Genomic DNA, 57,671 nt, shown 5'->3' with positions numbered 1-57,671 from the left:
CATAATCGCCGTACAGTCTGATTCGATTTGTCTATAAAAGCGATCGATTTTTTTATCTAATCGGGGGAGTTCCTCAGCTGCTGTTAAGTTACGAGCAAATAACGCTTGGTGGCTGAGGCGAAATGATTGTTCTACCAAGGCACCCATGCGTAATACATCCCGTTCTAAGCGCCTAATAGCGCGTGCGAGTTGTGGTCTTTGAGGATTGGGAGTATAATCGACGGCTTTCACACTTGTTGTCTCAAAGGTGAAGATATTACTAACTATAGTCTTGGCTTAGGGAGTTTGCCATAACTTCAGGAAATTGAAGTTGCATCCACGCACCACCAGTTTCTGGATGGTTCATCGCTTTGATTGAACCACCGTGGGCAATTAAAATTTGCTCAACGATCGCTAATCCTAAACCATTACCAACGATCGCCCCGATGGAGTTACCATCTAGCGGGGAATGGGTTCGCGCTTTATCTCCTCGATAAAATCGCTCAAAAATGTGGGGTAAATCTGCCTCAGAAAAGCCAACTCCAGAATCAATAAGATTTATTTCCAAAATTGGGGAAGCAGTATTATTATCCTTTGTTGATAAGATTTTTGCTTCAATGTGAATACTTGTACTAGGAGGACTGTATTTAATGCTATTGTCTAGCAAATTCAGAAAAACCTGGTAAATCCTGGCTTGATCTGCCTTAATCCAAATATTTTCGGGGCCAGAATAAGAAAAAGATAGATGTTGCCGCCCTGCCAAGGGTTCTAACGTTTCCCAAACAGATGTAATTAGCGATCGCAATTCTACAGCTTTGGTCTGCAATTGCATATTTGGGTTTGCTTCCATTTGGGTCAGGTCTAACCAGCTTTGCACCAAGTTAATCAGTCGGTCAACTTCTTGCATCAAACGGTTAACCCAACGATTTAGAGGTGGTTCCAAGCGGATTTGTAAAGTTTCTACAACCAAGCGAATCGAAGTTAGTGGCGTTCTGAGTTCGTGTGCTAAATCAGAAAAAGAGCGATCGCGTACTTGATTTATATCTAATAGGGGTTGACGATTTTCTAAAAATACTCCCACTTGTCCATTGGGTAAAGGCAAGCTAGATGCCCGCAAAGCCAGAGATTTTATTGTTGCCATTTCTGCCGCATCATCACAAGATGGATGAAATACCCATTCTCCCGTCTGGGGTTTTTGGCAATCGCGAGTTTGTTCAATTAAATGGTCGAGTTCATAAGACCTGACCAACTCCAATAACAAGCGCACCTGTTCTGGTTGCCACTTTTGCAGATACAAAATTTCCTGCGCCTGTCGATTACACCACAGCAGTTGATTTTCCTCATCCACCTGTAAATATCCCACGGGTGCAAAATCTAGCAGGTCTTGGTAAGTTTGCAACGACTGGTGCAAATCTTGCCGTTGCTGCTTCACCATCGATATTTCCCGCCGCAACCCAGGAATCAACAGCAGTCCCATCTTATAAGAATGAGAGGTTAACGGTTTGAGTAAGCGCCCCAGGTAGCGGTTAAGTTCAACCTGTTGCCAAAGCCAAAACCCAATGCCTACCGCTAAACCCAGAAAAAATCCCAATAAAAGCATTTGAGTTGTTAGTTTTTTGGTGACTACTAAAAACTAACAACTATCTAAACTAATTATCCAAACCTATAGCCAAAACCTCTTACAGTCACAATATATTCAGGATGACTGGGGTCTTGCTCTAATTTTTCGCGCAACCACCGAATGTGAACGTCTACAGTTTTACTATCGCCAACAAAATCTGGTCCCCAAACCTGATCTAGCAATTGTTCCCGTGACCATACCCGACGGGCGTAACTCATAAACAGTTCCAGCAAGCGGAACTCTTTAGGGGAAAGACTCACCTCTTGACCGCGAACCAGCACACGACATTCTTGGGGATTTAAGGAGACATCCTTAAATTTTAATACTGGTATTTGGGGTAAATTACTTAGGCGTTGGCGGCGGAGTAAAGCGCGACAACGGGCTACTAACTCTCGCATACTAAAGGGTTTGGTCAGGTAGTCATCTGCACCCACCTCTAACCCCAGAACACGGTCAGTTTCACTACCCTTAGCACTGAGCATTAAAATAGGTACTGGGTTGCCTTGATGACGCAGCAAGCGGCAAATATCTAGCCCATTGATTTGCGGCAGCATCAAATCAAGAATGATCAAATCAAAAGGAAGTTCCCCGGAATTGGTTTCAAAACTTTTGAGATATTCTATAGCAGACCGCCCATCTGGGGCAGTTATCACCCCGTAACCTTCTTCTTCCAGAGCTACAGCTAGCATTTCCTGGATTAATTCTTCATCTTCTACTACTAGAATACGGCTGGTTTGCCCAATGTCCGTTCTGGCAGAGTATTTGGTCGATTCACTGGTATACATTGATATCACAAAAGTCTATGACTGTGCTTGTATCAATTAGGATGATTAAGTCTATTATCTCGCCTTACTGCAACCACTCTTCTACTAGGGTTAATTCTTTTAGATTTTCTTTACAAAAAGTAACATACACCACAGCAGTGTCCTAAATCATAAATCACTGTGGCTGCAAGCTTCTAATAGTTTTTTAATTAAGGACTTTGAATTTTCGATTCTGTCTTCACAAGATCCAAAGACATTATCGCATGAAGATTATCTTGACAGAGGAAATTAGTTTAGGTATATTTATCTTAGTACAAAAGTACTATTAATCCTCAAAGGGAAAACTATAACTGAAAAACAGAAGGACATATATGTGGAAAACTCGTACCCACTAAGTGTCAGATGCGATCATTTCAGTATTTCCACGGCGTTAAAAATGTTGATTAAAAGGCTACTCTGATGTCTGCATAGGGTAGTCATTGGTATGGCTTGCTACCCAATAAATCATTTGCCTATTGAAGGGAGTTGGAAGATGACTACAGTTGGAGTCAAAGACAGCAAACAACAACTAATGCAAGCATTTCAACAAATTATTATCCAAAGAAAAAAACTTGAATCTAAAATAGCAACCAAACAAGAAGAAGCAGAAAAGGCAAAAAGTCAAGAAATTCTGCAAGCAGCTTCTGCATATACAGTTGATAGTATTGTCAAAGGTTTAGCTGATTTACAATTAGAGTTTGGCAGTATTCTCAACGGATTATCTGAAAAACTAGCTCAGGAAAATTCCAAGTTAGATGAATTGAACCGAGCTATAGAAATTGAAACCCAACGTCTACAAGAACTGCAACAAATTAGAGTTGTAGCGGATACTCTAGACGTTTTAAGTCAAGAACATCAAGAAAAATTAAAAATTCTCGAACAAGATACTATTAGCAAAAAGGAAGCACTAGAGAAAGAAATTACAATCAGACGGAAAGAATGGCAAAAAGAGCAAGCAGAGTATGAAGAAAAACTTCAAGCATATAACGATTTATTAGCCAAATCTCGCCAGCAAGAACAAGAAGAATTTCAGTATAAGTTAGAAACTACTCGCAAACTCAATACAGACAGCTACGAAGGGATAAAGCGCCAACAACAAAGGGAAATACAAGAAAATTCTCAAAAGAAAGGGAAAGATTGGGCAGAGCGAGAAAAAATCTTCGCTGAACGCCAACCACTCTTTGCAGATTATGAACAAAAGGTAACTACATTTCCTAGCGAACTTGAAGAAGCCGTTAAGAAGGCTAGAGAAGAAGCAATTAAAGAAACAAGCCAAAAAGCTAAAATTGAGGCTGATTTATTTGAAAGAGAATGGGAATCTAACAAACAGAGCTATGAACAAAAAATTCAATCTCTGGAAGAAACAATTAAGAAACAATCTGAGCAAATAGAAGGCATTTCTGCTCAATTGCAAACTGCATTAAAACAAGCACAAGACTTAGCTATGAGGGCTTTTGGTAGTTCTAACCCTAAATAGTTGTGAGTTCGTAGCATCTTAATCATTTTTAGTTCCTGAAGAGGAGGTTTGTTGTGGTGGTGAAGAAGCCGACTGATAAGAATACTAAAGTAGAAATTCTTCAGGCGTATGAGGAGTTAGCTAAAGAAAAATCAGCACTGAAATCAGAACTCGATCAAGTTACCAAAGAAAAACAGTCTGGAACTAAAGAACAGCCTAAATTAGAACAAAAAATATCTATGAATCAGCTTTCTAGTGTCCAACAAAAAATGAACAATACAATTGAAAGCTTGGCAAAAATTCAATTAGGTTTTGGCAGTGCTGCTAATGAATTATCGGAACAGCTAACCACAAAAGCCTCTAAGTTGGAAGAAATTAGGCTAACTTTAGAAGAAGAAATCCAACAATTAACACAACTGCATAATTTAGAAGTTTCTGATGATATCTTGGATACTCTCATCCAAACCTATGAAGATAATACTAAAGCTTATCAAGAAGAATATAGCCAACGTTCTGAAGTGTTATTCCAAGAAATACTAGAGCAAAGAAATACTTGGGGGAAAGAACAAGAGGAACAGCAACGGGCAATAAAAGAACGGAATGAAAGTTTGAATAAAACTCGGCAACGCGATGCTTCAGAGTACAAGTATAACCTAGAACTCCAGCGGCAACTGCAAAATGACGAATACGAGCAAGAGCAGAAAGGGCTATATAAGCAATTAGAAGAATTACTACAAGAAACAGAAAAGCAGTGGGCTGAACGAGAGAAAGCAATTTCTGAAAGAGAGAAACAATTTGAAGAATTAAAAGCTAAGGTAGAAGCTTTTCCGAAAGATAAAGAAGCAGCTATCAAAAAAGCTACAGAAGAAGGTAAAGGCATCGCCCACTACCAAGCGAAAGTAAAATCAGATTTATATTCTAAGGAAGTGGAAGGACAAAAGCGTTTCTATGAACAAAGACTGCAATCTCTAGAACAAACTATTACTAATCAAGAGACGCGAATTGAAAATCTTTCTAAACAACTTGAATCCGCTCTCAAACAAGTTCAGGATTTGGCAGTTAAAGCTATTGAAGGTAATTCAAATGTTAATTCGTATCAGGCAATTAAAGAAATAGCTTTAGAACAGGCAAAGACTCAAGCTAAAAATAAATAAGCTGATTTATTTCTGATGAGAATTGCAGAGACTTAATTGAGTTTAAGTCTCTACAAGTAACTCTAATGCTTTTTATTCCGTTTTCTTTGGTTTTTTGATGTCTGGGGGAGGTTGTACTTTCTTCTTCTTTGTTGGGCTAGCCTGCGTTTGCTTCAATGCTTTGTTGGAATTTTGTTCTTGACTAGACATAATACTAAGTTTTAATATCTCTCTTACGGGTATTCTTGATTACATCAATATATCACAGGAAATTTAAGTTTAACTAAAACAACTTAGTAAATAATGTTACCTCTGTAGCAGCATCCTAAATGTGAGGGTTAATTAAGTAGTAAGTAATATGGCATTCTTTATAGTTGGTTGTAGAGGTGCGTAGACGTAGCCTGCGGCACGCATCGCTTACCAAAGCAAATAAGACTTTATGCTCTGTATATTAATACCGTAGAAAAAGATAATTACTATCAGCTTTACTGCCAGCGCAGTCAAGAATACCCTAATAGCCTCAAACGAATTTACCCAAATCGTACATCTAGCATCAAAACCAATAGATAAAATACCAATAGTGGCATAACCAAGTAAAGTTAAAGTAGCAGTCATTACTACAATACCAAATGTGAATCCTGCTGCAACTATAGTTCCAATTCTATCTTCAATAATTAGCGCCACTATAGTTCCTATTATCAATGCTGTTACTAACCAAGAGAATATATTAATATAAAAATATTTTTTAATAATATACCGTATATTCCAAATAATAACTACAGTTAGAATTACAAGAACAGCTCCTAATTTGGCTCCGGCAATAGCTAAATTAAAATTACTAATTTCCTTCATTACATGAATAACTAGAGTTACACTTATAACTCCAATTACAATCCCTGCAAAGAAAGTAATATTTAATATCAAATCGTTTTTAGGTAAAGAAGGGCTATCCATAATAAAGATATTTTAAGAATAAAATCGCAGCCATTTTTCTAAATTAATATCTTGCACTCTCAGTAAATCAGAATCATTTAACGTACCAGAAACCGCTTCTAAGACAAGAATCTTATCAATTCTGCGTGTCAGTTCATACTCGGTTATAGCTCTCATTTCCTCTGTTGATAACTGTCCAAAGAGTTCTACTAACATTTCTACCATTGGGAGCATGCCAACTTTGTTAGAACATATGAACTAGTGAGTGGTGGCAGAATCAATGAAAATAGAGGAAGAAATCAATCCTTACTTACTCAACAATGAAACCAGCCAATCAGAAAAAACTCCAGAAACATCTCCAAGCCGTAGCAAAAATTTTGTATCAAGAAGCAGAGACTAAAGAATTAGAGAGTCTAGCCGGAATTGAAAAAACAATCAGAACACAAACTTTAGAGTATATTACGCCAGAATTAGGGGTTTTTTTCTCAAAGAAGCAACAGGAACTTCATTACTGTTGACTAAGAAGAATTAAAAGTATTCTCGGGGAATTACCAGTCAGTGAGAAACAAGCACGAAAGTTAAAACTAGACAATAATCAAAAAATAAGTCCTTATTTAGAGCAATGTTGCTTACCTTTAATTAGCTTTTCAACGATTGGTAATATGCGATTACTCACTTTTTGATGATAATTAGCAACTTCTGGCATAATTCCCTTCATTGATCAAATAATTACCCTAATTATAAACAATCTTACTCAGCGAACCTCTGCGTTTACCTCAGCGTTCCTTTGCGTTAAAAAAAAGGCGGGCCTTTCAGCCCACCCACAATATTTTGAGAATATTCTGTTGCTATTAACCCAACAATTGTTTAGCCTTAGCTAATACATTATCAACGCTAAAACCAAACTTCTCTAAACAAACACCGCCTGGAGCCGAAGCACCAAAGCGATCGATACTAACAGTATCGCCTTCAGTACCCACGTATTTGTGCCAACCGAAACTAGCGGCAGCTTCTACAGACAAACGCTTGGTGACAGCTTTTGGCAGAATGGACTCTTTATAAGCCGCATCCTGTGCTTCAAACAGTTCCCATGAAGGTAGCGAAACAACACGAACTTTCTTGCCTTCAGCCTTAAGTTTTTCGGCTGCGCCAACGGCGAGGCTCAATTCTGAACCAGTACCAATCAGGATGATATCGGGTGTACCTTCGCTATCCACCACGGTGTATCCACCCTTTGCTACGCCCTCAACCGATGTACCAGCCAAGTTGGGAACGTTTTGACGGGTGAACGCCAATAGAGATGGAGCGTTTTGCTTCGCTTTTTCAATCGCTATTTTATAAGCGCCAGACGTTTCGTTACCGTCTGCGGGACGAAACACTAATAAATTAGGAATAGCTCGCAAGGAAGCTAGAGTTTCAATGGGTTGGTGTGTTGGCCCATCTTCACCTTGTCCAATGGAATCGTGAGTCATCACCCAAATCGAACCAGCTTGGGAAAGGGCGGATAAGCGGATGGCAGCACGCATGTAATCTGTGAAGATCAAGAAGGTAGCACCGTAGGGGATTAATCCTGAAGTGTGCAGGGCTATACCATTACAGATTGCGCCCATAGCATGTTCCCGCACACCAAAGTGGATGTTAGGGTTTTCGTAGTGTCCTTTTTGGAAGTCGCCCTTACCCTTGATTTCGGTCAAGTTGGAGTGGGTTAAGTCAGCAGAACCACCAATCAATTCAGGTAGAACTGCCGCTAGTTTGTTGAGGCAGTTTTCTGAGTGTTTGCGGGTGGGTATTCCTTTATCTTCTGGGGTGTAGGTGGGTAGTACCTTATCCCAACCGTCGGGTAGCTTGCCGCTTAGGTAGCGTTCAAATTCAGCCGCTTCTTGGGCATACTTAGCTTTGTAGTCCGCAAAGGTTTTGTTCCATTCGGTTTCGTAGCTTGCGCCGCGCTCAACTGCTTTGCGTGTGTGGTTGAGGGCTTCTTCGGGTATTACGAAAGGCTCGTATTCCCAACCCAAATTTTTCCGAGTTAATGCTATTTCGTCTCCACCAAGGGCAGCACCGTGAACGCCAGCAGTGTTTGCTTTATTGGGGGAACCGTAACCAATAATGGTTGTTACTTTGATGAAAGATGGCTTATCGGTGACAGCTTTAGCCGCTTCAATTGCTTTAGCGATCGCTTCTAAATCGGTATTGCCATCTTCGACGTGTTGAACGTGCCAACCGTAAGCTTCAAACCGCTTGGAAACATCTTCGGTGAATGCCACATCTGTGGAACCGTCGATGGAAATGTGGTTGTCGTCATACAGAGCGATGAGTTTGCCTAATCCCAAGTGTCCTGCAAAAGAACAAGCTTCACCGGAAATTCCTTCCATGTTGCAACCGTCACCTACAATTACGTAGGTGTAATGGTCAACAATCTTGGTATCGGGTTTGTTAAATTTAGCGGCAAGGTGCGCTTCGGCGATCGCTAAACCGACTCCATTGGCAATTCCTTGACCTAATGGGCCAGTGGTGACTTCCACGCCTGGGGTCATGAAGTTTTCGGGGTGTCCAGGGGTTTTCGATTCCCATTGACGGAATTGCTTGATATCTTCAATGCTTACACTGTCGTAGCCTGTCAAGTAAAGCAGGGCGTACTGCAACATCGAGCCATGACCGGCAGATAAGACAAAGCGATCGCGATTAAACCATTTGGGATTCTTGGGATTAAACTTCAAAAAGCGATCCCAGAGGACAAAAGCCATCGGAGCCGCACCCATTGGTAGTCCTGGGTGTCCCGATTTAGCTTTTTCTACGGCATCAATAGCCAAGAAGCGGATCGAGTTAATAGCCAGTTCTTCGACGGACAATTCTTTGGCGGATTGGGTTGCAACAGTCATAATCTCTTGTTTTTAACGACGGGTTAGCACTCTTCGTAGCTTCTTTTGCTGGGGTTATTTTAGATTCCCCACAGTATCCTCATCATCCCACTCCCGCTTGTCGATGGACAAGCGGGATCTCCTGAGTTTCTGGTGATAAATCAAGCTGATAATTGGGTCATGCTGAACGCTTAAATTATATCGGAATGATATTTCTGATACTTTGGGCATGGGGCATTGGGCATGGGGCATTGGGCAAACGAGCAGAGTCGGATTAAATTACTAAATTCTGAATTCTGCCTCACTTCGACTACGCTCAGTGACCATCTGCCTCCTGCCTTCTTTTAAACGTATTTTTTAAAGGCCAGTGTGACATTGTGACCGCCAAACCCAAAAGAATTGGATATTGCTATCTCGACTTTTTGAGCGCGGCTAGAGTGAGGCACGTAATCTAAGTCACACTCTGGATCGGGATTTTCCAGGTTGATTGTCGGTGGAATTTGGTCATTAGCGATCGCTAGTACTGTTGCGACTGCTTCAATCCCTCCAGAACCGCCCAATAAATGACCTGTCATCGATTTGGTGGAGCTAATTGCCACCTTATAGGCGTGTTCTCCCAAGGCTTTTTTGATTGCTGAGGTTTCAGTTGAATCATTAGCTGGGGTACTAGTGCCGTGGGCATTAATATAGCTAATTTGTTCGGGAGTTATGCCAGCATCTTTGAGCGCTAGTTCGATCGCTCTAGCGGCTCCGAGTCCACCGGGTACGGGAGAGGTAATGTGGTAGGCATCACAGGTCATGCCATAACCGATCATTTCGGCATAAATGTGAGCGCCGCGACTTAGGGCGTGTTGCAGTTCTTCGAGAATTAAAATTCCTGAACCTTCACCCAAGACAAATCCGTTGCGATCGCGGTCAAAGGGACGGCAAGCATGAGCCGGGTCATCATTGTTAAAAGAGAGTGCTTTGCAGGCGGCGAACCCAGCTATCGACAATGGTGTGACAGCTGACTCCGTTCCCCCGCAAATCATCGCCTGGGCGTATCCCCCTTGAATTAAGCGAAAAGCATCTCCAATGGCGTTAGAACCAGCGGCACAGGCAGTTACAGGACAAGAGTTTGGCCCTTTAGCACCTGTATGGATTGCCGTTAATCCTGCGGCCATATTGGCGATCATCATCGGAATCATGAATGGACTACAGCGATCGGGGCCACGGTTGAGGTAGATAGTTTGCTGGTCTTCTAATACCTTAATGCCACCAACCCCAGAACCGATCATCACACCTACCTGTTCTGCATTCAGGTCATTGATCGCTAACTCCGAGTTAGCTAGAGCCTGTTTTGCTGCCGCAACCCCAAATTGGGAAAATCGATCCATGCGCTTGGCCTCTTTGCGCTCCAAGTAATCATGCGGATCGAAGTTTTTTACCTCACCAGCAATCCGGCAGTCATGGCGAGACGCATCAAATAATGTGATGTAGTCAATGCCATTGCGTCCACTCAATAATCCATTCCAATATTCTGTTGCTGTATTACCTATAGGTGTAATCGCGCCAACACCAGTTACAACAACGCGTTTACGTGTATGATCTGTCATGATTCAGTTAAAAATGGCGAAAAAGCAGCAGGCAAAAAATTTGAGGTTAGCGACTAGGTACTGGTGAGCCAGCGCGGTCTTAAAGGTTTCCTTTACGAGCGACTGGCATCGGATTTGCTGACTTCAAGTGACTGTCGTTAACGTCAGCATTAGCGACATTAGCAGCGTCACGCGAAGAGTGGCTAGATATTAGAGAAAAATCTCCCCAATCCCAATCCCCAATTCCAATCCCCAGTTAAGCTGAGGCGGTAACTTTGTTATTGATGTAATCTACTGCGTCTTGAACGGATGTAATCTGCTCGGCAGCTTCGTCGGGAATTTCGATATCAAATTCTTCTTCCAAAGCCATCACCAACTCAACGGTATCGAGAGAATCTGCTCCCAGGTCTTCCATAAACTTGGCTTGTGGTGTGACTTTATCTGGGGGATCAACACTCAGTTGTTCGATAACGATTTTCTTGACCTTTTCAAAAAGTTCCGCTTGGCTCATAAATAAAAGTCCTTAACCACTTGCTACGATCTGCTCTTTAGAGGAGACATTGTTTTGAGCATATACATCTTATCGTCAAGCGCGATCGCCCGCATACTTCCAAGGGTTTTTCTGCTAGAAAACCTCTGCCATTTTTAAAATAAATGGGGTAACTTTTCTAGAAACACTTGAGCAGTAGAGCGTGCTACGCCATCGCCAATACCGTGTAAATGCTTTGGTTTTCCAATTATTGCTAAAATTTTTTACAATGTCTCGATCGGTATTTACAGCCTTGCTAGCAGTTAAGAATATGTAGATGCCGCGACCCTTTAACCTAAACGCTTAAAGGGTAGCTAAACGTCAAACATCAGAACTTTAGTGCTAACAAGGGAATGATAAAACAGTTATTGTTTAGAGCGATCGCTCTAACCCAAACATACTTCTATGCTACCTCAGACACTGAAATACGCTTACTTCCCCGGTTGTGTTGCTCAAGGGGCCTGTCGAGAACTTTACCAATCAACTCAAGCGCTTACCAAAGCATTGGGTATTGAACTAGTTGAACTTAAAAAAGCTGCTTGCTGCGGTTCAGGCACATTTAAAGAAGATTCGCAACTGCTAGAAGACACAGTCAACGCCAGAAATATTGCCCTAGCAGAAGAATTAAATTTGCCCTTACTTACCCATTGCAGTACTTGTCAAGGTGTTATCGGTCATGTAAACGAACACCTGAAGGAATGCCAAACAACTAACCCTGTTTACATTGAACAGGTTAATGGCTTGCTAAATAAAGAAGGCTGTTCGCCTTATCGCGGCAGTACTGACGTTAAACATCTTCTTTACGCCTTAGTAACAGATTACGGTTTAGAGGAAATTACCAAACGTGTCACCCGAAAGTTAACTGGATTAAAATGTGCGGCTTTTTATGGCTGTTATCTCCTCCGCGCCCAAAAATCTATGCCTTATGACGACCCTTTCCAACCGGAAGCGATGGAAAATATGTTTCGGGCGGTGGGTGCAACACCAATTTATTACCGAGGGCGGACACAATGTTGTGGTTGGCCGCTTTCTAGTTATGCCACTACCCAATCTTTTAAGATGGCGGGGATGCATATTCAGGACGCTTTAGCATCTGGTGCTGACTGTATAGTTACACCTTGTCCTCTGTGCCACTTAAATTTAGATTCGCGTCAGCCAGAGGTAGAAAAAGTGATTGAACAGAAGTTAGGTTTACCAGTGTTACATTTACCCCAGTTGATTGCTTTGGCACTTGGCGTTAGTCCAAAAGAACTCGGTTTAGACCGTCACATTGTTTCCACACAGCCAGTGTTGGAAAAATTAGGATTTTAGTTTATGGAGTACAAGGGGCTTAAGTCCCTTGAACAAAACCTTTTTGAATAAGAATACAGAATGGGACGTGCAAGATTCACGCCCCACAAGAGTTATTTTGAATTTGGTTATGTAGTTTAGATAACTTTCAGCTTATTCATTGCTATTTTTGAATTTACGTTGCAATTGTTTTAGCGATTGATACATATCTGGCAGGCGGCCATAAACAGCAGATACCTTGAGATATAGTTTGTAAGGAAGGGCTGGGGTTCCGCAGACAATTTCTCCTGGTGCAACATCGTTGTGAATTCCAGTTTGAGCAGATGTCATCGACCCATCTCCCATCTTCACTTGATTGACTATTCCTGTTTGTCCAGCTAGAATAACGCGATTTCCCAGTTTAACACCTCCGGCCATGCCAACCTGACCTGCGATCGCACAACCAGAACCGATTTGGCAACCATGACCTATTTGCACTAAGCTATCAATTACTGTATTTCGACCTACCCGTGTTTCTCCCACTGCTGGGCGGTCAATGCCAGTGTTACAGCCAACTTCTACACCATCTTCTAAGACTGTATTGCCTGATTGTTCCATTTTGAACCAACCAGTACGGGTGGGAACAAAACCAAAGCCTTCTGCACCAATAACAGCACCACTGTGAATGACGCAATCTGCACCGATGCGGGTGCGTTCGTGGATGGTACAGTTGGCGTGTAAGGTGGTGCGATCGCCTATTTTGACATCTGGATAAATTACCACATTGGGATGAATGATTGCACCATCACCAATTTCTACTCCTTGTTGAATCACAGCATGGGGGCCAATATAAACATCACTACCAACTTTTGCGGTGGAGTGAATCACAGCGGTGGGATGAATTTCTGGGGTAGGGCGATATGGTTGATAAAAAAGGGCGATCGCTTTGGCAAACAATAATCGCGGATCTGGGGTTGCTAGCCAGACAATACCCCTCTCTTGTGCAAGCGCCTGTAATTTTTCGTCCTGGGGCAAAATTAAAGCACTAGCATTGGTATTGCCGACAAAAGATTTAAATTTTGCACTTTCTATGTAACCGATCGTACCGTTGCTAGCTTCATCAATGGCTGCTACCCCTGTAATTTCTGGGTCTTGGTCTGGGTTACTAGTCAGGCTATGATTGGTGGCCGCGTCACCAAATTGACGGAGGATTTCGCTGAATTTCATTGTTGGGTGTGTTCAAAATTGATCTACAATTGCAAGATAATTTTCCCTCTTTATGCTCCAATAGAATAATTTTGTAGATGCGTAGTGATAAAACAATCAGACTGTTCCTAGCTTCGCTTCAGGTTGGATTACTTTACTGACATTCTTCTGTTGATGGCTCTCGTGAGCTTACTTTCACTGAATCTTGTCTCAGTAGCGTCTTGAGGCGTTGATTATCTTCGGCAGCGATCGTTTCACCATAGTGATGAAGTTGAAAAAGCTGGCAATAACGGTTTTGTTTGGCGCAAATCAAGCAGCCATAGGCATGATTGCCGTTAGTACCGCATAGCCGATGTCCCATCACCGGGCCGAGAGAAATATTTTGCTCGCTAGCAACAGTACTGAGAATTGAGCGCACTTTGGACTCAAACTCCAATGACAAGTATTGCTTACGTCCTGGTTGTGTACGATCCCATTCTGGAACGATTAATTCCTGTTTTAACAGACTCGCTTCAATCTCTTCAGACATCACAAGCCCAGATAGAATAACGTGACGGGAAACATGAGGCAATAATGTCCGTGCTAATTGCCACATTAAGGCTTCATCAAACCACTCTTCAACCAGTGGACGCAGATACCAACAACAGGGTATGCCAAGGTTTACTAAATCTTGCAGCAACTGTACCCGACTCTGAATTGAGGCTTGCTCATAGCCTGGTTTCAAGGGTGGTAGACTAACAAAGACAGTGACTCGAAGTGAATGAGGTCGCTCTAGAGTTGTTTTGAGGCGTTCTAGAAAAGATTGGCCAGGATGGACTTTGGTAGTTATGTAGACCATGTTGGCAGCTTTGCGGTCAATCAGTGCATCCAGAATTGATAGTACGCGTTCTCGATGGGCTGGAATAAAAGGGTCAGAGTAATCGCACAGTGAAATTGGAAAGCCCTTTTGTCCCTCCTGGGTAGCAAAAATGTAGTCTAGCAAAAGATCGAGCAGGTCAACTGGAGATGAGACATCCTGAAAGTTTTGTGGATAATGATGCCAGTCACGGTCTTGATGGCAGACACAATAGGCACATTCAATCGGGCAACGGTTCTGGACATTTGGTAGAAATGGATTCAAGCTGAAATATTTTACAGCCCGCTCCTCATCAGGAATACCAAGCACTGGAAAGCCATGCAGCATATACTGGCTTCCCTGCAACGTAATTTCAGACGCAGCATTTTTATCAGTATTCATATATTTTTTATGAAAAAATAATACACCCGGAAAAGTTTGTCTTCTCTAGAGTGGCTGGTGTGAATATAGAGTGGCAAGGTGGGAAATGCTGGAGGATTAATAAGAATTTTGATAAGTAAATATAATTAAGTAGCGATCGCTGTTCCTAAAGAACTGGTAAATGGGTTCGGGTTAACACGGAGAAAAATCTCCGCGTCTTTGTGTCACTCCAAATCCATCAATTTTGGATCGGCAGACTATTCGTGGCTAGTCGCCATTGCCACACCTGCTAAATAACCGGTTGTCCAAGCACTTTGGAAGTTAAACCCACCGGTAACGCCATCAATATCTAAGATTTCTCCAGCAAAATAAAGACCAGGAACTAACCGACTTTCCATCGTCTTGAAGTTGACTTCTTTGAGCTTGACACCGCCACAGGTAACAAATTCTTCTTTGAAGGCTCCTTTACCGTTGATTAAGTATTGTCCCTGAGTAAGTTCTTGCACCAGTTGATTTAAGGTTTTACTAGATATTTCTGCCCAACGGTCTTCTGTGGTAACGCCTGCACGAGCAATGATATATTGCCAGAGACGATGGGGTAGATCGACGCCGCGATGCAATGCGATCGCTTTCTTTCCCCATTCATCCTTAACTGCTAAAACTTTTTCTCGCACTTGTTCTTGGTGCAAATTAGGCAACCAATTAATCAATAATGTGGCTTGATAGCTGCTTTCGTGCAGAACTCTCGCACCCCAAGCAGAAAGCTTCAAAACAGCCGGGCCACTCAAACCCCAGTGGGTAATTAGTAATGGCCCAGTTTGTTGTAATTGGGATTTTCCGCCCGCAGATAAGCGCAATTGAGCAGGGTTAACGCTAACTCCCGCCAATTCCCGCAACTTTTGATCGAGAATGTTGAAGGTAAATAACGAGGGTACTGGCGGTTCAATTTGATGACCTAACTCTCGGACAATTTTATAACCCGCAAGGCTGCTACCGGTCGCCAAAAGTAGGCGATCGCATTTAATTATCTCTCCCGACTTCAGAAAAATATCAAACCCCCCGTCTGCTGCGGTTTGTTTCACCGAAGTTACATGCGTACCGATGCGGAGTTTTACCCCAGATTTCGCCACCGCTTTAATTAGACATTCCACAATGGTTTCTGAAGTATTGGTGACAGGAAACATCCGGCCATCAGCTTCCGTTTTCAGATAGACTCCACCAGCAGCAAACCAAGCTACTGTATCTTGAGGCCCAAACCGAGTCAAAGCACCCCGCAAAGCTTTTGCACCTCTGGGGTAATTTTGCACTAACTCCTCCGGTTCAAAGCAAGCGTGAGTCACGTTGCAGCGTCCGCCACCAGAAATTAGCACTTTCGCTAGGGGTTGACGACTAGCTTCGAGTAAAGTAACTTGGGCATCAGGATTGGCTTTAGCACAAGCGATCGCGCCAAAAAATCCTGCTGCCCCACCCCCAATAACTACAATTTGTAACGGTAACAATTTCAAAAATGTCTCTTTTACAGCACCTACTTTCTAGGCTAGCTGTTATTTTCACTCTTCATCAGGTTCAAAGTCGGCTTTTGTCGCACCGCAAGTTGGACATGACCAATCTTCTGGGATATCTTCAAAGGCTGTTCCCGGTGCTATGTCGCTATCTGGATCGCCTTCTGCTGGGTCATATATATAGCCACAAACAGTACATTTATACTTTGCCATGTTCCTTTCCCCTCGTAAATTGTTGGCATTGCTTCCCTATTAAATACTTTTGGCAATCAGTTGACAAATGACAAATGACAAATGACAAATGACTAAAAACGCCACCATGTCCTTTGGGCGTAACTGATAATTCCGATCGCGATCGCCCCAAGTAGGAGTAGCCAAATAATTCCACCTGGGATAAAAGTGAGAATACCAATACCTCTCAGTACCCAGACGGCAACGCTAATGCCGAGAAGTGTACCAAAAATCTGGATTAATCTACGATTTAAAGAAGATTGATTCACTTAATTTTCCTCTCAACTCAACAGACATTACACTTGATATTGATAATTAAAATATGAAGTTACGATGAAGTTATAGGTTCATCAGAAATAACACGTAAAAACGAGAGATACTATCCAAACTTTAGGGTAAGGTACTTGATGTTAAATCGTGTTTGTGCCATTCTAGCTGTTAACAACACAATTTTTCATCTACAAGTATTACTTTGACAAAACTCACTGAAGTATTAATTATGTTAATTGTGATAAGAAACACAGTTTTTACAGTAAAGTAACTGAAATGATGAGCAAAAAATCATCCTTTCCGGAAAAGATAAGTATTAAACTGGAACTAATTTAATAATGGGTTGGATCTAAATCAAGTTTTATGGCTTGTAGTTTCAACTCTATTTAGGTGGATGAGTTGAGGAGTAACTTAATCATTATGTCTGCGTCTTATATATCAGATTCAATTATTGCAGGTTCAGATATGGCTTGGAGTCAAGACAAGCAAAAGTTGCTGGTACAGGGTGAAATTCTGCTAGAAACGCGATCGCACAAGCTATCGGGTGGCGCAGTGACAGCCTGGATGTATTTGCCGATGGTGCGATCGCACGTTTGGCAGCAATTAACTGATTATCCCCGCTGGGTGCAATATTTTCCTGATATCACCAAGAGTGAGGTAGTACATAAAGGTGAAGTCAAACGTCTGTATCAAGCAGCACAAAAAGCCTTCTTCTTTTTTACGGCTCAAGTGGAAATTTACCTCAATGTTGTAGAAGTACTGGGGCAGCAAATCCAATTTCGCATGGTAAATGGGACTTTTGAGGACTTTAACGCCAATTTAGAACTACAAGATTGTGGTAATGGCACAATACTTGCTTATACTGTGCAAGCGACACCTCTAATTCCGATTCCATCTATTTTTATTCAACAAGCGATGAATTTAGAGTTGCCTGCAAATATGCGTAAAATGCGACAAGTTATGTGTAAGACTCAATAAAAAATTCAGACGTTGTTAATTGGATTTTCACTTTACCTATAAATAATTCAAAAACCCGCTCTCTGTTAGAAAACGGGTTTTTGTGTGTGATTTATCAGGTGTAATTATCCGGTAAATACTTCAACTGGTAAACGGCTAAACGACAACCTTTCATTTTGCACATCTACAAAGATGGTGTTGCCGTCGTTGAATTCGCCGCGCAAGATGGATTTAGCAATTTGAGTTTCTAACTCTCGCTGAATCGCCCGCTTCAGTGGACGCGCCCCATATACTGGGTCATACCCTACTTCTGCTAAAAAGTCAAGGGCAGAATCCGATAGTTTGAGAGATATTTTGCGATCGCTCAATCTTTGCCGCAATCTTTCCACTTGCAATAGCACAATATGCCGCAATTCCTTCTTATCTAAACCGTGGAAGATGATGATTTCATCAATCCGGTTCAGGAACTCTGGACGGAAGCTATTTCGCATTGCTTCCATGACTCGACGGCGCATTTCGTCGTAGTGGCTGTTATCTCCGGCGATATCAAGAATGTACTGCGAACCGATGTTGCTGGTCATGATGATAATAGCGTTTTTGAAGTCCACCTTATGACCTTGGGCATCAGTGACGCGACCATCATCAAGAATTTGCAAGAAGATATTGAAGACATCGGGGTGTGCTTTCTCGATTTCGTCGAAGAGAATCACTGAGTAAGGACGACGGCGAATCGCTTCTGTAAGTTGTCCGCCTTCTTCATAACCCACGTATCCTGGAGGCGCACCAATTAAGCGAGAAACGGCGTGTTTCTCCATGTACTCAGACATATCGATTCGCACCAACGCATCTTCGCTATCGAACATATACGCCGCCAGCGCTTTCGCCAACTCAGTTTTACCCACACCTGTCGGCCCAAGGAAAACAAAGCTAGCGATGGGACGATTAGGATCGGCTAATCCAGCGCGCGATCGCTGAATTGCATCGGCTACAGCTGTGACTGCTTCTTCTTGTCCAACTACGCGGCGGTGCAGTTCATCTTCTAAATGCAACAGTTTTTCTTTCTCAGATTCCACCAACTTACTGATCGGAATTCCCGTCCATTTAGAAATAATTTCGGCAATATCAGCTTCTGTGACTTCTTCTCGTAATAGTGATTTCCCACTTCTTTGAGTGCTTGCCAATTCAGCTTCTACTGCTTCCAATTGACGATGCAAACTGGTTAAATTACCGTATTTCAACTCCGCAGCCCGGTTAAGGTCGTAGTCGCGTTCTGCTTGCTGAATCTCTAAGTTGACCCGTTCAATCTCTTTTTTAACAGACTGAATTTTGTCAATGATATCTTTTTCAGACTGCCATTGAGTATTCAGGGTTTTTTGTTCTTCTTTGAGATCGGCAATTTCTTTTTCCAGTCTTCCTAAACGTTCGCGAGAAGCGGCATCGCTTTCTTTTTGCAGCGAAAGCTTCTCCATTTCCAATTGCAGAATCTTGCGATCGATTTCGTCGAGTTCTTCTGGTTTGGAGGTAATCTCCATTTTTAATCTCGCGGCGGCTTCGTCTACCAAGTCAATTGCCTTATCTGGTAAGAAGCGATCGCTAATATATCGACTCGACAATACGGCTGCGGCAACTAAAGCACTATCAGAAATCTTCACCCCGTGGTGGTTTTCATAGCGTTCTCTCAACCCGCGCAAAATCGAAATACTATCTTCTACACTAGGCTGATCGACATAAACCTGTTGGAACCGTCTTTCTAATGCAGCATCTTTTTCGATGTATTTGCGGTATTCATCCAGGGTTGTCGCCCCAATACAACGCAATTCGCCCCGCGCCAACATCGGTTTTAATAAGTTACCAGCATCCATCGCGCCTTGGGTTGCACCAGCGCCGACAACGGTGTGAATTTCATCAATAAATAAAACAATATTGCCGCCAGATTCAGTAACTTCTTTTAATACTGCTTTCAGGCGTTCTTCAAATTCACCCCGGAATTTTGCCCCTGCAATCAAAGCACCCATATCTAAAGCGATTAGCTTGCGGTCTTTGAGGGATTGAGGTACATCACCTGCAATAATCCGCTGTGCTAATCCTTCAGCGATCGCAGTTTTACCAACACCTGGTTCACCAATTAGCACAGGGTTATTCTTAGTGCGGCGAGAGAGAATTTGCACAGTCCGACGAATTTCATCATCCCGCCCAATCACTGGATCGAGTTGACCTTTACGCGCGGCTTCTGTAAGGTCACGCCCGTATTTTTCCAGTGCTTCGTATTTGCCTTCTGGATTTTGGTCGGTCACTTTTTGACTCCCACGAATTTGTTTAATAATATTTTTTAGCTTGCCTTCGTCTAAACCAAATTCTTGGAATAAACCTTTGCCAAAACGATCATCTTTAGCGTAAGCCAGCAATAAGTGTTCAATTGAAATATATTCGTCTTCAAACTCTTTGCGATATCCGTCTGCTCGATCTAGAAGTGTATCTAAGCTGCGTCCTAAGTATACTGAGGTACTATTACCTGATACTTTCGGCTGACGTTGAAAAAATTGTTCAGTCCGATCGCGCAGTTTTTGGAGGTTAACACCTGCTTTTGTGAGAATCCCAATTGCTAGACCATCTTGTTCTAGCAGCGCTTTCATCAGGTGTTCGCTTTCAATTTGCTGTTGTTGATATTGTTTAACAATATCTGGGGTATGGGCGATCGCTTCCCAGGCTTTTTCTGTAAATTGATTTGGATTAGTTGGTTGCATAGGCTTTTTTGAGGAACGTAAACGCCCAACCATGAGACAATGCTGCCCAGAGTTGTCTGAGTGCCGACTTCCGATCTAATCGCCCGGACGGCAGCTTGTCTTCAGATATCAGAACTTTGGGGGAACACTTTTTGGGCGAAGTGTCCGTCGCATACAGAACAAGAATCAGTTTTGTTCTGATATCGTCATTGTAAAAACATAAAGGCGACTAGCTGGATCGGTCTTTACATCTTTATAGAGTAGTATTACCGCTCTTGGAAAAAAAATTCCTTATTTGTACTTTCTAGGCAGTCGTGAAATGTTTAAGGCAATGAACTAGGCGATCGCCTTAAATGGTGTCAAGCCCATCTTTACTTTCACGCCCATATTGCTATTGCGTAAAACAGTCAAGCGAGACTGTAAGTATAATTAGCTTCATTGACATAACGAGCATAGTTCTCGTCTCACATTCCATTTGCTTACAGCCTCGGAGAGAATCATGTTACTTGATAATTTTCGCCGCCAGTTGCGTCAAGAAGCGCAACTATGGCAGGATGAAGGACTTATTGATGCCGATTTTTACCAAATACTCGCACAAAAGTATCAATTTAATAATCTAGAAACTGCCGCTCGCGATCGCTTCGTTTTTATCTTGATCGCTGTGGGTGCAACATTGTTAGGCTTAGGTGTAATTACTTTTGTAGCTGCCAACTGGCAAGCTTTGAATAGAGAAGCCAAGTTAACGCTACTGTTAAGTTTATTCCTGATAACTAATATTGCTGGTTTTATTTTGTGGAGACAACCTGCAAGCAATAATATTTCCCCAAGAAGCCGAAAACGCCGCCAACAGGTCTTCGGAGAAGGCTTGCTACTTTTAAGTGCGTTGACGATAGGCGCAAATATAGCGCTATTGGCGCAAATGTTCCATATTAGCGGTTCAAGTTACGAACTGTTCTTAATTTGGGGGTTGGCTGTTTTACTAATGGCTTACGGTCTGCGCTTGACTTCCTTGGGGATGCTTGCCCTGATTCTAGTGCTAATCGGGTATTCGATAGGATTATTTGATGGGTATTTTGCACAAAATCAGCTGACATGGGCGCGGCTGGTAATACAACATCTGCCCCTACTCTTAGGTGTAGTGTTTGTACCTTTAGCTTACTGGTGTCGTTCCCGTTGGATTTTCAGAATTGCGGCGATCGCATTTGTTACATCCTGGCAATTTCATCTCCAGTCGCTGCAAGTTCTGACATATAGAGATGCTCCACCTTGGATTGCTATAGCCGCCTTTGCCCTCCCCCCAGCATTATTGTGGAGTTATGATGACTTACTATTTTGGCGAGTTTCTTCCAGGCTATTTCAGCCCTTTGCTAGGACTTTAGCTAGGGTGTTTTTCAGCATCACGTTTTACTACCTGTCTTTCCGTTGGTTATGGTCAGATCCATCTGTTGGTTATTACACTGAATTTCAAAAGAGTCACTTAGCAACTTCTCTACCCTTTATTGATGTGGTAATTTTCACAGTTTTAGCTCTGTGGCAATGGTGGCATTTGCTACGACCAACAAGCAACATGGAACGCCAAGGAATAGATTTCAAGACAATATTTATTGGCAGCTTGATTGTCATAACTGCTTTATTAATCTTCGTTCATCAAGCTATCACTCCGATTCCAGCCATTCCCATATTTGCTTTTAATGTCCTTCTAGCAGTATTAGGGTTTGAACTAATTCGGGAAGCGCTGGAGTTAGGACAACGACGCGCTTTTTGGGGTGGACTAGTATTATTAACACTACAAATTATCAGCCGAACACTAGAATACGACACCGCTTTACTCTTCAAATCTTTAGTTTTTGTTTTGTGCGGTGTCGCTGTAATTTTTGCCGGATTGTGGTTTGAACGTTATTTGTTGTCTTTACCAGTTTTACCAACTTCTGATGAGAATCGGTCATAATACAAAATCTCTGTAAAAAAAGCACTAATTACTTGAACCATATATTCCTTTGCATCTTTGGCGGTTCGTTTAATAAATATCAAGTGCATTTTTATGCAAAATTTGTGTAATAAATTTATGAATTCAAAAAAGCCGATCGTTCAATACTTAAAACTCATTTTTCGGATTATCCCCTATGGAAACTAATCAAGCATTACCTTTGCAAAATGAACCTTCAGAAAAGCCTATAGATGTTTGGCGGTTTGTAGTTCCCCTGCTAATTCAAACAGCGATCATCTTGGCAGTACCAGCCCAATCAGTTTACACACTTGTTACAGGTAAAACAGCTATTTTGCAAACTCTGCCTGTAGATCCTTACGATTTGCTGCGCGGTTACTCTGTGACGCTAAATTATCAAATTTCTCGCATAGATAATTTAAAAAAACTTCCTGGTTGGGGAGATTTGGTGAAGCAAAATCCTGTTACCGACAAACGAGGCGAGCCTTTGGCGCAGGGAACCAACTTGTATATAATTTTGGAAGAGCAAAAATCCTCTGGTGGAATTCCTCAAGCTTGGAAACCTGTGCGCGTAAGTGGACAACTCCCAACTTCCCTAGCTGCAAATCAGATAGCCTTAAAAGGTCAATATAGTGGCTATAATTCGATTACTTATGGCTTAGAAACTTACTACATCCCAGAGGATCAACGGAACGAGATTAACAACGATATCTCTAAAGCCCGATCGATCAAACCAGGACAGCCGCAACCGATAGTAGTGGAAGTGAAAGTGAATGCACAAGGTAAAGCTATACCTATAAATATGTGGGTACGCGATCGCAAATATCATTTTTAATTCTCAGCAGTGCAAGGTGTTGTTAAACTCCATCTACTTTCAAGTCAATGGTACAAAACCATCTCCGTATCTCCTCATTCCCCTGCCCCACACAGAGTTACCATAATTCTAGGTCGCATAGTGGATGCTGAAAATGATTGACCTTTACGACTTTGAAGATGATGACTTTGATTTTGAGGATGAAGATTTCTTGAAAATAAAACCCATCAGCCAAATGACTGAAGGAGAAAAGCTACAGCGATTTAAGCGGTTCTTCGACAGCAGCAGCCGTGCTATGTTGCAAGACTGTCTATTTCGCATCGTCAATTACGAAGATGGTACAGGCACGTTAGAAATTCTTTGCCCTAATGAAGTTGTGAGGCAACGCCTCTCCAAGAAAAAACGCAAAATTACCAACAACATCAATACCTGCTGGAGTCATATTAGATGGTTTTCGCTATGTGTCCAGCAAGATAGTGAGTTGGATTGCCAGAAGTTTACCCGTAATGGCGATTTGGTGACATCTTAATTTGAGTATTGGGGACTGGCGATAAAGAAAGTGTTTTCCCAATACCTAATGACAAATACTTCGGCTCCTTTCGACTTCGCTACCTCGGCTCCGGTTCCATCGAGCGAAGTCGAGATGCTCGGCACAAGTCAAGGCAAGTCGCTCAGTACAAGTGACAAATGACAAATGACTAAAAAACAAAAATTTCCTTACCTAGTTGGTTCTAAATGGACAGCACAGCGAAAAGTTGATGGCTGGCGGCACTTCCAAGTTGTCAATCGTAAAAATCAGGCTAAGTGGGTTTATGCCGAAATGGTTGCTGCTTGCGATCCGAAAGTCCGTTTTTGGATAAATGCAAAATTATTACAAGATAACTCCCAGTGGCAAGCTGGCTGGCAAACATTACAAGAAATCCAGGAAATTGAAACTGAGGTGTCCTAATTACCTTCAATACATAGACTGAAATAAATTAGGACTTACGCACACTCTACGTTTTTCTCTTACTCTTAGCCCACCGGAGTGGGCTAAATTTGTGTAGCCACGAATCCTATTCGCTGGGCTTAGACTTAGAAAATATTTGCAAAATTAATAATATTTTACAAAATCACACTCACTCACTCTCAAGCAGCAATTACATGGTTGTGACTACCAACTGAAAACTGGCAATTTATCTGCGATACCTTCGGTGAGCTACGCTAACGCAAATTCCATTATTATTTCCAGCATTAGGCTGCATATACCTCTCTTTCCCCTTGACCCTGCGCCCTAATGCTTTGAAAACACGTTGGAAAAACATCAGCTAATTCTATGAAAAGCATTCAAAAAAGCAGATTTCAGTTTTTTGTATTTTGTAACTATTTTTATAAAAATAAGTAATAAAATTTTTTTAATGGCTCTTTTAAGAGCTTTTAAAGTCTTTAAGCCTGATAAAAATCCCAATAGTCATAATTAAGCTTTAATTCATCGGATAAGACCGTTTTACAGATTAGGAGCCGCTTTCTTTTCTAGGTAATTTGCCCAATAATGACATCAACAGACCTCACGCATCGCCATCTCAGGAAAGGTGAAGGCAAATGTTTGAGCCACAAGTTTGACAAGAAGCTATAAGAGGGAAACAACAGTGAAACTAGCAGTCTACGGAAAAGGTGGTATCGGTAAATCCACAACTAGCTGTAATATATCCGTCGCCCTAGCTAAACGTGGCAAGAAAGTGCTGCAAATTGGTTGCGACCCAAAACATGACAGCACCTTCACCCTGACTGGGTTTTTGATTCCGACAATTATCGACACCCTTCAAGAAAAGGACTATCACTACGAAGATGTCTGGCCAGAAGATGTAATTTATAAAGGCTACGGTGGTGTTGATTGCGTAGAAGCTGGTGGCCCACCTGCGGGTGCTGGATGTGGTGGCTACGTAGTCGGTGAAACCGTAAAATTACTTAAAGAACTCAACGCCTTTGATGAGTACGATGTAATTCTTTTTGACGTTCTCGGTGACGTAGTTTGTGGTGGTTTTGCAGCACCACTCAACTATGCAGATTACTGCCTGATCGTTACAGACAACGGCTTTGATGCTTTATTTGCTGCCAATCGGATTGCTGCTTCAGTCCGTGAAAAAGCAAGAACTCACCCACTGCGTTTAGCTGGGTTAATTGGCAATCGCACCTCCAAACGCGACTTGATTGAAAAATATATAGAAGCTGTGCCCATGCCAGTTCTAGAGGTTTTACCTTTAATTGAAGATATTCGTGTTTCCCGTGTGAAAGGTAAGACTTTGTTTGAAATGGCAGAGCAAGATCCTTCCCTAGACTACGTTTGCGACTATTATCTCAACATCGCCGACCAAATTCTGGCGCGTCCCGAAGGTGTTGTACCTAACGACACACCAGATCGGGAGTTGTTCTCTTTGTTGTCCGATTTTTATCTAAATCCGGGTAAACCCCAGGTTCCTAATTCAGAAGAGGAACTAGACTTGATGATTGTATAAATCACCAAGTTCTCAGGATGGGGGACAATAACATGGCATTCTTTAACAGCTTTACGGATTCAATAAAGCAAAAGTGGTTGCAATTTTTCCAGAATAATCGAGACTGGATTACCCTCCACATGGAAGTGGAATCGGTGTACACCCCTGATGGCGGGAAGCGACCACCTTCTTACCTCATCCTGGGAGTTCTTAACGCCCTAGAGCCAAAACTAGCGCAGTTAATGCTGCCCTTTGCCAAACTCAATCCTGACGCCGATACCCTAATTGAAGTGCTGGATTTGCATTTTGACCCAGATTTAGCTCTCGGTAATCGCTTCGTCGTCAACCCAGATGTAGAGAAATACGTAGAAGAAGCAGCATCTGTCATTGATGAAAAGCCTGAAGATGAAACATTGACACACGCTCATACAAATGGCTTTGCGGCGGTGGCGGTAGTTGAAGAGTTCACAATAGTGGATTCTGAGGATGAAAGTCTGGGAATCAGCGAGTTGGAAGAAACGGAAAATGGCTTTGGCGATATTTCCTTAACCAACGGACACAACTCAAAAGATGAGTCTCTCGAAATCTCTAGCTTAGAAGCAGATGAGTTTGGGGAAATTGCCTTCGATTCAACAGCTGCAATGGAAGTAAAGCTGGATGAAGACGAAGACGAGGCGCTTGCAGATAGTCCACTAGATGAGAATGCGTTTAAAGACGTGTTATCAGATGTCTGGGGTGATGAAACAGCTTTGCAAAAGGCTGAAGAAAATAACGATTTTTTGGGGGAAGAACTGCCAGCAGGCGTTTTTGATGAATCAGAAATTGCCCGCCTCTTCCCCAACGCTTAATTATTGCCGTTCCTCGCAATTTTAAGTTTTAGATTTGGGGTTTTGGATGAGGAATTCGGGAAATTGTCGTTAGACAGCGGATACTTTTGTTGTCCCAGCCTTCAATCCAAAATTATCAATCTAAAATCTGAAATTGGTTGAACTGCCATTAAATATCAAGGGGAGAAAAAACCAAAATGACTGTCGCTCAACAACCAGAAGCTTTAAGCTTTGAATGTGAAACCGGGAATTACCATACCTTTTGTCCAATTAGCTGCGTGGCGTGGTTATACCAAAAAATTGAAGATAGCTTCTTTTTAGTGATTGGGACAAAAACTTGTGGCTACTTCCTGCAAAACGCGATGGGGGTGATGATTTTTGCTGAACCCCGCTATGCAATGGCAGAGTTGGAAGAAGGCGATATTTCCGCACAGCTGAGTGATTATGAAGAGTTAAAGCGGTTGTGCTTGCAGATTAAACGCGATCGCAATCCTAGTGTAATTGTCTGGATTGGCACTTGCACCACGGAAATTATCAAAACAGATTTGGAAGGTTTAGCACCGAAACTAGAATCCGAAATCGGGATTCCCATCGTTGTCGCGCGGGCAAATGGTCTAGATTACGCTTTCACCCAAGGGGAAGACACCGTATTAGCTGCTATGGCTAACCGTTGTCCTGATAAGTCTCCAGTGGCGGAAACAGAGAAGAGCGAACGGAATGCGATCGCTAAATTGCTCAACTTCGGTAAAAAGAAAGAAGATGTCGCCCAAGATGAATCTGAGTACGTGGATCATCCACCCTTAGTTCTCTTTGGCTCCCTTCCCGACCCCGTAGTTACTCAGTTAACCTTGGAACTGAAGAAACAAGGCATCAAAGTTTCCGGCTGGCTACCCGCGAAGCGCTTCACAGAATTGCCAGTACTGGAAGAAGGGTATTATGTCGCTGGTGTCAATCCCTTCCTCAGCCGCACAGCTACCACCTTAATGCGTCGCCGCAAGTGTAAACTCATTGGCGCACCCTTCCCCATTGGCCCCGATGGTACTCGCGCTTGGATTGAGAAAATCTGCTCGGTGTTCGGTATTACTCCCAAGGGTTTGGATGAACGGGAAGCACAAATTTGGGCAGGCTTGGAAGATTACGTGAAACTGATTCGCGGTAAGTCTGTATTCTTCATGGGTGATAACTTGCTGGAGATTTCCCAAGCAAGATTCTTAATCCGTTGTGGGATGACAGTTCACGAAATCGGCATTCCCTACATGGATAAGCGCTATCAAGCTGCTGAGTTGGCATTGCTGGAGAAAACTTGCCAGGAAATGAATTCACCTCTGCCAAGGATTGTGGAGAAGCCGGATAATTACAATCAACTTCAGCGAATTTATGAGTTGAAACCAGATTTGGTAATTACTGGTATGGCTCACGCTAACCCATTGGAAGCACGCGGTATTAATACAAAGTGGTCTGTAGAGTTCACTTTTGCTCAAATTCACGGCTTTACGAATGCGCGTGACATGTTAGAGTTGGTGACTCGTCCGTTGCGTCGAAATAATAATTTGAAAGATTTGGGTTGGGATAAGTTGGTGAGAGAAGAAGCGAAGATTTAAGATTTGGGTTTGGATTGAGCAACAGCATAACACCATGTAGGGCGAACTTTCGGGTTCGTCCTTTTTTTACTTCCATTATTAAAAGAGGAGTCAACAGCGATAGAAGTGATCGCTGTTAATTAACTGCCGCTTTTTGATCAATATATACAGTTAGTTGCAGCATACTAGCACTATCGTATAAACCTACCAATTTCCTAACTGCGCTGCTGGCTCGGCGCTTTCCTTATCTGACTATCTTTTCATATTTAAAGACTTAATTCTTACCTTTGTCCTGCCTTGCTTTACTCAGTATTGCCAATTTGAGCTGTGGTTTGTGCAATAAATAGCGATCGATCTTTTTTTACGAACCGCCAAGAACGCAAGGTAAGAGAGTGAACTGAATTCATCTGGAAGGTTGGAAATCTAAAGGTTTGGATGGAATGATATACATTAATTCTGCACCGTCTGGTTTAATTTCTGTAGACGGAGTTCATTTAAGCCAGTCATAAAAGCTGATTCCTAATTGGGATATGGCTTGTACTTCTGTTTGATATGCTTCAAAACGGCGATTGGTTTCAATCATAGATTCCATTACTTCAAATACTTGGGGAAGACGTTTGTAAGCTTCTTTTTCAAATCTCCCCGTGAATGGAGTAGGATTTCCTCCAAATATGCCCCATTGAATTTCACTACGATCTATAATTGCCGATGGAAGAGAGGATAGCCATTCATCATGACTTTGAGTCAGTTTAAACATATTCTCGCGTTGCATCTCGAAAACTCTATTCTCATTAAAATTCGGGTCAATCCATTGGTAAATTTGAGTTAGTTTATGCAAATCAATCTGACCTTTAAACTGAGGATGTAAGTATGCTGCTGGATTAGAAGTAAGCATGAGTTCAATATATTTTTGAAGCAGCAACCTAATAAATTTTCCTCCTTCTTGAAAACGACGAAGCGCTGTTTCATGTTCTTCTAGTTCTAAATGACAACGTGCTTCTGCAATATAAGCTAGAGATAATGTCAGTATATATTTGTCAATAATTGGGCTTTTCTGGGAAAGTTCATTAACTGTGTAATCTTTGTAAATATGTTCTGCTTCTAAGAAGCGATTGATAGCTTGTAAGGCACTGCTTCTACGATTTTCAGGTTTAGTCATCGTGAAAGCATTAAGTGCTAATTCTATTCCAGCATGGAAGTTAGCATAGAAACTCAGGTCAATTTTGCGGTTGACTTTGTTCAATAGTTCTTCCGCTTGTTTTAGGCGTTTTTCTAGCTCATTAAGGCGCTGTGCTATTACAGCAAACCCCATTACCGAAACACCTAGATTAAGTACGCTAGCAGCAGTAGTTACTTGCAAAAAACCTTGAGTGAATTGCAGATTCTCTCCAATTTCCCCTAACTGATTTTCAATCCCAGCTAAACGTCCATTGACATCGGCGAATCCTTTCCCAGAAATAGCGGCATTAGCGACTGTTCCAATCAGATTTACCCCTGAAACAGCTATATTACCTAAACTTATTTGTTCAACTCCACCTAAGCGTCCACTGACATCAGCTAATCCTTGTCTTGTAACAGCAGCATTTGCCCCAGAAGCAACAAGATTTGCACCGGAGAAAGCAAGGTTGAGTAAATTGTTAGAAGAACTAGTTGGCGTTGGCACTAAATCTCTTAACCAAGCAACAACTTGTTTCGTTACAACATACTGAATTACACCACCATTGCGTACAAATATGCCATTAGCTAACCCCTTTGCAATATGAGGGGCAAGTGCAAAAGTTAATGTAAGTGCGTCCATAATCTTCTCCTATTTAGTAAAGTATCAGCAGCCTGATGTTTTATAGCAAGCCACTTATACGCAGCAAATACCTGCGTTTTACTGAGTATTCCCAATTTGAGTTGTAGTTTATGCAATAGCGATCGCTCTTTTTAATGAACCACCCACGCTAACAAAGAAAAGCGATCGCCCAAATATCATCTGATTCATCTACAGTTAGAATAAAGTAGTAAAGATAGGAGTAAATATGTATGTTTAGTGGAATTAAACAAAAGGCTATTGTAGGTAAAGATGGCAAGATTGAACTTTCAGCAACCGAACTGGCAGAAGGAACAATAGTAGAAGTTATTGTGCTAGTTGAACCATCAACTGAAGAGGATGAAACTACTTATCTTTTAAAATCAGAGGTGAATAAAAAACATCTGCTCAAAGCTTTGGAGAATGTAGAAAAAGGAAACCTAATTTATGTAGATTTAGATGAATATGAAAAAAATTACCTTTGAACCAGAAGCTTTTGAGCAATTAGGCCAGTGGGCAACAGAAGACAAGAAAATTTTCAAAAAAATCTTGGAACTGATTAGAGATATACAAAGAGATCCTTTTGCAGGGATAGGGAAGCCAGAGCCATTAAAATATGAACTACAAGGTTACTGGTCAAGGCGGATCACAGATGAACATAGATTAGTTTACAAAGTGCAAGAAGATTTATTGATTATTTTGACTTGTAAATATCATTATGAGCAATAAAGGTTATTGAGGCTGGGATATTGTTTTATTTCAGGCGATCGCTTTTTTTAACTAGAAGATGCAGAGCGATCGCACCATCCCCCAATAACTTCGATAAAATCACTATGGTGTTAGTTAACCCTCCCTAAATCTAATGAAAAGCGATCGCTCCCTTTCCCAACTCTCTCTTCAACGTCCCGAACTACTCGCACCAGCAGGTAATTGGGAATGTGCTAAAGCTGCTGTGGAAAATGGGGCAGATGCGATTTACTTCGGTTTGGATCGGTTTAACGCCAGAATGCGGGCACAAAATTTTACTGAGGCGGACTTACCCCAATTGATGACATTTCTGCACCGTCGGGGCGTAAAGGGTTATGTCACAGTCAACACACTCATATTTCCTAAAGAACTAGCAGAAGCACAGCAATATCTCCGCACAATTATTGCAGCAGGTGTGGATGCAGCGATCGTTCAAGATATTGGTATATGCCGTCTCATCCGTCAACTTTCCCCCGATTTTCCCATCCATGCTTCCACGCAAATGACGATTACCAGTGCGGTTGGGGTGGAATTTGCCAAATCTCTTGGCTGTCAATTGGTGGTGCTGGCGCGTGAATGTTCTCTCAAAGAAATCAATAAAATTCAGCAGCAGATTGCCCAACAAGAAATGTCGCTGCCTTTGGAAGTTTTTGTTCACGGTGCTTTGTGCGTAGCGTATTCCGGTCAGTGTTTGACTAGTGAGGCTTTAGGCGGACGTTCTGCTAACCGAGGTGAATGTGCCCAAGCCTGCCGGATGCCCTACGATTTAATCGCTGATGGGGAAGTTGTAAATTTAAAAGAGCGCAAATATTTACTCAGTCCTCAAGATTTAGCAGGGTTAGATGTTCTGCCAGATTTGGTGAAATCAGGAGTAACCTGTCTCAAGATTGAAGGTCGCCTGAAAGCTCCAGAGTATGTTGCTAATGTCACCCGTGTTTATCGGCAAGCTTTGGATGGGGTGATGGAGGAATTGGAAAGACCTAACCCCCTAACTCCCTTCCCTACAAGGGAAGGGGGAATAAAAGCTCCCCTCTCCGTTTCGGAGAGGGGCTGGGGGAGAGGTCAATCAGACCAAGAACATTACAACCTAGAAATGGCATTTTCTCGCGGACTCTACACGGGCTGGTTTGGTGGGATTAATAATCAGGAACTAGTTCACGCCCGCTTTGGTAAAAAACGTGGGGTTTATTTAGGTGAAGTCAGCCGCATTCACAACGAAGAGGTAACAGTCAAATTGGAAGCGCCTGTCAAGCCAGGGGATGGAATTGTATTTGACTGCGGTCATCCAGAGGCGAAGGAAGAAGGCGGCCGAGTTTATGGGGTGGTTTCTAAAGGTAAAGAAACCATGCTGACATTTGGGCGAAATGACTTGAACCTGCGCCGAGTGCATATAGGCGATCGCATTTGGAAAACCAGCGATCCAGAACTCGATAAGCAAGTGCGTCAGAGTTTTGCTGGCGAAAACCCCCAATTTCAACGTCCAATTGACTTGGAGGTTTATGGAGAAGTTGGTCAGGCGTTGATTGCGATCGCCCGCGATCGACTCGGTAATATTGTCCAAGTGGAGTCTGCAATTTCACTGGTGGAGGCGCACACCAAACCTTTAGATACAGACCGTTTACAAGAACAATTCGGTCGTTTGGGTAATACCCCTTTTTGTTTGGGAACGCTAACCAACCACCTTAGTGGCGCTATTATGCTACCCGTCAGTGAGTTAAACCGGATACGGCGGGAAATTGTGGCGCAGCTGGAAGAATTACGAAGTCAACCCAAACGTTGGCAATTACGTTCTGATGTCTCTTTCCAAGACTTACTCCCCTCCTCATTTCCGTTATCTCCCTTATCTCCTTCACTCATAGTCTTGGTACGAAACCTCAAGCAACTCAAAGCCGCCCTCAAAGCTGGTATTGAAACCCTCTACTGTGAATTTGAAGATCCTCGCGCCTACCGGGAAGCCGTGCAGCTAGTACATAAACAAAGGCAACAATCTCCATTTCCCACTATTTGGGTTGCACCTCCCCGAATTACCAAACCGGGGGAAAATTGGATTTTGCAGCAAGTACGTGCTTCAGAAGCAGATGGCTATCTAATACGCAACTATGACCAATTGCAATTCTTTGCTCAAGACCGTTGTATAGGGGATTTTTCGCTCAACGTTGCTAATCCCTTAACAGCAGACTACTTTCAGCAACACTTTGGTTTAGAAAGGCTGACGGCATCCTACGATCTGAATATTAACCAACTGCAAGACCTGCTCACCAGTTGTCCACCCCAGTGGTTTGAGGTGACAATTCATCAACATATACCGATGTTTCACATGGAGCATTGTGTATTTTGTGCCTTTCTATCAACGGGTACAGACTACACTAACTGTGGACGACCTTGTGAAAAGCAGGAAGTAAAATTGCGCGATCGCGTTGGTAGCGAACACGTCCTCAAAGCCGATGTAGGTTGCCGCAATACTGTATTTAACGGCACTGCTCAAACCGGAGCAGAGTATGTACAGCGCCTCATAGAACTGGGATTACGTCAGTTTCGCATCGAGTTTGTGAATGAAACACCAGAACAAGTGAGTAAAACCATACATTGCTACAGTCAACTACTGCAAGGCGAGATTACAGGTTCTCAACTCTGGCGCGAGTTGAAACTGCAAAATCAGCTAGGTGTAACTCGTGGTCCTATGGGAGTGTCTGCATTGCGATAATAATTATTGCAAGCTGCTCTATTCACCACTGCTGGGCGGCTTGTTTAACTATTTCCACAAGCTTCAACACAGTTGGCGATGTCTCGTTTTTTCGCCAAATCATTGCGATGGCTGCGCCAACGTCTGCAACGAACGCTACTTTTGGGGTAGGTTCTTGTACAGTTTTATAAACTACCCCAATCCGTTGCAAATTTTGCAAAGATGCTGGGACGATCGCCACACCCATCTCGGCTGCTACTAGGCTGACAATCGTTTGCATCTGGATAGCTTCTTGGGCAACCTTGGGACTAAAGCCTGCTTGCTGGCAGAGACTAATGATTAAGTCGTAAAGTCCTGGTGCTAATATCCTGGGAAATAAAATAAACGGTTCATTGGCAAGGGATGTCAAACATACATTAGATTGACTTGCTAGCAAATGTGCTTCAGGTAGTGCTACCATCAGCGACTCTTGAAAAATTGTTTCGCAGCTAAATCTATTTTCTTCAACAGGTGGACGCAATAATCCTACATCCATTCGACCTTCTCGTAACCACTCTAACTGCTGATCTGTAGTCAGTTCACGCAACTCGATGCTCACACCAGGAACGTAACTACGAAAAGTTCGCAAAATAATAGGCAAAATATTATACGCCGCAGAACTGACAAACCCGACCACCAATTGTCCAATTTCGCCGCGACTAGTTTGCCGCCCGACTTGGATTGCCTGTTGTAATTGCCTCATAATTTGCTGCACTTCACCCAGAAACACTTGCCCCGCTTCTGTTAACTTTACTTTTCGTTTCGTGCGGTGAAACAGTTCAAAACCCAATTCCGCTTCTAGCTGCCGAATTTGTTGACTTAGGGGAGGTTGGGCAATGTGTAATCGTTCCGCAGCCCGTCCAAAATGCAATTCTTCTGCCAAGGTGACAAAGTAGCGCAAGTGTCGTAGTTCCATCTGTTACCTGAACTCATATCTTTAAAATATTAGTTAAGGTGAAAATATATATTGGACATAATTAAAAATCTTTTCTACTGTGATGATATCCGCAAATCAACACACTGTAATTTCACTACTTATGAATAATCTTTCAATACCTAAAAATTCTTGGGATGCTGCTCTCTACGAAGATAAACACGCCTTTGTCTGGCAGTATGGTGAGGACTTACTAAAATTCCTTAACCCTCAGCCAGGAGAATCCATACTGGATCTAGGCTGTGGTACTGGACAACTCACAGAAAAAATTGCCCAAGCTGGTGCTGAAGTTATGGGAGTTGATTATGCACCCGCGATGATAGAAAAAGCCAGACAAAACTATCCCCATATCCGCTTTGATGTTGCTGATGCTAAAAACTTTAAAGTAGATAAACCATTGGATGCTGTGTTTTCCAACGCTGTATTGCATTGGGTGAAAGAAGCAGATTGCGCGATCGCTTCCATACATAAATCCCTAAAACCCGGAGGGCGTTTTGTTGCAGAATTTGGTGGTAAGGGAAATGTAAAGGCGATCGCTACAGCTTTGGAAAGCGCCTTAGAAGCAACCAATATCTCCGCACAAGCCCTAAATCCTTGGTATTTTCCTAGTATTGGTGAATACGCCAGCCTATTAGAACAGCAAGGCTTTGATGTTATTCATGCCATGCTTTTTGCTCGTTCAACTCCTTTAGCAGACGGAGAAGCAGGTATGGCAAACTGGATTCAGATGTTCGCCAGCACTTTTTTAGAAGGACTGTCTGGTGAGCAACAAATACAAGTAATTCGCGTCGTGGAAGAATATCTCAAGCCGACGCTGTATCAGCAAGGAACCTGGAAAGCAGACTATCGAAGAATTCGCATCGTTGCCATTAAACTTTAAATTGTGCGAATTTTTACTAATGCCTTAATTACGAATTAGTATCAGCTATGCATATACCTAAATTGTGCGATCGCCCTACAGCCCTTTGGGCATCCTACGGCAGGCTTTGGCGCAGCCATCGCCAGACATCATTTTCATTACTACTAACTATTACCCTCACAGCTTTACTAGTCCCGCCCTCACTAGCGCAAACTCGTTCAATACCATCACCTTCTAGTGCGCCTTTAGAACTAGACTTATTGACCAAGCCAAAAGACTATATAATCACAGCTACCACCATTCATCCAGAACGATTAACCGTTCCCAGCTTATGGTGGGCACAACAAAACTCCGAAAAAAAGCTATTAGATAATTGGATAGCATATCCAACTTCTGGCAAAGAACCTGCACGAGTAGACTTGATCGTGAATCAGCAAATTTGGAGTTTACTAGAGTATGTAGAGCGCTACGACTTCGTAAATCGCTTGGGTAGCGCTGCACGGAACTTTGGTTACAACGTCCGGGTATTTAATTATCAAAAAGAACCCTTGGCAACCTACACTTGCAACTTTAGTACAAGTCCAGCTTTATGCAGTATCCAAACCACTATTAAGAACAAGATAGGGTTACAGCGTTCTTTATAGGTACTGGGGATACAGGGGAGCAGTTAAAGTAAGTTTATATCACCTCTGCCCCTCGGTCACTGAGCGTAGCCGAAGTGCTGCCTCTTATGCCCAATACTTCGACTTCGCTCAGTACAAGTGCCCCATGCCCAATCTCTAATTAAACCTTAATTTTGGCGAATAAAGACTCGTATTGTTTTATTGCTGATGGGGGTAAGGGAAGTAAAAATTCACTTTTATTGAAAATGTTGCGATCGCTCTCTAACAAACTCCATAATGGTTCTTGGATATCGGAAGCGGCAATATTTGTAGAAATTGGCGAATTAGTTTTAGTCAGCACCGAAATTTGTTTAGCTGTGCTTGGTTGCCAACAAAAATCAATCCATTGATCTGATAAACTATCCTTAGTAATCCCTGCGGGACGTACCCATAAGTCCGCCCAGATTGCTGTTCCTGACTGGGGGATCGCTGCGGCAAGTTGCGGATAACGTCCCAGAACAGGAAGCACATCGCTTGACCAACCAACCGCTAGCCAAGTGTCTTCCATAATTAAAGGTTCCAAATAGTTATTGGAACTGTAGAACTTCACTTGTTGATTTAATGTCTGTAATTCCTTTTCCAAATTTGGTACTTGGTCAAGATTGTCTGTATTATAAGATTTTCCTAGCTTCTTTAAGACCAAACCAATAACTTCTCGTGGTTGATTGAGCAGGGAAATACGCTGCTGCATTCCATCTCGCCACAAATCACTCCAATCTTTGGGCGTCCATCCCAATTTTCGCAATTTATCACGGTTATAAACAATTACCGTGCTACCCCATCGGTAAGGCGCACCCCACACCTTCCCTTGAGTATCCAAAATACCTCGATCGTTGCGCGTTACCAATTGTTTCCATCTTTCATCTAAAGCAGACCACTGTTTTAATTGCTTTCCCTGTACTTCTTGGAGTGGTTGAATCAATTTCTGTTCAATAGCAGCTTGTAGCCAGTAATCTCCCAATGTCACTAGGTCTGTGTCAGCTGCTTTTTGACCTTGCTTAAAGGGTATAAAGCGTCGCCATCCTTGCTCATCGCTAGTCTTTGGTTTCTCCTCCCAATTTTGTAATTGGTGAAATAAATCCTGTATATGCTCAACTGGAGCAAACTTTAACTGCACCTGTTGCTGCAAACCTTTGTGGAACTGATTCACCACCTGACCAGGTATAGAACCCTTTAATAACTGTACTTTTAGTTGCGTTTGCTTGTTTCCACCACAGCCAAAAAGCAGTTGTGAAAGCGCCAGTGTGCTTGTACCTAGCAAAAAAGACCGTCGATCCATTGATTTTGGATTTTGAGATTTTTGATTATACCTAATATTAAGCAGAGATTCACCAGTGGCTGACTAGTTGAAAAAGTGGATCTGGAGAATTATCGGTATTTTTTCTTGATAATACGGGTAATTTTGAATATTTGACTCAAATTAGCGATTTTTTGGCAAATTTATACCTCAAGATTAATTTTTATCCATAAATTTACTTCGTGGTACTTATGGTGAAGCCTTACTTATATTTAGAAGTAATGATTTAAATGTCACATTTCCACTAAAAATTATCAATACTTAAATAATCCATAAGTATCGTTAAGGTTGAGAGTAAATTGAATAACATAGAGAAAATGTACGAATAAAGGTATTAAATGGAGCTATTACAGCAGCAGATCCTGACTTTAAGCCAAAAGCTGGATGACCTGTGCCAAGTAATTGAGCAGCTTGATGGTAAAGTCACTCAAACTTTCTCAGAGTGTTCTTTAGCCAATACACAAGCAAAGGATAATTGCCAACAAAATGGCGCCGCTGGAGGCTACCAGTTTAAAGGACGTAACAATTTAAATCCAGAAATGGAACACAAGGATGTATTGACAGATGGCATTTATCTAGACATGCATCGTCAAACTGGAGATAATATAACACCAGAAATTCAAATACAACGACTGACAGCGCAATTAACAGCAGCGTACAATCGCATTGCTGCTTTAGAAGAACAATTACTTAGAGAGAGAATTCATTAAATTTAGCCTGAGTTCAACGAATAAAAAAATAGATTGAGGTAGATAAGACAAACCTTTAGGTTCAATATCGGGTGATGGTTTTATGAGCATATACTTAGATGCAAGTAAGTAATCCAGCCATCAAATTGATAAAAAGTTAAACACACTATTACATATCTTTACGTAATAGTGTGATCTATCTACCCATAGGTTTTTAGTTTATACCTCACTATGAAACAAAAAAAAATAACCCTAAGACTAGTGTAGTTAGGGTATTGTCTGGTTTAAAAACTAAGATTTTCTTATTAATCTGTATTTTTCTCATTAGTGTTTTTGGCATCTTGTTATCAAATTGTTTGATGACAAGCCAGACAGCTTTCGCTAAGATTGACCTTTTGCAACCTGCTCCTACTCAACCGCTATTGTAAATAAGGGATTCAATCCCAATTGATGAAACCGCAGAAATTTACGGAGATTTCAAGTCGGAAATTCTTCAAACATTTGCAGCCAAAGAAAAGAGTAAACGCAAAATAAAAAAGATTGTCATAAAGCTGTTGAAATATATAAATCCCAAGGTGAAATAATTAAATTACAGAGGCTAGAAATTTTATTAAAAAGCTTATGTGAGACATAGCTTGTTTCAGAACTCATATTTTTCTGAGTCTACCAATCCCACGCTTTTATCTAGCATTATCTTTATGTTTTAGTTCCAGAAAATCTTTAGTTAATTTAACTATAGAATCTCCATTTATATAATTTGAAGTGTAATTCGGCGTTAATGGTAAATTATCACCCGATTCTAGTACTAAAATAACCCTAAAAAAGTATGCATCTATACTAGTATCAACCCGTTCAAGCTTAACATCAGTAATTTCATTCAAATAATATTGAAAAACTGTTTTTCCTAACGTTCCAAACCACCTGTAACGACTAAGCTTTACAGTATTTGTTTCCTTGTCAAAATTACAAGTGATAAATAAGCCTGCCCCTGCTATTAACAACGCTAATATTCCACAAAATATAGCAATGATAAAGTAAATTTAACCAACTAAGCTATCATCAAGTTTAACTGCTAAATTATTCTCTGCTGGATTTGTCAAAAAATTATTAATTTTTAATACTATAGATTGCAATTCTTCAAATTTGATTTTTGGGTATTTAACGCGTGTAAAAGGAAATTTATCTGTATTATTCAATAGCAAAATCTCATATACATAATTAGGTTTAGTAGGTTTAGCCCGACTATCAGTTTCAATTGTAGTTTCCAATTTAGCCTCTAGTAACTCAGAAACTATTATTTGACTTTTTTCTTGACCAAACCAATCATGGTTTGCTAATTTACATCCGACTGTTAGAGTATTTTGTGTTGTAATTAAATTATTATTTGAAATAGCTATATTGTTTGTAGAACGATTACAAACAAGTTGTGTAATAGGTGCAAACATCAAAGTACTAAATAAAAAGTAACCTATAAACTGACTCAAAAGTAGTCCTATACCTAGAAATACTTTTGGTCGAATATGAAAAGTAAGTTTAGTTGATGTTTGGTCGGAAAATTTTAGAGGATTAGCTAGAATAAAATAAGCTCCTGTTCCTAAATTAATTAGCAACAGAATAGCTCTTAATAAAAAATTCATTTTCTCTGTAGCTCCAAAACCGCTTTAGCAGATAGAAATATTACGCGTTTACCAATTAGATAATAAATCAAGAAAGAATAACCTCAACTACTCTTCTGTGCCTAGCGCCATCGAATATGCCAGCATTAATGGAGCGCAGAATCTTGCCGAATTTAATTCGCTAAGAATTAATGAGATGCTGTACTTAACCGTTCAAGTTGGGCTTCAATGGCTGCCAAAAGTTGGTGTTGCTGCCAATCTTGGCTAAGATGGGCGGCTATGCAAGCGGCTCCAGCACCCATGCCTTCTTTGACAAAGCCTTGCTCATAAGCTCTCAGTTGGGGATAACGAGAATCAGCAAAGCTCAGATGAGTTGCTAATAGAGGAGGAGTTCCTCCACTCGGAGTTAAGCTGGCTTTTTCTAAATTGAGAGCTAAGTCAACTGTAGCGCCAGTAGGATCTTCAGCCACCCAGCGGGTTGTGCCTACAACTACTGCTTCTGGTTGCCATGATAAGGCGTAAGCTTGAGCGATCGCACTCATCAGCGCATAAACCGCCAGCATTTGCGTCCCTCCAGCCAGCATTACACCACAATTACGACTAGCAGCGATCGCCATCCCAGCTACCACCACTTGCATCGGATCGCCCACGGCGGCTACGAGTTGTAGCGGATCTACAGAATTTTGGATTTTAGATACTTCTCTACGAGAGGCTGCGCCAACGACTTCGCTCAGTACAAGTTTTGGATTCTGGATTTGAGATTGGAAGTTTAGCTCCCCCTGCTCCCCCTGCCTCCCCTGCTCCCTGCTCTCCCTTATCTTCTCCAGTCCAGCTTGCACTAGTGCCCACTTTTGCGCGTGGTTACAAACAGGGTGGCTACTGTTAACTTTTCCGGCAGCATCTATACCCAAACCAGTTAAGATTGCTAGGGCAGTTGTAGTACCTCCGACGACGCACTCACCGACAATCAGATACCCCTGTTGAATATTGGCTGCTAGGCGTTCTCCCCAAAGTAGCCCTTGTTCAAACAAGTGGTGTACTGTTGTAATTTCCATTGCTGCACCTCCACTTAAACACTGAGCAGGAGCGCCACCCAAATCAATTACTGGTACAGCAGGAGCTTGGGGTAAACCAGCATTAAATAAATGAATTGGTATCTTTAGTGACTCAAATACAGCGCGAGAAATCAGCACAGGTGAAGCCCCAGCCGCCAATGGAGGTAGGGGATATTGGGCTTTATGTTCTGGCCCGTAATACAAAAACTCAGCATCGGCACAAGCTGTATATTTCCGATCCTCTGGAGTGCGACCAGCGGCTGAAATCCCTGGAATTAAGCCAGTTTCAGTAAATCCTAAAACACAAGCAAATACTGGTAAACAACCACGATACCTTCGCAGCCATTGTTCACCCTGTTCTTTTTGAGTATAAATACTAATTTGGGAATTAGGCATGGAACATTGGTTATTAGTTAGGACTGATCGTTTAACCAATGACAAATGATAAATGACAAATAACTATCCTTCATAATCCATGAGAACTTGTACCCAGTGTGGTGGGCGGGGGATCGGGTTGCCCAGACGGTCAAAAAGCAACCATGCTGCCAGGTGTACCACAAAAAGGTAGATAAAGTTGTTGAGTAAAATTAAAGCGATCGCTCCCACTTGAATCAAAAATACACTGGGACTCGCCAACAAACTCAAGTTAAAAAATACCCACTCAATGAACTCAGTCACCTGGGTAATCACATAAATCCATAGGTCTTCACCCGACAAAACAGACAGCAACCACAGCCTAAAAAAGACTCCTAAAGTACCCAATAGCGTACCCAAGGTAATAGAAACAATCCAGGGAAGACGACGACGACACCACGTAGCGCCCAAAAGAACGCCCATGAACCCGTAGGGCATGACAAACAGCAAACTGCGGGCTGGCCCCATCAATACCGTCAGCAGTAACCCAGAGGTGAGTGCTGCCATCCATGCCGCACGTTTGCCCCAACGCAGATAGACTAGAGCGATCGGCACTGGAAAAAATATCCGCAAAACTGGGCCCAAAGGAAAGTAAAAATTAATAAACCAAATTAAGCTAGCTGTACTGGCTAAAAATGCCGTTTCCACCATCCTTAAGGGCGCATCAGCTTTGATTTGAGGAGGCATTAACTGCTGTTCTTTATCTAACCAATGATTCTGAGGAGTTGGAGATTCAGGGGATGGATCTTCCTCCGGTTCATCTGGGAGAGAATCTAAAATACTCATATCTGACAAGTTTTTAAACGATCATTCTTTCTAAGGCTGACAAATCGGGAATACAAATAGTGTCTTGATCCCGTTTAATCAAGCCTTTTTTTTCTAGCCTTGTCAATACTCGTGTCACCGTTTCCCGCGCCAGTCCGCTCAAACTACTCAATTCCCGATGAGGTAAATTGGGGATTTCGGTTCCAGTTTGCCCTTTTTTTCCTTGTCCTTCTGCCAAAAATAACAACGTATCTGCTACCCTTGACTGGCTATCAGATTCCCGCAACCGCAATCGGCGATTGACTTGCCGCAAACGTCGTGCCATGAGTTGCGCCAATCGAACTCCCGCCAAGGGTTCTATCTGAAGTAATTTGACAAAATCCTGAGCAGGCATACTACCAATTACCGTTGGGGCCAAGGTAATTACATCTGTGGATCGAGGTGCTTCATCTAGCGCCGCCATTTCACCAAACAATTCACCTTTGCCAATAATATTCAGCGTTACCTCTTTTCCTTCCAGATTGTAGGTGCGAATTTTTACCCATCCGTCCATAATAAAATACACAGAACCACCCCAGTCATTTTCCAGTAGAATCACCTGATTGGCTGGGTGAGTGCGCGTAACAAGATGGGTGAGGGCTGATTCCACAGCAGTTTCTGGCAACCCTTGAAAAAAGGGAGCGGAGGCGATCATCCAGGAATTAGCCTGTGCTTGCAAGCTATATCGATCTTCCATTACGACATTTTTAATTCAAGCTGCTATGTACACACAAAAAACAGGAGTGCCATTTGTAGCCTAAGCTATCATTGCACAGCTCCCTTTCAAAGAAAAAACTAAACTATGCTACACAAGAAAGCGACAAGAAGTTTTTCTAAATAATCTTTACCTATAAGTTTAAACGGGGTAAAAGTTTTGCAAAAAGTAGTTTATAGCCTGCGGTTGTATTGCTTAGGGGCTAGCTGTACTGCAAACTTGATTAGTTATGAATATAGGCAAACAACATTAATGATACTAAAGGGAGTAAATTATTGCTCAGGTATTTTAGCGATTTTAAAAAATAGGCGACCAATGATATGCAAAATTAAGCTTTTCGAGCAAAGGCTGTCTGAAGAGGACAAGGAGAGGGGGAGACCAGGAGACAAGGGGATGGGGGGACAAAGAGAAACTTTTTTCCTTGTTTTCTTGGATGATTGAAGATTGCCACGACTCCCAGTAATCCATAACATAATGACAGTCACAAGTCCAAGCAGCGGCTCTTGCCACTCAAAACTTCTTCTATGGTGACACTGCGCGTAGCAAGATCCCCATAGCCCGGATTTCTCACGCATAGTGTAGGCAAAGGGGGAAGAGGAGTGTGGGGAGTGTGGGGGGTAAGACTTCTTCCCCATCCTCCCACACCTCCCACACCCCTTGGATTTCTCACAAGTGAGAAATCCAGGCATAGGGGTACGGTGATTGTAAAGTAATTGTTCACATGATTTGACATAGATTTATATATAAGGTAGAAAAGTGACTTTTAGTACAGATGAAATTCAAAAGCTGATCGCAGACATTGACAACTTACTTGCCAGGGGTGGCAAGCGCCTGTCTAGGTTTCTGTCTGGTCAGGCACAAGAGCCTAAAGAAGTTTTAGAGCGAATTCGCGACTTCTTGGTGAGGTTACAAGAAAAAGAAGCATTAGAGAGGGGCATCCCAAATCAGTCTTCTGAAGAACCGCAAGCGCCTTTGTTAACAAAATTTATCGATCGCGATCGTAACCAGTATCCACTACCGCAGCCCGAACTCAGTCAGGAACCGAGTACTGTTGGCGCAGGACAATTAAATAATGAATTTTCGAGATTGATTCAGCCGTTGCGATCGGAATTAGAATTGCTTTTGCAAGAGCGAGCCACTCTTATACAAGAAAATCGGCAACTAGAGCAAAAGCGATTGCAAAACTACTCCTTAGCGCAGCAGTTAACAAACCAGGAGCAAATGATTACCGAGTTTTTACAGGTACTCATGAGCCGCCTTGTGCCAACTTTAACACCACTGATTGGACAGACGAGGGAAAATTCCGCCAGTTCTTCTGGAGGAATTAATTACGCAACCTCTGCAACTCAATCTTTATTAGAATCCTCTGATGATGTGGAGCGCTTAACGCAGCTAGCTAGGGAGTTGGATCAACGCCTATTATCACTAGATGGGACGGTGAATGTAGTCTTTGAAGCACTACAACGCAATATTAATACTTATTACGAATCCCTGTCCCAAGCACTGGTAAGAATGCATAGCAAAGGGATGCAAGGCGAACAGCTGATGGCCAGCTTTGTCAACAATTTGACCCAGCATTTGCAACAAGAATCCCCTAGTTTGCAGTCATCTTTGCTGGGAGAAGAATCTGAGACACTACCATCATTGACTGAACCAACCGAGATTGCTGCTGGAGTTGCGCCCCAATCCTTGGAGCTTATACAGCCAGAAACTTCATCTCCACTCGCAATTGAGCAACAGGAAACTACCCTCACAGAGGATCTAGATGCAGTGCTGTTGCAGCTTGGTGTAGACTCATCTGAATATTCTCAAACCCCGACCGAATTACCGGAAGATATTTCTGCGGCAATTGGTGATGAAGTAGACCAACTTTACGCCAGTTTGTTTGATGCTGGTGATGTTAATAATCCCAGCCTCAATGTTCCCATCAATGACTTATCTGCTTCTACAGCCTCTCCATCACCGTTGAACATCGCCCAGACCCCGCCTGTCTCTCCAACCGTGGATTCTGCGGTTGTGACTCCAGATATGGGTCTTTCTACTCAAGAGACTTTAGGCGAAACTACAGATTCATCAGAGCCACAGGAAGAACTATTTTTTGAAGAGAATAATGCCCTAGATTCACCTCTTAGCTTCTCTACTCCACAAATAGACAGTTTGCCACAAATCGGCACTCAGCCAGCTAGCGTTGATACAATTAATACCCTAACTGAGTTATTACCTGATGCCAATAGTGAACTGCAATTCTTAGAAGTCTCATCTTCTGTGGATAATGCCACAACTACAGCAACTGACCTATTGCCTGATACACATAGCGAACTGCAATTACTGGAAGTATCATCTTTTGTGGATGATGCCACAACCACATCACCAGTGACTCCAGAAGTAGCAGAAATTGCGTTGGTAGAGCCTACTGTTCCCGAAGCGTCTGTCTACGACACGCTGCCCGAACGCAGCGAAGATATCGCCACATCGGAAGTATTAATTAATAGCGATCGCTCCGAACTGTCTTCAGATAACTACATTGCTGCTTCACCCCAAGAAAACTTACTTTCTATTGAGTCAAACCAGTCTCCAGTCATACCAGATATTTCTTTAGATGAAGAACAGTTGCAGCAATTAGATCGGGATTTGGCTAATTTCGATCGGCAGCTAAATTCTGAGTCGCCGCCAGATAACAACTTGAGTGTTTTCTCGGAATTACTTGATAACATTCAAGACACAATTCCCACAACTTCCCCTGAAAATCCCCAAATAGCAGAGAATACATCAGCTGCTGCTTTCTCCAGTTTGGCAGTTCCCCAGGTAGAAACTGAAAAAAAAAAGGAAGTCACAACTCCTGTTCCAGAAAGTTCTTTGCCTCCAATTGCTCACTCCATAAATAATCCAGAAGTTTCGTCCAATATTCTAGAATCAGTCTGGTATTTAGGAATTGATTTAGGTACAACAGGAATTTCCGCCGCATTGTTAAATCGCTCGACTTTTGTTGTACATCCTATCTACTGGTCAGCAGAAAATCCGCCGGGAACAAGTTCCTTTCAGCAATCGTTTCGTTTACCAACAGAGGTTTATCTGCCTACAGCTTCTGTACCCCACGGTGAAAACGAAACTATCGAAGCACATGAGCAGACAGCACCTGCGGCCGTTGCCCAAGATAAAGCGCCCGATCGCTCGGCTACTACTCCTGCAACACCAAGATCGACAGCAGATCCGACGAAAAATAATCTCTACTCGGCGCAGTTAAAGCCCTATCTACAAGTAGCCATTCCCTACAAGAGCGAACGACAGAAATGGGAACCTGTTTTGCAATTAAATGAATTTTCGGCAGGGCCTTTAATTTGGGTTGTGCGATCGCTCTCTAAGTTACTATTAACCCTCAAATCCGAAAAAACAAGTACCACCCCTAGTTTAATGGCTGCCGCTGTTGGGATCGGCGAACAAGATTTTCCCCAGATTATCAATAATATTGCTGGTGTAATTTGTACCTGTCCATCTAGCTGGTCGGAACAATACCGCTTTAACGTGCGGGAAGCTTTACTCACTAGCAAACTCATTCAACATCCGCAGCAAGTCTTTTTTGTCGAAGAAGCGATCGCTAGTCTACTCCCAGAACTTGATGCTGTTAACGGTGAGCAAGTAAAACTAAGCGATGCTCAAGGTTCTCATCCGCTAAAAACCAGCGAACATACCATTGTTGGCAATACCCTTGTGATTAACATTGGGACAACTGCCACAGAAATGTTACTGGTGAATATACCAGAAACTTTGCAGCAACTGACATACAGTGATTTCATGCTCCACAGTTTTGCTTATGCTGGCAAGGGAATTGAACAAGATATAATTTGCCAACTGCTATTGCCACCGAAATCTCGGCAATCACGCCTAGAAACACCAAGCAATAGCAAAACTTCTACGAGTAATCCTTGGCAATGGCAACCGTCAATTCCCGGTTTAGACCAAATGCGTTGGCAGACTTTAGGGTTGGAAGAATTAGAACTACCTAGAGTCGGAGAACCAGATATCACCGCTCGCATTCGTCTCCAGCAGCGTCTAGAAAGTTCTCTACTGGGACAGGCGGTATTAGATGCGGCATTAGCCCTAAAACTGATTTTGCAACACCAGGACTCTTTTACCCTGGAATTAGCCGATCAGCGGTGGGTTTTGCAGCGACGAGACTTAGAAAGCCAGGTATTTATTCCCTTTGTCCGCCGCCTGAACCGAGAACTCAACAAGTTATTGGTAGCTCGTGGCATCCCAACAGAAGCCATTAATCAAGCTATCCTGACTGGTGGAGTGGCTTGTATCGGGACGGTGAATCGCTGGTTACGGCAAAAACTCCCCAGCACTAAAATTATTCAAGATTTATATCTCGGCGAGAACGGCGCTCCCAATTGCAGTCGGGTTGCTTATGGTTTGGCAATGCTGCCTTTGCATCCCCAGATTTTAGATATACCCAGGCAACAATACACTGATTATTTCTTATTTACAGAATTGTTGCGACTGCTACCAGACCGTCCTTTATCTTTCGGTGAAGTTATCCAGTTATTTGAGGGTCGTGGGATCAATACTCGCATTTGTCAGCAAAGGCTGCTGGCTTTTTTGGAAGGTGAACTGCCTTCCGGTTTGATACCTTCAGTCACAGAATCAACCTGGCTTACCCAGAGTTCGCAAGAAAATCCTGACTATCAGGCGATCGCCACAGCACCACTTTTTGAAAAACAAGGAAGTCTCACTTATCGCCCCAATTCTCAACAATTGTTATCTTTACGTCGCTATTTAGATGCAATTAAGGCTAGTAATCAGCAATCACTAGAGGAACCATATACGGTGAATTTTGCCTTAGAGGTCGATCGTTGAGACTAGTACCGCAAGGCGGAATTAAAAATTAAAAATTAAAAATTAAAAATGAATACAGCATAAGGGTTTCGTTGATTTGGAATGATTGGTTTATTTCCGCCGTGTTGTACTAGTAGATCGCGTTAGAAATAAGAATACTACTCAAAATTCCAAATGCTCATAACATAAGCATTTGGAATTTTGCGAATTACTACTAGTACTTCAACACAGTAATTTTTGGGATATGTACGATAGTAGTATCTTTTTATTAGTTTTTATTAGATGGATAAAATACCGTAATTTTACAATCTATCACTTGAATTGAAAGATTCTGTAAATTTTTGGTTTTTGGTTTTTATATCGGCTAAAATTTGTGTATATTAACACTCGGTAGTAACGACAACAGTAGTAAAAATCGCCTAACAATCATGTCTATGTCTACACTACTAATGTAGAAATTCCTGTTATAAAACTAAGTTAGCCCTTGTGAATAATCTTTCTCTTTATTCAGTTAATTGTTTGCAACAGCCTTCACACCCGTCAACGTTAAGCGTGAGAAAACGATTAATTGACATTGTTGGAGCCATTGTGGGGCTGATTGTTACATTTATGATAGCAATTCCCGTAGCAATTGCTACCTTTATTCATGAGCCAAGTCCAATATTTTATTCCCAAATTCGCTGTGGTTTAAACGGAAAAACTTTCCGCATCTGGAAATTCCGCTCCATGATAGTCGATGCTGATAAACTCAAGCATTTGGTTGAGAACCAAGCCAAAGGTCACATTTTTAAATCTGTTGACGATCCTCGCATTACTCCTGTTGGTAAATTTTTGCGGCGTACTAGCTTGGATGAATTCCCTCAATTTTGGAATGTTCTGATCGGAGACATGAGTTTAGTTGGTACTCGTCCACCTACTCCTGATGAAGTCAGTAATTACGATCCACACCACTGGGATAGATTGCGAGTCAAACCAGGCATTACCGGAGAATGGCAAGCTAATGGGCGTTCCAGTATTACAGACTTTGAAACCATTGTCAAAATGGATATGGATTATCAACGCAAGTGGTCCGTAACTTATGACCTGAGTCTGATTATTAAAACTATCTGGGTGGTATTTAAAAAGACTGGTGCTTATTAGACCTATTGCACGAATGCAAAACTAGCCCACCCTGCGGGAAGCAAGCTACATCCCCCAGCCCCTTCTCCCAAAATTGGGAGACAATTTCAAAATCCCTCTCCCAAGCTTGGGAGAGGGATTTAGGGTGAAAGCTCATTGATTCATGCAAGAAATCTATTGAATTGGGCCTCAACCCTTGACGCCGCTACCTGTTTCTGTAGGTACAATGTAACGTTGTAAAAATAAAAATAGTAATAATACTGGGGCGATCGCAATTACGGAGCCAGCCGCTACCAAGCGCCAGTCAAGGGAAAATGTACCTGCTAGCTTGGCAACTCCTAAAGGAAGAGTGTATAAATTTTCGTCTTGGATGACAATTAAAGGCCACAAAAAGTCACTCCAAGCACCAATGAATACGAAAATAGCTAAAGTTACCAGTGCTGGGCGAACTGCTGGTAACATAATATGCCACCATAATCCTAATTCTGAACTGCCATCCATCCGAGCGGCTTCTTCTATTTCTTTGGGGACGCTCATGAAAGCTTGGCGCAACAGAAAAATGCCAAAGGCAGAAGCTAAACTCGGAAAAATCATCCCTAAATAAGTATTTCTCAAACCCATCTGGACTGTCAAAATATAGAGGGGAATCATCACGATTTGGAAGGGAATCATAATCGTAGAGACGATTGCTACAAAAATCCAGTCTCGCCCGACAAACGATAATCTTGCCAACGGATAAGCAGCCAAGGCGCAAAACAGCAGATTTAAGCCTACAGTCAGTACTGATACCAAGGTACTGTTATACAGGTATTGTCCAAAAGGTAGAGAGTTCCACACACTAGAGAAGTTATTTAGTGTCGGTTGACTCGGTAGCAACTGGGGCGGCGACTGAAAAATATTTTCCGTAGGCGATTTCAAGGCTGTACTAATTAGCCATAGTAAAGGAAAGAGCATCAACAGTGCGATCGCTCCCAATAGCGCATACATTAGCAGAATCTGCGATCGTGATTTTTTCCAGTTCAGCATTTGATTAATAAGATAAATTGTCTTTTATTGAAAATAAAATAATGATCTGTTCAAATTAAAAAGTATTAACTGTTAAAGTTTCAGCAGTGAGACATACTGAATTGAGTCAGACATAGCTTTACTTAAGAATTTGATTAATTTTATCCTAACCTATCATCAAAAGTTTGGTTAAAGCAATTAACCTAATTCTGTTATTTAATTTATTTACATATTAATATCATTAAGTCTCTTCACTTTTTGAATTCCCTAATCCTTCTAAAAAATCACATAACTCGTTGTTTATTTTTGCGTCACGTTCTTTTACATCACTCCATGTTTGACTATTGTGAATGATATCTTGTGCTTCAATAAGAGAAAGACCAAAAGCCTTTTTTAAAATTCCAATTGATTCGGCTTTTGAATAATTACTCAATCTTAAAAACTTAATGACAGATTCTTGATCTGCGGATTCAGTCAACATATTCTTCAGTTTTTCAGTTAATTCATTATCTTTATTCATAGTTTGTACCCAATTCAGAAAAGGCATTATGTTGCACAAATTAAATATTTATCATATTCTTAAGCCATTATTCTCATAAAAACCATCTATAGCAGTCTTAAAATCACGTGAGTTCGATGAACCTCTCCCTCCCAGCCTCCCTCTCCGAAACGGAAAGGGAGGAGCAAGGAAAAATTAAGCTTTTTGCTCCCCTCTCCGCGTCGGAGAGGGGCTGGGGGAGAGGTCAAATAAGACTTGTCGAACTCACGTTAAAATCATTCCTTAAAAACAAGATTCCTGGCTTATTTAAAAAGTCGGGAATCTTGGTATTTCAATTTTTACTAATCCCATACAATTAGTATAAAGTCAGCTTCTGTCCGCACAACTTTCAACGGTTATTCTTGCAGTTTGAAGCAAATTCATCGTAGCTAATCTTCAACTGCAATATAAGGTTGTGGTTCCCGCGAACGTTGGGCAATTTGTTCTCGCCGATACTTTGCAAGTTCGCTGTAAAGCCTCTTGCGAGATAGATTCACACTGCCAACAGGCTCATGCTCTAGTAGTGTATGCCAAGGGGAAAACAATATACCCTCATCTAAGCGTTTGCGTTCTTCAAAGTCAAATTTCTGACTGGGAATGCGGACAGTTGCAACTTTAATAAACGGTGAATCTGCTTCTTGCCATTCCTGAACGTGGTCTTCAATCGGCGTTTTTTCATCATCTACATAAAACTGAATTAGGAAGTCAAAAGAAGCTTCTCTACCTTCTTCCGTTAAATATTTGACCAGCGTTTCTCGGAGGTAATTTTCTGATTCTGGAAGTGTTTCTGGTGGTTGTTCGGGTTGTTGAGATTTTACAGATAATTTTACAATGCGACTACCAAACTTAAACGGAGCCATACTCCAATATTGAATCAAAAGTGGATTTCCTACCTTGTGGCTGCCAATTTTTTGCAAGATAGCAAAGGCGTAACCAAGTTCTTCTAGCCGTTCTGCGGAAAGTTGTCCACTACCTGCTCTGGAAAGATCGGCGTAATCTCGAACGTCTTTGGTCAAGAAAATAGGATAATTGTTGAGTATAAAATCTTGAGTTTTTTCTTCATCATCCAGCACTTTTTGCCCGTCCACATTCATCACCTTAATGGCAATACCGCGAACATCAGGCTGGCTATCGGAGTGGAATTTACCACGTTTTTCAGGCGAACCACCACTAGAGAAACGAATCCACACAGGATAGGTTTGGGGCGTTTTGAACAAACCTACTTTCAGGTCTTCAGCAAGATTTGGTTCAATAATAAACTCTCCCGAAAGGAGTCCATGACTTTTGCTATGAATTTGGCGGAGGTCTGGGCCTGTTTTTTGTTGAGCTTGGAGGCTACCTGCGATAATATCGTCGATTATTGCTTCCTGCTCAGTGGTAGATGATGTTGGGTTAGTCATAAAACATTTTATGAGATGTCTTCATTATCCTGAACGCTTCAACCTTTTCGAGTCAATCCGGTTTCCGTACAAATATGTTGTAATGGTTTATCCCAAGGTTCAATAGGTATTTGGGACAAATAGGCAAAATCAAAGACAATTCCGATAGTCGGCTTTGTCTGCCACTGCGGTAAACTGAGCAAGCGATCGTAATATCCACCGCCATAACCCAAACGATATCCTTGATAGTCGCAAGCTACACTGGGTACAAGAATCAAATCTACTTCCGCAGCATCTAAGATTGGAGCGTCAGGGTGTGGTTCAATAATGCCATAAGCGCCGCTTTGGATAGAATCGTTAGGTGTCCAAATATGCCAAGACAGGGATTTATTAACGCAGCGAGAAAATCCCCAACGGTATTTGGTGTTGGCAAATAGGGGACTAAGGTCAGGTTCTTGGCGAAAGCTGAAATAAGCGAGTATCGTTTTTGCTTGGGTAAAGAAAGTAGAGTTTTGTAAATGAGAGCTAATGCGATCGCTTTTTTCTCTCCATTCTCCAACGGACATTGATTGACGTGTTTTGAGTAGAGTCCGGCGCAGTTCTACTTTATTTAGTTGATGATTAACTTTGTCCATAAAAATAGTCAAAAAAATAAGCTGGGTATCACCCAGCTTCTATCACTCTACATTCACCTGAACATTGTTATGCAGCGTGTTGACGATACCACTCAATGGTATTCTTTAGCCCTTCTTCAAAGCTTACTTGAGCTGTGAAATTAAAGGCTTGCTTTGCCCGTTCAGTATCTAAACAGCGGCGGGGTTGACCATTAGGCTTATCAGTTTGCCACACAATTTCCCCCTTAAACTCCATCAATTCGCAGATTAGAGTTACTAAATCAAGAATGGAGATTTCATAACCAGTTCCCAAGTTAACTGGTTCCGATTCGTTATAGAATTGGGTCCCCATCACAATCCCCCGCGCTGCATCTTCTGAATACAGAAACTCACGCGTGGGACTGCCATCACCCCAAACTGCAAGTTGCTTTTCTGCATTAATTTGGGCTTCGTGAACTTTGCGAACTAATGCTGGAATGACGTGAGAACTTCCAGGGTCGAAGTTATCTTCTGGCCCATATAAATTTACTGGCAGTAGGTAAATCCCATTAAAACCGTACTGCTGACGGTAAGATTGCAATTGAACTAAAAGTGCTTTTTTTGCAATTCCGTAAGGGGCATTAGTTTCCTCTGGGTAGCCATTCCAAAGATCGTCTTCTTTGAATGGCACTGGAGTGAATTTGGGATAGGCGCAGATTGTGCCAACACAAACAAATTTTTCTACTCCCGCTTGGTAAGCAGCATGAATGAGCTGGGTTCCCATGATCAAGTTATCGTAGAACAACTCTGCGGGTTTTTCGCGGTTCAAACCAATGCCACCGACATGAGCTGCTAGATGTATGATTATGTCTTGCTGGTCAACTGCAAATTGGCTATTTTCCCAGACACGCAAATCGCGATCGCGCGATCGTGGTATTGTAATTTTCTCGCGATCGGCTCCTGCTTTACACAGTTGATCTATCACCTGACGGCCTAGAAACCCCGACCCACCAGTGACTAGAATGCGTTTATTTTTTAGTTCTAAGGCGGTCATATTTTATCCTCTGTGATGCCGAATCAGAAGTGCAAAGCGCCCAGTGTTTGACGAATAGTCGCAATGTCATCTGGAAATTGCGAACCTTTTCCATTGGGTGAAGTATGACCCAATGCTTGTAAGTCTGCTTCTACCATTAGGGAAACTAGTTCTTCAAAGGTTACTGATGGTGTCCAGCCCAAGTTCTGCCGTGCTTTGGTAGAATCGCCAATCAACAACTCTACCTCAGATGGACGCAGGTAACGCTCATCAAACTCTACATAATCTTGCCAATTAAGATTCACATAACTAAATGCCAGTTCTAAAAACTCGCGCACCGAGTGGGTTTCACCAGTAGAAATTACATAATCGTCTGGCTGATCTTTCTGCAACATCAACCACATTGCTTTGACGTAATCCTTTGCATAGCCCCAATCTCGCTTGGCATCTAGATTACCCATGTAAATCTTTTTCTGCTTACCAGCAACAATACCAGCCACGGCTCTAGTAATTTTGCGGGTTACAAAGGTTTCACCCCGTCGTGGTGACTCGTGGTTAAAAAGTATACCGTTGCAAGCAAATAAATTATAAGATTCACGATAATTTACAGTTTGCCAGTGAGCGTAAACTTTCGCACAGGCATAGGGACTGCGGGGATAAAAGGGCGTTGTCTCAGTTTGAGGTATTGCTTGTACTAAACCGTACATTTCTGAAGAACCCGCCTGGTAAAATCGCACCTGAATTCCGGTACGATGCTGGTAGTCTCGAATTGCTTCCAACAGACGCAATGTCCCCATTCCTACTGCATCTACTGTGTATTCTGGTGAATCAAAGCTGACTCTGACGTGGGATTGAGCGCCGAGGTTGTAAATTTCTACTGGCTTTACTTCTTCTAAAATACGCCGTAACGTTGTACCATCCGTCAAGTCGCCGTAGTGAAGAAACAACCGTACTCCCTCTTTGTGGGGGTCTTCGTAAATGTGGTCGATACGGTCTGTGTTGAAGGTAGAAGTCCGGCGAATGATGCCATGAACTTCATAACCTTGTTCCAACAAAAACTCACTTAGATATGAACCATCTTGTCCAGTAATACCAGTAATCAACGCTCGCTTCTGTTGCGTCATACTCAATTATCCCTTATTGTCTTTGATTAAAAATTTACAGCCAATCTGATACAACCTAGCAATTAATTGCTGAATTGCCTAATGGGAAACCTACGAGTTATTGTGGTTATGAGACTTTTTCCGTAAATAAATATACTTAACAAAAAGTAATCTAGCACGTAAGTCCAACATTAGATAGCTCAAGATTATTTAATTATGTATATTTTCTTCTACCAGATAGATCGAAATTATTTTTATGTATATTGTTCTTTGTCAAAACTTCATATATCTCTAGTTTTATGAAGACTTAATAAAATAGCCATTTTAAATTAGACTTCTGGCAAAAGTGCCAAAGATCCACACTTACAGAAGTCTGAATATAAGTAGAAAAAGTAGAAAAGCACAAATTATAGAAACAAAAATGAGCAATCCTTTAGCTTGAGGGGAGAATTGTACTTAGGGGCATTAACTGCCCCACAGAATCCACCCTAAGTAATTACTCAGTATGCACCGTTATTCTTGGTTAGAATTACCACATCAACAGTTTTCAATATGATCCATAAATCAAGCCAGAAATTCCTAAATTTGACATAATGCAGGTCTATTTGGACTCTCCGAGGATAGGGAATGTCATTACGCCCAGATACCTGCCACAAACCAGTAATTCCTGGACGGATTGTTAAAATCTCGTCAATGTGACAACCGTATTTTGGCAGTTCTTCTGCTACCAAGGGTCGGGGGCCGACTACACTCATGTCCCCTTTTAAAACGTTCCAGAACTGGGGAAATTCGTCTAAGCTAGTAATTCGCAAAAATCGACCAATTTTGGTAATCCGGGGGTCTTGTTTCAGCTTAAAACTGCTCTCAAATTCTTGCCGCAATTCGGGCGATGTTTCCATCATTTGCATGAGGATTTCGTCCGCATTGCTTACCATTGTTCGGAATTTAATACAATTAAACGCTTTGTAATTTTTTCCTACCCGTTCCTGGACATAGAAAATTGGTCCTTCTGAGCTAAAGGCAATCAGCAAGGTCAAAATTAAGTAGACAGGGAAGAACAAAATTAATACCGACAGCGAAAACACTATATCGAACAGTCGTTTGGCTAACTCTCCGTTTAAACCCTGAAAAGATAAACCTTTGGGCTTAACTTTTGGCGTCTTTGTTTTTTGACCGCGTTTTAAGAAACGCGTAGACGCTCTAGTCTCTTGCCTGACGCCTCGCTTGCCGGAGAGGAGTGAGCTCTGGGCAGTCATCATACTCCTTAATAATCCACACCACACATAGTCCCAATATTAAAGCCAAAATGAGATGCTTCTGGGGGAAATTGCCAAAAGCATAAAAAAATAAGACGTTAATCAAGACCATCATTCCGAAAACGGTCTTTTTCGTTGCACTTGTTTACAAAATTTAGATAACGATCTGCAAAGATTTGCGGTGAAAACTGCGCGGCGTGCGATCGCATATACTCGGAATTGAACGAACCCTCATACATTTCAAACTTTTCTACTGCCTCCACCAAAGCCGCCTCTGTTTGCGTCTTGAAAAATATACCTGTCCCTGTATCCGCGCCAAAGCGGATATCTCGCACTGTTTCTAAAGCACCCCCTGCACCGTAGGCAATTACTGGTGTGCCGCAAGCCTGTGCTTCGACTAGGGCAATCCCAAAATCTTCACAAGCTGCATACACAAACGCCTTAGCCTTAGACATATATTTTTTTACCACATTATCGGGTTGCCAACCGAGTATTTGGATATTTGAGTTTGCCATCTCGCTAATCTTATTCATTTCATCTCCTGTACCAATGACTACTAATGGTCGTTTTAGTTGATTAAAAGCCTTGACAATCAACGATATTTGCTTGTAACTGACTAACCGAGAAACTGTCAGATAAAAGTCCTCTTTCTCAGACAGAAACGGAAATTCCGCAATATTCACTGGTGGGTAAATGACTGTTGCTTCTCGCCGATAGCAACGCCAAATCCGCCGAGCTGTATGCTGCGAGTTGGCAATGAAGTAATCAACGCGATTGGCACTCAATACATCCCACTGGCGCAAACGATGTAATAAATATCGCGTCACCCATCCAGGTAAACCACTACCCAGTTTGTTGTGGCGCAGATAATCAAAGGTCAAGTCCCAGGCATAGCGCATAGGGCTGTGACAGTAGCAAATATGCATCTGTTCGGGAGTGGTAAGGATTCCTTTGGCAACAGCATGGGATGAAGACAGAATTACATCATAATGCCGCAAATCAAGTTGTTCAATTGCCAAGGGCCACAAGGGCAAGTATTTTTGTATACCGTTGCGGGCATAGGGAAAGTTCTGGAGAAACGTCTTGCCAATTTGACGCTTATATAAATAACTTTCTCTATTGCTGGATTCAAAATCTATGAGGGCATACAAATCAGCATCAATGTGATTCAGAATTTCTCGTACAACGAGTTCTGAACCACCGGTGGCTTTGGGGGTTAGCCACTCATGAACCAGAGCATATTTCAAGGGCACAGCTAACTTGAATAAGTGGAAAATACAAAGGCTAACTTGATGACGTTAACTGAAAAGTTTCCCCTTGTGATTAATTAATGGGAAGCGCCCCAGATTAGCACATAAGACGGAATCTTTCCCTCAGAGGTTCCAGATGGATGCGGCAACCTGATAATCTCAGATTGGGATTAGGGATTGGGAATTGGGCATGAGGTATGTATGAGGCATGAGACATTGAGCATGAGGCATTGGGTATGGGTTATTCTCTTTGTCTCCCTAGTCCCCAATCCTTTGATGAAAACTGATATAGAAAGGGTGAATTTATGCGAATTCTGATTATGGGTGGTACTCGGTTCATTGGTGTCTATTTGACTCAACTACTAGTGGAACAAGGACACGAAATAGTGCTGTTCAATCGTGGGAATCGGCCAGCACCTTCTTTAGAGGGAGTAGGACAAATTATAGGCGATCGCACAGATGCAACTCAATTAAAGGCAAAGTTATCACAAGAAAACTTTGATGTCATTTTTGACAATAACGGGCGTGAACTTACTGATACTCAACCACTAGCAGAAATTTTTCAAGACCGAGTGCAACATTTTGTGTATATGAGTTCTGCGGGGGTGTATCTCAAATCTGACCAATTGCCCCACATAGAAGGCGATGCTGTAGATCCCAAAAGTCGCCATAAGGGTAAACATGAAACAGAAGCTTATCTGACTCAATTGCGATTACCCTTTACTTCTATTCGTCCTACTTATATCTACGGGCCTCGTAATTATAATGAGTTGGAAGGCTGGTTTTTTGACAGAATTGTGCGCGATCGCCCCATTCCCATCCCCGGAAATGGCTTGCATATCACCCAGCTAGGTCATGTAAAAGACTTGGCGCTGGCAATGACTCAGGTTTTGGGCAATAAACAAGCCATAGGACAGATTTATAATATCTCTGGCGATCGCTTTGTCACTTTTGATGGTTTAGCCCGTGCTAGCGCTGTAGCGGCTGGCAAATCACCCGATGCTGTCAAAATTGTCCACTACGACCCGAAAAAGTTTGATTTCGGCAAGCGCAAAGCATTTCCGATGCGGGTGCAGCATTTCTTTGCTTCGGTGAATAAAGCGCAAACAGAATTAAACTGGCATCCTGAATATGATTTGATTTCTGGTTTACAAGACTCTCTAGAAAATGACTATTTGGCTAATGCAAAAGATAAAGCTGATGTTGATTTTTCTGTAGATGAGGAGATTTTACAAGCGTTGTGAGCAGTAGCCAAGGCGAATAGAATGAGACTGTTGGCGAATTAAAAGAGGGTGAAACCAAACATCCCATAAAAATGGCAAAGGAATTATGATGAAGCAGAAGTAAAAA

Annotated in this window: 51 protein-coding genes (1 of these 51 running past the window's edge); 21 read left to right on the top strand and 30 right to left on the bottom strand. The window is 42.1% G+C overall.

What is annotated here, in order from left to right:
- The 3 genes in view from phoU to V7K84_RS00775 are tightly spaced (at most 53 nt apart) and all read right to left on the bottom strand, a layout consistent with a single transcriptional unit that may run on beyond the window.
- Nucleotides 1-231: the start of a phosphate signaling complex protein PhoU gene (phoU, locus tag V7K84_RS00785; protein WP_334835470.1), read on the bottom strand. The gene continues 438 nt to the left of window position 1, outside the view; the window shows 231 of its 669 coding nt (coding positions 1-231); it begins with the start codon at nucleotides 229-231; its stop codon lies beyond the left edge, outside the window.
- 28 nt (nucleotides 232-259) lie between these two features.
- Nucleotides 260-1,579 (bottom strand): PAS domain-containing sensor histidine kinase, encoded by a 1,320-nt coding sequence (locus tag V7K84_RS00780; RefSeq protein WP_334835467.1) that lies wholly within the window; start codon nucleotides 1,577-1,579, stop codon nucleotides 260-262.
- Between the two features lie 53 nt (nucleotides 1,580-1,632).
- Complete coding sequence (locus tag V7K84_RS00775) at nucleotides 1,633-2,385, bottom strand: response regulator transcription factor (protein WP_334835466.1); 753 nt, start codon at nucleotides 2,383-2,385, stop codon at nucleotides 1,633-1,635.
- Between the two features lie 511 nt (nucleotides 2,386-2,896).
- On the opposite strand from V7K84_RS00775, the gene V7K84_RS00770 reads away from it, so the two are divergent.
- Nucleotides 2,897-3,880: a hypothetical protein gene (locus V7K84_RS00770; RefSeq protein ID WP_334835463.1), complete on the top strand. Its 984-nt coding sequence runs from the start codon at nucleotides 2,897-2,899 to the stop codon at nucleotides 3,878-3,880.
- A 53-nt stretch (nucleotides 3,881-3,933) separates the two neighbouring features.
- Entirely contained in the window at nucleotides 3,934-5,013 is a 1,080-nt protein-coding gene (locus V7K84_RS00765; protein ID WP_334835461.1) for a hypothetical protein, read from the top strand.
- 396 nt (nucleotides 5,014-5,409) lie between these two features.
- Here V7K84_RS00765 and V7K84_RS00760 read toward each other — a convergent pair whose 3' ends face one another.
- The gene (locus V7K84_RS00760; protein ID WP_334835459.1) at nucleotides 5,410-5,946 is read right to left on the bottom strand and encodes a hypothetical protein; all 537 of its coding nucleotides are present in this window, start codon (nucleotides 5,944-5,946) and stop codon (nucleotides 5,410-5,412) included.
- A gap of 12 nt (nucleotides 5,947-5,958) precedes the next feature.
- Nucleotides 5,959-6,150 carry a hypothetical protein gene (locus V7K84_RS00755; RefSeq protein WP_334835457.1) on the bottom strand — a complete coding sequence of 64 codons (192 nt, stop codon included), beginning with the start codon at nucleotides 6,148-6,150 and terminating at the stop codon, nucleotides 5,959-5,961.
- Between the two features lie 95 nt (nucleotides 6,151-6,245).
- Between V7K84_RS00755 and V7K84_RS00750 the strand changes: the two genes are divergently transcribed.
- A complete protein-coding gene (locus V7K84_RS00750) occupies nucleotides 6,246-6,443 on the top strand; it encodes a hypothetical protein (protein ID WP_334835455.1) in 198 nt (65 codons plus the stop codon).
- A 333-nt stretch (nucleotides 6,444-6,776) separates the two neighbouring features.
- Here the strand turns inward: V7K84_RS00750 and tkt are convergent, their stop codons facing one another.
- From tkt to acpP, 3 genes are all read right to left on the bottom strand, one after another.
- A complete protein-coding gene (gene tkt / locus V7K84_RS00745) occupies nucleotides 6,777-8,804 on the bottom strand; it encodes a transketolase (RefSeq protein ID WP_334835452.1) in 2,028 nt (675 codons plus the stop codon).
- A 323-nt stretch (nucleotides 8,805-9,127) separates the two neighbouring features.
- Entirely contained in the window at nucleotides 9,128-10,378 is a 1,251-nt protein-coding gene (gene fabF, locus V7K84_RS00740; RefSeq protein WP_334835450.1) for a beta-ketoacyl-ACP synthase II, read from the bottom strand.
- Between the two features lie 235 nt (nucleotides 10,379-10,613).
- Nucleotides 10,614-10,868 carry an acyl carrier protein gene (gene acpP / locus V7K84_RS00735; RefSeq protein ID WP_094349173.1) on the bottom strand — a complete coding sequence of 85 codons (255 nt, stop codon included), beginning with the start codon at nucleotides 10,866-10,868 and terminating at the stop codon, nucleotides 10,614-10,616.
- Nucleotides 10,869-11,291: 423 nt separating this feature from the next.
- Between acpP and V7K84_RS00730 the strand changes: the two genes are divergently transcribed.
- Nucleotides 11,292-12,197 (top strand): CoB--CoM heterodisulfide reductase iron-sulfur subunit B family protein, encoded by a 906-nt coding sequence (locus tag V7K84_RS00730; protein WP_334835448.1) that lies wholly within the window; start codon nucleotides 11,292-11,294, stop codon nucleotides 12,195-12,197.
- Between the two features lie 132 nt (nucleotides 12,198-12,329).
- Here V7K84_RS00730 and lpxD read toward each other — a convergent pair whose 3' ends face one another.
- From lpxD to V7K84_RS00705, 5 genes are all read right to left on the bottom strand, one after another.
- Nucleotides 12,330-13,382, bottom strand: a complete 1,053-nt coding sequence (gene lpxD, locus V7K84_RS00725; RefSeq protein WP_334835445.1) for a UDP-3-O-(3-hydroxymyristoyl)glucosamine N-acyltransferase — start codon at nucleotides 13,380-13,382, stop codon at nucleotides 12,330-12,332.
- 133 nt (nucleotides 13,383-13,515) lie between these two features.
- Nucleotides 13,516-14,598 (bottom strand): hypothetical protein, encoded by a 1,083-nt coding sequence (locus tag V7K84_RS00720; RefSeq protein WP_334835442.1) that lies wholly within the window; start codon nucleotides 14,596-14,598, stop codon nucleotides 13,516-13,518.
- Between the two features lie 236 nt (nucleotides 14,599-14,834).
- The gene (locus tag V7K84_RS00715; RefSeq protein ID WP_334835956.1) at nucleotides 14,835-16,076 is read right to left on the bottom strand and encodes an NAD(P)/FAD-dependent oxidoreductase; all 1,242 of its coding nucleotides are present in this window, start codon (nucleotides 16,074-16,076) and stop codon (nucleotides 14,835-14,837) included.
- A gap of 51 nt (nucleotides 16,077-16,127) precedes the next feature.
- The gene (gene rd / locus V7K84_RS00710; protein ID WP_094349178.1) at nucleotides 16,128-16,292 is read right to left on the bottom strand and encodes a rubredoxin; all 165 of its coding nucleotides are present in this window, start codon (nucleotides 16,290-16,292) and stop codon (nucleotides 16,128-16,130) included.
- A gap of 92 nt (nucleotides 16,293-16,384) precedes the next feature.
- Nucleotides 16,385-16,579, bottom strand: a complete 195-nt coding sequence (locus V7K84_RS00705) for a hypothetical protein (RefSeq protein WP_292729343.1) — start codon at nucleotides 16,577-16,579, stop codon at nucleotides 16,385-16,387.
- Nucleotides 16,580-17,000: 421 nt separating this feature from the next.
- Between V7K84_RS00705 and V7K84_RS00700 the strand changes: the two genes are divergently transcribed.
- The gene (locus V7K84_RS00700) at nucleotides 17,001-17,558 is read left to right on the top strand and encodes an SRPBCC family protein (RefSeq protein WP_322667343.1); all 558 of its coding nucleotides are present in this window, start codon (nucleotides 17,001-17,003) and stop codon (nucleotides 17,556-17,558) included.
- A gap of 104 nt (nucleotides 17,559-17,662) precedes the next feature.
- On the opposite strand, the gene clpB is transcribed toward V7K84_RS00700, so the two are convergent.
- On the bottom strand, nucleotides 17,663-20,281 hold the full coding sequence (clpB, locus tag V7K84_RS00695) for an ATP-dependent chaperone ClpB (RefSeq protein WP_334835437.1): 2,619 nt from the start codon (nucleotides 20,279-20,281) through the stop codon (nucleotides 17,663-17,665).
- A 478-nt stretch (nucleotides 20,282-20,759) separates the two neighbouring features.
- Here clpB and V7K84_RS00690 point away from each other — a divergent pair, with 478 nt between their 5' ends.
- The 7 genes from V7K84_RS00690 (at nucleotide 20,760) to V7K84_RS00660 (ending at nucleotide 27,921) form a co-directional block, all read left to right on the top strand.
- The gene (locus V7K84_RS00690) at nucleotides 20,760-22,208 is read left to right on the top strand and encodes a DUF2157 domain-containing protein (RefSeq protein ID WP_334835435.1); all 1,449 of its coding nucleotides are present in this window, start codon (nucleotides 20,760-20,762) and stop codon (nucleotides 22,206-22,208) included.
- A 175-nt stretch (nucleotides 22,209-22,383) separates the two neighbouring features.
- On the top strand, nucleotides 22,384-23,040 hold the full coding sequence (locus V7K84_RS00685) for a GDYXXLXY domain-containing protein (RefSeq protein ID WP_334835434.1): 657 nt from the start codon (nucleotides 22,384-22,386) through the stop codon (nucleotides 23,038-23,040).
- Nucleotides 23,041-23,173: 133 nt separating this feature from the next.
- The gene (locus tag V7K84_RS00680; protein ID WP_334835432.1) at nucleotides 23,174-23,548 is read left to right on the top strand and encodes a hypothetical protein; all 375 of its coding nucleotides are present in this window, start codon (nucleotides 23,174-23,176) and stop codon (nucleotides 23,546-23,548) included.
- Nucleotides 23,549-23,713: 165 nt separating this feature from the next.
- A complete protein-coding gene (locus V7K84_RS00675) occupies nucleotides 23,714-23,968 on the top strand; it encodes a TIGR02450 family Trp-rich protein (RefSeq protein ID WP_334835429.1) in 255 nt (84 codons plus the stop codon).
- A gap of 679 nt (nucleotides 23,969-24,647) precedes the next feature.
- On the top strand, nucleotides 24,648-25,514 hold the full coding sequence (gene bchL, locus V7K84_RS00670; RefSeq protein ID WP_012410753.1) for a ferredoxin:protochlorophyllide reductase (ATP-dependent) iron-sulfur ATP-binding protein: 867 nt from the start codon (nucleotides 24,648-24,650) through the stop codon (nucleotides 25,512-25,514).
- A gap of 32 nt (nucleotides 25,515-25,546) precedes the next feature.
- Nucleotides 25,547-26,341: a DUF5331 domain-containing protein gene (locus V7K84_RS00665; protein WP_334835427.1), complete on the top strand. Its 795-nt coding sequence runs from the start codon at nucleotides 25,547-25,549 to the stop codon at nucleotides 26,339-26,341.
- 176 nt (nucleotides 26,342-26,517) lie between these two features.
- On the top strand, nucleotides 26,518-27,921 hold the full coding sequence (locus V7K84_RS00660) for a ferredoxin:protochlorophyllide reductase (ATP-dependent) subunit N (protein WP_334835425.1): 1,404 nt from the start codon (nucleotides 26,518-26,520) through the stop codon (nucleotides 27,919-27,921).
- 469 nt (nucleotides 27,922-28,390) lie between these two features.
- Here the strand turns inward: V7K84_RS00660 and V7K84_RS00655 are convergent, their stop codons facing one another.
- Nucleotides 28,391-29,698 (bottom strand): hypothetical protein, encoded by a 1,308-nt coding sequence (locus tag V7K84_RS00655; RefSeq protein ID WP_334835423.1) that lies wholly within the window; start codon nucleotides 29,696-29,698, stop codon nucleotides 28,391-28,393.
- A gap of 230 nt (nucleotides 29,699-29,928) precedes the next feature.
- Between V7K84_RS00655 and V7K84_RS00650 the strand changes: the two genes are divergently transcribed.
- From V7K84_RS00650 to V7K84_RS00640, 3 genes are all read left to right on the top strand, one after another.
- Entirely contained in the window at nucleotides 29,929-30,180 is a 252-nt protein-coding gene (locus V7K84_RS00650; protein WP_334700661.1) for a hypothetical protein, read from the top strand.
- Nucleotides 30,161-30,424 carry a Txe/YoeB family addiction module toxin gene (locus V7K84_RS00645; RefSeq protein ID WP_334700662.1) on the top strand — a complete coding sequence of 88 codons (264 nt, stop codon included), beginning with the start codon at nucleotides 30,161-30,163 and terminating at the stop codon, nucleotides 30,422-30,424. Before V7K84_RS00650 ends, V7K84_RS00645 begins: the two co-directional genes overlap by 20 nt.
- 133 nt (nucleotides 30,425-30,557) lie before the next feature.
- A complete protein-coding gene (locus tag V7K84_RS00640; RefSeq protein WP_334835420.1) occupies nucleotides 30,558-33,146 on the top strand; it encodes a U32 family peptidase in 2,589 nt (862 codons plus the stop codon).
- A 22-nt stretch (nucleotides 33,147-33,168) separates the two neighbouring features.
- Here the strand turns inward: V7K84_RS00640 and V7K84_RS00635 are convergent, their stop codons facing one another.
- Nucleotides 33,169-34,080 (bottom strand): LysR family transcriptional regulator, encoded by a 912-nt coding sequence (locus tag V7K84_RS00635; protein ID WP_334835418.1) that lies wholly within the window; start codon nucleotides 34,078-34,080, stop codon nucleotides 33,169-33,171.
- A gap of 121 nt (nucleotides 34,081-34,201) precedes the next feature.
- On the opposite strand from V7K84_RS00635, the gene V7K84_RS00630 reads away from it, so the two are divergent.
- Together V7K84_RS00630 and V7K84_RS00625 are read left to right on the top strand one after the other, a co-directional pair.
- The gene (locus V7K84_RS00630; RefSeq protein WP_334835416.1) at nucleotides 34,202-34,978 is read left to right on the top strand and encodes a class I SAM-dependent methyltransferase; all 777 of its coding nucleotides are present in this window, start codon (nucleotides 34,202-34,204) and stop codon (nucleotides 34,976-34,978) included.
- A gap of 47 nt (nucleotides 34,979-35,025) precedes the next feature.
- Nucleotides 35,026-35,601, top strand: a complete 576-nt coding sequence (locus tag V7K84_RS00625) for a hypothetical protein (RefSeq protein WP_334835413.1) — start codon at nucleotides 35,026-35,028, stop codon at nucleotides 35,599-35,601.
- Between the two features lie 139 nt (nucleotides 35,602-35,740).
- Here the strand turns inward: V7K84_RS00625 and V7K84_RS00620 are convergent, their stop codons facing one another.
- Nucleotides 35,741-36,898: an extracellular solute-binding protein gene (locus tag V7K84_RS00620; protein ID WP_334835411.1), complete on the bottom strand. Its 1,158-nt coding sequence runs from the start codon at nucleotides 36,896-36,898 to the stop codon at nucleotides 35,741-35,743.
- Between the two features lie 356 nt (nucleotides 36,899-37,254).
- On the opposite strand from V7K84_RS00620, the gene V7K84_RS00615 reads away from it, so the two are divergent.
- Complete coding sequence (locus V7K84_RS00615) at nucleotides 37,255-37,626, top strand: hypothetical protein (protein WP_334835409.1); 372 nt, start codon at nucleotides 37,255-37,257, stop codon at nucleotides 37,624-37,626.
- A gap of 659 nt (nucleotides 37,627-38,285) precedes the next feature.
- Here the strand turns inward: V7K84_RS00615 and V7K84_RS00610 are convergent.
- From V7K84_RS00610 to V7K84_RS00590, 5 genes are all read right to left on the bottom strand, one after another.
- Nucleotides 38,286-38,606: a hypothetical protein gene (locus V7K84_RS00610; RefSeq protein WP_334835407.1), complete on the bottom strand. Its 321-nt coding sequence runs from the start codon at nucleotides 38,604-38,606 to the stop codon at nucleotides 38,286-38,288.
- A gap of 39 nt (nucleotides 38,607-38,645) precedes the next feature.
- Complete coding sequence (locus V7K84_RS00605; protein ID WP_334835405.1) at nucleotides 38,646-39,242, bottom strand: hypothetical protein; 597 nt, start codon at nucleotides 39,240-39,242, stop codon at nucleotides 38,646-38,648.
- Between the two features lie 167 nt (nucleotides 39,243-39,409).
- A complete protein-coding gene (locus tag V7K84_RS00600) occupies nucleotides 39,410-40,672 on the bottom strand; it encodes a nicotinate-nucleotide--dimethylbenzimidazole phosphoribosyltransferase (protein ID WP_334835403.1) in 1,263 nt (420 codons plus the stop codon).
- Between the two features lie 63 nt (nucleotides 40,673-40,735).
- Nucleotides 40,736-41,476, bottom strand: a complete 741-nt coding sequence (locus V7K84_RS00595) for a DUF2232 domain-containing protein (RefSeq protein ID WP_334835401.1) — start codon at nucleotides 41,474-41,476, stop codon at nucleotides 40,736-40,738.
- Nucleotides 41,477-41,489: 13 nt separating this feature from the next.
- The gene (locus V7K84_RS00590; protein ID WP_094349203.1) at nucleotides 41,490-42,191 is read right to left on the bottom strand and encodes a Crp/Fnr family transcriptional regulator; all 702 of its coding nucleotides are present in this window, start codon (nucleotides 42,189-42,191) and stop codon (nucleotides 41,490-41,492) included.
- Between the two features lie 774 nt (nucleotides 42,192-42,965).
- On the opposite strand from V7K84_RS00590, the gene V7K84_RS00585 reads away from it, so the two are divergent.
- A complete protein-coding gene (locus V7K84_RS00585) occupies nucleotides 42,966-47,066 on the top strand; it encodes a hypothetical protein (RefSeq protein WP_334835398.1) in 4,101 nt (1,366 codons plus the stop codon).
- 465 nt (nucleotides 47,067-47,531) lie between these two features.
- Nucleotides 47,532-48,185 carry a sugar transferase gene (locus tag V7K84_RS00580; RefSeq protein ID WP_334835396.1) on the top strand — a complete coding sequence of 218 codons (654 nt, stop codon included), beginning with the start codon at nucleotides 47,532-47,534 and terminating at the stop codon, nucleotides 48,183-48,185.
- 168 nt (nucleotides 48,186-48,353) lie between these two features.
- On the opposite strand, the gene V7K84_RS00575 is transcribed toward V7K84_RS00580, so the two are convergent.
- From V7K84_RS00575 to V7K84_RS00540, 8 genes are all read right to left on the bottom strand, one after another.
- Nucleotides 48,354-49,190 (bottom strand): carbohydrate ABC transporter permease, encoded by an 837-nt coding sequence (locus V7K84_RS00575; RefSeq protein ID WP_334716902.1) that lies wholly within the window; start codon nucleotides 49,188-49,190, stop codon nucleotides 48,354-48,356.
- A gap of 220 nt (nucleotides 49,191-49,410) precedes the next feature.
- Nucleotides 49,411-49,689 carry a hypothetical protein gene (locus V7K84_RS00570; RefSeq protein WP_334835394.1) on the bottom strand — a complete coding sequence of 93 codons (279 nt, stop codon included), beginning with the start codon at nucleotides 49,687-49,689 and terminating at the stop codon, nucleotides 49,411-49,413.
- Between the two features lie 407 nt (nucleotides 49,690-50,096).
- On the bottom strand, nucleotides 50,097-51,107 hold the full coding sequence (locus V7K84_RS00565; RefSeq protein WP_334835392.1) for a catalase family protein: 1,011 nt from the start codon (nucleotides 51,105-51,107) through the stop codon (nucleotides 50,097-50,099).
- Between the two features lie 38 nt (nucleotides 51,108-51,145).
- Nucleotides 51,146-51,721, bottom strand: a complete 576-nt coding sequence (locus V7K84_RS00560) for a 5-formyltetrahydrofolate cyclo-ligase (RefSeq protein ID WP_334835390.1) — start codon at nucleotides 51,719-51,721, stop codon at nucleotides 51,146-51,148.
- Between the two features lie 67 nt (nucleotides 51,722-51,788).
- Nucleotides 51,789-52,733 (bottom strand): GDP-L-fucose synthase family protein, encoded by a 945-nt coding sequence (locus tag V7K84_RS00555; RefSeq protein WP_334835389.1) that lies wholly within the window; start codon nucleotides 52,731-52,733, stop codon nucleotides 51,789-51,791.
- A gap of 23 nt (nucleotides 52,734-52,756) precedes the next feature.
- Complete coding sequence (gene gmd, locus V7K84_RS00550) at nucleotides 52,757-53,836, bottom strand: GDP-mannose 4,6-dehydratase (RefSeq protein ID WP_099099379.1); 1,080 nt, start codon at nucleotides 53,834-53,836, stop codon at nucleotides 52,757-52,759.
- Nucleotides 53,837-54,315: 479 nt separating this feature from the next.
- Nucleotides 54,316-55,071, bottom strand: coding sequence for a sugar transferase (locus V7K84_RS00545; RefSeq protein WP_334835954.1), 756 nt, complete (start codon nucleotides 55,069-55,071; stop codon nucleotides 54,316-54,318).
- A gap of 98 nt (nucleotides 55,072-55,169) precedes the next feature.
- Nucleotides 55,170-56,324, bottom strand: coding sequence for a glycosyltransferase (locus tag V7K84_RS00540; RefSeq protein ID WP_334835386.1), 1,155 nt, complete (start codon nucleotides 56,322-56,324; stop codon nucleotides 55,170-55,172).
- 302 nt (nucleotides 56,325-56,626) lie between these two features.
- Between V7K84_RS00540 and V7K84_RS00535 the strand changes: the two genes are divergently transcribed.
- Complete coding sequence (locus V7K84_RS00535; protein ID WP_334835384.1) at nucleotides 56,627-57,565, top strand: NAD-dependent epimerase/dehydratase family protein; 939 nt, start codon at nucleotides 56,627-56,629, stop codon at nucleotides 57,563-57,565.
- Nucleotides 57,566-57,671 lie beyond the last annotated feature (106 nt).

It is taken from the genome of Nostoc sp. (genome assembly GCF_036917315.1).
Classification (GTDB): domain Bacteria; phylum Cyanobacteriota; class Cyanobacteriia; order Cyanobacteriales; family Nostocaceae; genus Nostoc.
This window is presented reverse-complemented; position numbering and strand designations above follow the sequence as displayed.

What these genes read in the sequence shown, in the direction of transcription:
- tkt (WP_334835452.1), bottom strand. Translation starts at nt 8,804, where the DNA reads ATGACTGTTGCAACCCAATCCGCCAAAGAATTGTCCGTCGAAGAACTG.
- V7K84_RS00590 (WP_094349203.1), bottom strand. Translation starts at nt 42,191, where the DNA reads ATGGAAGATCGATATAGCTTGCAAGCACAGGCTAATTCCTGGATGATC.
- V7K84_RS00675 (WP_334835429.1), top strand. Translation starts at nt 23,714, where the DNA reads ATGACTAAAAAACAAAAATTTCCTTACCTAGTTGGTTCTAAATGGACA.
- V7K84_RS00650 (WP_334700661.1), top strand. Translation starts at nt 29,929, where the DNA reads ATGTTTAGTGGAATTAAACAAAAGGCTATTGTAGGTAAAGATGGCAAG.
- V7K84_RS00620 (WP_334835411.1), bottom strand. Translation starts at nt 36,898, where the DNA reads ATGGATCGACGGTCTTTTTTGCTAGGTACAAGCACACTGGCGCTTTCA.
- V7K84_RS00605 (WP_334835405.1), bottom strand. Translation starts at nt 39,242, where the DNA reads ATGAATTTTTTATTAAGAGCTATTCTGTTGCTAATTAATTTAGGAACA.
- V7K84_RS00635 (WP_334835418.1), bottom strand. Translation starts at nt 34,080, where the DNA reads ATGGAACTACGACACTTGCGCTACTTTGTCACCTTGGCAGAAGAATTG.
- V7K84_RS00730 (WP_334835448.1), top strand. Translation starts at nt 11,292, where the DNA reads ATGCTACCTCAGACACTGAAATACGCTTACTTCCCCGGTTGTGTTGCT.
- V7K84_RS00755 (WP_334835457.1), bottom strand. Translation starts at nt 6,150, where the DNA reads ATGGTAGAAATGTTAGTAGAACTCTTTGGACAGTTATCAACAGAGGAA.
- V7K84_RS00640 (WP_334835420.1), top strand. Translation starts at nt 30,558, where the DNA reads ATGAAAAGCGATCGCTCCCTTTCCCAACTCTCTCTTCAACGTCCCGAA.
- V7K84_RS00595 (WP_334835401.1), bottom strand. Translation starts at nt 41,476, where the DNA reads ATGAGTATTTTAGATTCTCTCCCAGATGAACCGGAGGAAGATCCATCC.
- acpP (WP_094349173.1), bottom strand. Translation starts at nt 10,868, where the DNA reads ATGAGCCAAGCGGAACTTTTTGAAAAGGTCAAGAAAATCGTTATCGAA.
- V7K84_RS00690 (WP_334835435.1), top strand. Translation starts at nt 20,760, where the DNA reads ATGTTACTTGATAATTTTCGCCGCCAGTTGCGTCAAGAAGCGCAACTA.
- V7K84_RS00630 (WP_334835416.1), top strand. Translation starts at nt 34,202, where the DNA reads ATGAATAATCTTTCAATACCTAAAAATTCTTGGGATGCTGCTCTCTAC.
- V7K84_RS00775 (WP_334835466.1), bottom strand. Translation starts at nt 2,385, where the DNA reads ATGTATACCAGTGAATCGACCAAATACTCTGCCAGAACGGACATTGGG.
- V7K84_RS00535 (WP_334835384.1), top strand. Translation starts at nt 56,627, where the DNA reads ATGCGAATTCTGATTATGGGTGGTACTCGGTTCATTGGTGTCTATTTG.
- fabF (WP_334835450.1), bottom strand. Translation starts at nt 10,378, where the DNA reads ATGACAGATCATACACGTAAACGCGTTGTTGTAACTGGTGTTGGCGCG.
- V7K84_RS00600 (WP_334835403.1), bottom strand. Translation starts at nt 40,672, where the DNA reads ATGCCTAATTCCCAAATTAGTATTTATACTCAAAAAGAACAGGGTGAA.
- V7K84_RS00760 (WP_334835459.1), bottom strand. Translation starts at nt 5,946, where the DNA reads ATGGATAGCCCTTCTTTACCTAAAAACGATTTGATATTAAATATTACT.
- rd (WP_094349178.1), bottom strand. Translation starts at nt 16,292, where the DNA reads ATGGCAAAGTATAAATGTACTGTTTGTGGCTATATATATGACCCAGCA.
- V7K84_RS00680 (WP_334835432.1), top strand. Translation starts at nt 23,174, where the DNA reads ATGATTGACCTTTACGACTTTGAAGATGATGACTTTGATTTTGAGGAT.
- V7K84_RS00685 (WP_334835434.1), top strand. Translation starts at nt 22,384, where the DNA reads ATGGAAACTAATCAAGCATTACCTTTGCAAAATGAACCTTCAGAAAAG.
- V7K84_RS00660 (WP_334835425.1), top strand. Translation starts at nt 26,518, where the DNA reads ATGACTGTCGCTCAACAACCAGAAGCTTTAAGCTTTGAATGTGAAACC.
- lpxD (WP_334835445.1), bottom strand. Translation starts at nt 13,382, where the DNA reads ATGAAATTCAGCGAAATCCTCCGTCAATTTGGTGACGCGGCCACCAAT.
- V7K84_RS00560 (WP_334835390.1), bottom strand. Translation starts at nt 51,721, where the DNA reads ATGGACAAAGTTAATCATCAACTAAATAAAGTAGAACTGCGCCGGACT.
- V7K84_RS00615 (WP_334835409.1), top strand. Translation starts at nt 37,255, where the DNA reads ATGGAGCTATTACAGCAGCAGATCCTGACTTTAAGCCAAAAGCTGGAT.
- V7K84_RS00700 (WP_322667343.1), top strand. Translation starts at nt 17,001, where the DNA reads ATGTCTGCGTCTTATATATCAGATTCAATTATTGCAGGTTCAGATATG.
- gmd (WP_099099379.1), bottom strand. Translation starts at nt 53,836, where the DNA reads ATGACGCAACAGAAGCGAGCGTTGATTACTGGTATTACTGGACAAGAT.
- V7K84_RS00665 (WP_334835427.1), top strand. Translation starts at nt 25,547, where the DNA reads ATGGCATTCTTTAACAGCTTTACGGATTCAATAAAGCAAAAGTGGTTG.
- V7K84_RS00625 (WP_334835413.1), top strand. Translation starts at nt 35,026, where the DNA reads ATGCATATACCTAAATTGTGCGATCGCCCTACAGCCCTTTGGGCATCC.
- V7K84_RS00720 (WP_334835442.1), bottom strand. Translation starts at nt 14,598, where the DNA reads ATGAATACTGATAAAAATGCTGCGTCTGAAATTACGTTGCAGGGAAGC.
- V7K84_RS00545 (WP_334835954.1), bottom strand. Translation starts at nt 55,071, where the DNA reads ATGACTGCCCAGAGCTCACTCCTCTCCGGCAAGCGAGGCGTCAGGCAA.
- V7K84_RS00555 (WP_334835389.1), bottom strand. Translation starts at nt 52,733, where the DNA reads ATGACCGCCTTAGAACTAAAAAATAAACGCATTCTAGTCACTGGTGGG.
- V7K84_RS00575 (WP_334716902.1), bottom strand. Translation starts at nt 49,190, where the DNA reads ATGCTGAACTGGAAAAAATCACGATCGCAGATTCTGCTAATGTATGCG.
- V7K84_RS00570 (WP_334835394.1), bottom strand. Translation starts at nt 49,689, where the DNA reads ATGAATAAAGATAATGAATTAACTGAAAAACTGAAGAATATGTTGACT.
- V7K84_RS00750 (WP_334835455.1), top strand. Translation starts at nt 6,246, where the DNA reads ATGAAACCAGCCAATCAGAAAAAACTCCAGAAACATCTCCAAGCCGTA.
- V7K84_RS00655 (WP_334835423.1), bottom strand. Translation starts at nt 29,698, where the DNA reads ATGGACGCACTTACATTAACTTTTGCACTTGCCCCTCATATTGCAAAG.
- clpB (WP_334835437.1), bottom strand. Translation starts at nt 20,281, where the DNA reads ATGCAACCAACTAATCCAAATCAATTTACAGAAAAAGCCTGGGAAGCG.
- V7K84_RS00780 (WP_334835467.1), bottom strand. Translation starts at nt 1,579, where the DNA reads ATGCTTTTATTGGGATTTTTTCTGGGTTTAGCGGTAGGCATTGGGTTT.
- V7K84_RS00770 (WP_334835463.1), top strand. Translation starts at nt 2,897, where the DNA reads ATGACTACAGTTGGAGTCAAAGACAGCAAACAACAACTAATGCAAGCA.
- V7K84_RS00565 (WP_334835392.1), bottom strand. Translation starts at nt 51,107, where the DNA reads ATGACTAACCCAACATCATCTACCACTGAGCAGGAAGCAATAATCGAC.
- V7K84_RS00645 (WP_334700662.1), top strand. Translation starts at nt 30,161, where the DNA reads ATGAAAAAAATTACCTTTGAACCAGAAGCTTTTGAGCAATTAGGCCAG.